Source organism: Cellulophaga baltica (genome assembly GCF_018861125.1).
GTDB classification, from domain to species: Bacteria; Bacteroidota; Bacteroidia; order Flavobacteriales; family Flavobacteriaceae; genus Cellulophaga; species Cellulophaga baltica_A.
The window spans coordinates 57,672-98,055 of sequence record NZ_JAHKQN010000005.1 but is presented as its reverse complement, the minus strand read 5'-3'; the positions used below and the strand labels follow the sequence as shown (position 1 = coordinate 98,055).

Below are 40,384 nucleotides of genomic sequence, written 5' to 3'. Positions count from 1 at the left end.
TCATTAATTGGAGTTCCTAGGTCTGTAATTACAATATTATTAGCACTTGGGTCAAAAGTTAAAACACTTTCTAAATCTTGGGCTTCAGTTATTGCTAAAGCATTTTCGTTAGCTAATTCCCAATCCGTTCCATTGTATCTTAAAATTTGACCATCATTAACTCCATCAGCTAACTTCAAAGGAGAAATGGTTCTGTCTAAAATATCAGCGTCAGCAATTGTACCATCTAAAATATCTTCTGATAAAATTGTTTCATTTGATATTTTTGAACTTGTAATCGCATCATCATTAATTGTAAGTTCACCTGTATTTATTAGTGTAATATCTCCTGATACAGGAACTGCTGTAGCTTCATTAATTGTATTACCAACGTAAATAAGTCCATCATCAAGCATATTTATTGAACCTACTTGAGAATCAACATAAAATTTGGTTACTGCATCTTGGTCTAGGCTTGGTTCAGCAAGGTTGCTAATAGTATTACCGCCTAAATCAATTGCCTCAATAGCAGCGCCAAAACCGCTAATAGGAATATTTGTTTTGTCTATTTTTGTATTGGTTACAGCATTATCTGCTAATTTATTTTCAGTAATACCACCTTCACTAACTTGTACTGATGCATTAATAAGTGTAGCGCCATCACCAGAAGTTACAGTAATTGAAGTATCTGAAGCAGTTAGATTTTCACCCGTTATATTGTCAGCATTTAATGATCCCCATTGTACAAGGTCTCCAGAATCTGAGGTTTGCAAAACTTCATTAGGGTCACCAGGTCTAATATCAATAGTTCGAACTCCGCCATCAGCAATTTCAGTAGTAGAAACAGCATTTTCAGCAATTTGGTCTCTACCAATAGCTCCATCTACTAAGTGGTTGCTATCAATTACACCATCTTGTATGTTATCACCATTAATAGCGCTTACTTCAATATTAAAAATAGCACCTTCAACGTCTTCTATACCGTCTTCATTTAAGCGAGTTACCACAATGGTTTCTAAATCATTTTGTATGGCTGTACTTGTAATGTTCAATGCACCAAAGGCTTCACAAATATTTATCCATTCGGTACCATCAAAATAGTTAACACAAGCATCATCCGTATTGTACACGACTGCGCCTTGTAATGGAGTCATGTTTTGCATTTGTGCTGTACTTACTCTAGTAATAACTAAAGCTTTGTCAATACTATTAAGTTCTAATAATGAGCCAGTGTCAATAATTTCAGGGTTATCGCCAATTTTAACTTGTGCTTGTAACGAAAAAGCGCCAAAAAGCACAAATAATAAAAATAATGGTAGTGTTTTGTTAAGTGTTTGCATAATAAAAAGCGCTATTTTTAGCGTTGAGATAGCACCAAAAATAAGCAACTAAAAATATTTTCAAACATTTATAAGGTAAAATGCACCTGAGTCAGTTAATTTGTTTTTACAATGTTAAAATTGTAAGATTAAGCTTTCGTACGGCTCTTTGTTTTGTAAGAATATACGTGCTTTTAAATCGCCTTTAAGTATTGTCTTTGAGTCTTTTACCCTAATAAAACTTCCTTCACGCAAACCAATTACTGGAGTGCTGTTAAAATTATGAAATTCTTTAATTCGAGTTTCTCTAGTTTCTCCTTTATGGGTGCTGTTTGGATCCGGATCCAAATAATGTGCGTTAATATTAAAGTTCACCATACCTAAGGTTTCAAAACTTGGCGGATAAACAATTGGCATATCGTTTGTTGTTTTCATGGTTAGTCCTGCAATATTACTGCCAGCACTAGTACCTAAATAAGGAGTTCCGTTTTCAAGTGTTTGTTTCAAAACAGCCATTATTTGTAACTCATACAACTGTTTTACAAGTAAAAAGGTATTGCCACCACCAGTAAAAATAGCTTCAGCATTTTGTATGGCTTCTATTGGGTTTTTAAAAGTATGTAAGCCAATAATTTTTTTATTAATTTTCGCAAATGCTTTAGCAGCAATCGCCGTATAATCATCATGTGAAATGCCACTAGGCCTAGCAAATGGTATGAAAATTATAGTATTTGCAGTAGCGTATAATTCTTTTAAATCGTCTAATAAATACGCTAAATATTCTTGTCCGTGTAGCGTAGAAGTGCTTGCTAGAAGTAAATTTTTCAAATCAAAATTATTTTGGTCTAATTGCAAATTAACAAAAGTTTAATGGTAGATTACTTTTTTTTGAAACGAAGTTGCATTTTCTTTATGCTTGCTAAGCACATTGTGTATCTTGATTTTAAATCCTACATTTAGATGCCAATTTATATTAAATAAGTGCTATTACATATTCAACATGAAAAAAATTCTACTTCTTTTATTATTTATAACCAATGTAACTATTGGTTTTTCACAAAGTCAAGAAAGATCATTATTACGAGGTAAAGTATTGTACAGAGATGTTAGCGTACAAAACGAAAATGTTATAAACGTAACTACCGAAAGAGGTGTAATTACCAATAAGAATGGTGAATATGAGATTAATGTAAAATTAGGAGATGAGCTTGTATTTACATCGGTAAATTATCAAATACGTCGCGTAATTATCACGCAAGATATTTTAGATAATAACCGTTTGGTAGTCGAGGTGAACGAAAAAGTAACAGAACTTGAAGAAGTAGTAGTAACTCCTGAAAACCAAGAAGCTTTTTTAAAAGTAAAAAATGAAGAGTTTAAAGAGCATACCTATGAAATTGACCGTACTACTGAGGTTGAAAATATTGCACTTTCACAAACGGAACGAGGCTTGCAAAATGGTTTAAACTTTGTAAGTTTATTTAAAGCTGTAAAAAAAGGTTTGAAGGGTAATGATGGTGAGAAAGAAGTTGTAAAACAAATGAAATTAAGTGAGGTTTTACGCACTGTGTATGACGATGAGTTTTTTACAAAAGACCTTCAGTTACCTAAAGATAGAATTAATGAGTTTTTATATTATTGTGATGTTCACATGCCTGAACGCTCATTATTACGAAAAGATCATGAGTTTCAATTAATAGAGGCATTGGTTAATCACAGTAAAGAATTTCGAAAAGGTTTAGATGATAAAGAGTAAATTAATAATAATTATTTGTTTGCTTTTTAGCATTGCTGGCGTGCAAGCGCAAGAATACTTTTCAAAAGAAGTAAAAGGACAAGTCTCTAGTGCAGATGGCGATGTTGAGGCAACACACGTACTAAATATATCTACAGATAAAGCCACGATAACTGATGTTGATGGTTTCTTCAAAATAGCAGCTAGTTTATATGATACTATTGTTTTTTCATCGGTTCAATATGCGAAAAAAGAAATAATAGTTACAGGTGAGATTTTAGAAAGTAAAACTTTGTTTATAACCTTGGAAGAAGCGGTAAATGAGTTAGAAGAAATTGTAGTGCGGCCTTATAATTTATCTGGTGATTTATCACGCGATATGTATAGTAGACCCTTAGTAACTGCAGGGAGTTTAGGTTTACCAAATGCATATGTTAAAAAAATGGCGAAGAGTGAAAGAGCTTTTCATGCAGCAACTGCTGGCGGTAGTATTATATCACCAACAGCATTTTTAAATATGCTTTCAGGACGTAAAAAAATGTTGCGTGAGCGTATAAGAAAAGAAAAAGCATACGCACGAACTGAACGTGTCCGTGATTTTTATTCAGAGAGAGCTTTTAAAGACGATATGAATATTGGTTCTGATAGAATTGATGATTTTATGTATTTCTGCGAGATTGACACCCGTTTTCAAGGTGTAGTAGATACGCATGACAAAATTAAGATATGGCAATTTATGATAAATAAAAGCAGAATTTATCGTAAAAATAATAACATACCAGAGCCTAAATTTAAACCAGTAACAGAAGCAGATTTTCGCAAACAATAGTAACCCAATTGTTTTAAACTTAAAAACAAAATAGGTGATAAATTTTTTTAAAAAAAGCATAATATTAGTGCTTTTACCGTTATTCGCATTTACAACCGCTCATAAGTTTTATGTAAGTGTAACAAATATTGCATATTCTTCAAAAGATAATGCCCTGCAAATAACGTCTCGTGTTTTTATTGATGATCTAGAGCAAACAATCAAAGAACGTTATGATATTAATTTGCATATGGCGACAGATAAAGAACTGCAGAATACAACTAATTATATTGAAAAATATATAAACACCAAATTCAGTATTGCTATAAATGGTAATGAGGTTCCTGTAAAATTTATTGGTAAGGAGTATGATAATGATATTGTGGTTTGTTATATAGAAGTGCCAAATGTTAAATTATCAGAAGTAAAAAATATTGAGATTTCTAATGAGATGTTGTTTGATATGTATGACGATCAAAAGAATGTTGTTCACTTTAAATTGAATGATCATAAGAAAAGCTACGTGTTAACACGCTCAAATAATAAAGGAATGTTAAACTTATAATAATCCGTTAACAATTTCTTAAAAAAGTTTTAATTTTCGAGAGACTAAACTAATTAATAAAAAAATGCACAAGATTAAGTATTATTTCGTGGCTCTTTTGTTCGTTTTTGCGGTATCACTTAATGCCCAAGAACAAAATCCAAAAAGCGACACTGCGCCACATGGCAATGTAAACAGCTTTAAGCAATTGTATCAAGAATTTTCAACTCCTAATGGCTACAGATCTGCATCAGGTGCTCCGGGTCCGGAATACTATCAGCAACAAGCAGATTATAAAATGGATATCGTTTTAGACGATAAAAATGCGAAAATTAATGGTGTTGAAACTATCACATATAAAAACAACTCACCAGATGATTTAGAGTTTTTGTGGTTACAATTAGATCAAAATGTAAGAAGTAAAGATTCTAAGTCGCCATTAAGAAACGGTAAAAGTGTACCAATGGCAAACACATTAGAGTCGTATGCAAAAGACTATTTAAGTACGCCTTTTGATGGTGGGTTTAATATTGCTTATGTAAAAGATGCTAAAGGAAATGCATTACCTTACACTATCAACCAAACAATGATGCGTGTAGATTTACCAGAGCCATTAGAAGCTGGTTCTGAAATTTCTTTTTCAGTAAAATGGGATTACAATATTCCTGATCATACTATTAACAGAGCAAGATCTGGTTATGAATATTTTCCTGAAGACGGTAATCGTGCTTATGTAATTGCACAGTTTTTTCCTCGTATGGCTGTATATAGCGATGTAGAGGGTTGGCAGAATCACCAGTTCTGGGGAAGTGGAGAGTTCGCTTTGTCATTTGGTGATTATGAAGTAAATATTACAGTGCCAGCTGATCATATTTTAGATGGTACAGGCGTTTTACAAAATAGAAAAGATGTTTTTTCAAAAGAAATGATGAGTCGTTATGAAGCGGCAAGAAAATCATATGACAAACCTGTTGTAATTGTAACTCAAGAAGAAGCAGAAGCAGCTGAAAAAGGTTTTTCTGAAAAAACGAAAACTTGGAAGTTGAAAGCAGAAAATGTTCGTGATTTTGGTTTTGCAACATCTCGTAAGTTTATTTGGGACATGCAAGCAGTTAAATTAGGTTCTAGAACTGTAATGGCGGTTTCTATGTATCCAAAAGAAGGTAATCCACTTTGGGAAGAGTATTCTACTAAAGCGGTTGCACATACATTAAAATCATACTCTTCTCATACATTCGATTACCCTTATCCTAAGGCAATATCAGTACATGCTAAAAGACAAGGTATGGAATACCCAATGATTTGTTGGAACTATGGTAGACCAGAAAAAGATGGTACGTATTCTGATAGAGTAAAATATGGAATGATTAGTGTAATTATTCACGAAGTTGGTCATAACTTTTTCCCAATGATTGTAAATTCTGATGAGCGTCAATGGGGTTGGATGGATGAAGGTTTAGATACTTTTATGCAATACATGGCTGAGCAAGAATTTGGTGATGCATTTCCAGATGCAATAGCACCAAACGATAAATACCCATCTCGTAGAGGTGAGCCATCAAAAATAGTATCGTACATGAGTGGTGATCAAGATTATATTGCGCCAATTATGTCAAACCCAGAAAATGTATTTCAATTGGGTAATAATGCTTACGGTAAACCGGCAACAGCTTTAAATATTTTACGTGAAACGGTAATGGGTCGTGAGTTGTTTGATCATGCATTTAAAACATATTCTCACCGTTGGATGTTTAAACACCCAACACCAGAAGACTTTTTTAGAACTATGGAAGATGCTTCTGCTGTAGATTTAGATTGGTACTGGAGAGGATGGTTTTACACAACTAACTATGTTGATATAGGTGTTGAGAGTGTAAAAAAATATGTGGTTACTACTAAGCCAACTGCAAAAATGAAAGAATATGCAGCTTCTGTTGGTAGAGATATTAGTGAGTTACCATCTTTAGTTTATTTAGCTGAAGAAGGTACTGAAGATTATGATGCTTCATTAAATGGTAAAACTGGTACAGAAGTATCACAACCATTAAAAGAATTTATGATGGATAATATGACTGCTACTGAAAGAGCGGCAGTTAAAGAGCCAAAGTATTTTTATGAGGTTACGTTTAACAAGCCAGGAGGTATTCCAATGCCAATAATTGTTGAGTATTCTTATGCTGATGGTACTAAAGAAATGGTTACTTATCCAGTTGAAGTTTGGAGAAAGAATGATAAAGAAGTATCTAAAGTTTTAGCTTTAGAAAAAGAATTAACAAATGTGATTGTTGATCCTAAGTTAGAAACTGCAGATATTGATACAGCAAATAATTCATGGCCTGCAAAAGAAGAGAAATCTGATTTTGATAAATTTAAAGGGCAAATGAAAAACTAATTATTTATTTAATTTATGTTTTGAGTCTCATTTTCTATTCATTAGAAAATGGGACTTATTTTTTGTTAAAACTCTGTTGTAGTAATATATGTTTTTTGATTTTTTTATTGCACTGAAAAACTTCTGATTATATTTGTACTATGTTAATGACACACTTTTTATTTATTAGCGGTGCAGAAATATTTTTTATCATGTTTATTGTGGTAATGGTATTTGGTGCAGATAAAATTCCTGGAATTGCAAAAGGTTTAGGTAAAGGTATGCGTCAACTAAAAGATGCTACTGAAGATATTAAGCAAGAAATTCAGAAGAGTGCTGATAAACAAGGTATTAATACTGATTTTGCTACAGATATAAAAAAAGAAATAGACAAGGTAAAAGAAAATGTAAACGAAGTTACTGGTTCAATTAAAAGAAAATAATGTTAGATAAATTGTTGGCCTGGGATAGGGAAACTTTTATTTACTTAAATAGCCTTGGTATTGAACAATACGATTACATGTGGAGCTTTGCTACAAAGCTTTTAACTTGGACACCTTTATATATTTTCATCTTATTTTTATTAGTATACAAACAGACAAAAAAACGGGCTTTATTTAAAGTAGGTATAACGGTTAGTTTGTTATTATTTATATTAGCTCTTACCAAATATTCTAAAATGTACTTTGAGCGTTTAAGACCAAGCTCAGATCCTACATTGAATAAAATTATACGTGTGATAAACACTTCACAAGAATTTAGTTTTATTTCTGGTCATGCCGCATTTTCATTTTCACTAACCACTATAGCGGTATTGTTTTTAAAAGATAAAATTAAATGGATTTGGTTTTTATACCTCTGGCCAGTTTTCTTATCATTCAGTCGTATTTATGTGGGCGTGCATTATCCTTTAGATTTAATTATGGGTGGCTTAACAGGAGTATTGGTGGCGAGATTGTTTTTTGGGGTGTATAAAAGATTACAACACTCGGCTTAAAGTCAAACCATCTCTAATTGGTAATAAAACAGTTTCAACTCGCGGATCTTCTTTTAATTTTTTGTTATAGTCTAAAAGTACTTTAGTTGCTTTATCCTTTGGGTTTAATGGTTCAACCACTTTACCAGACCAAAGCACATTGTCAGAAAGAATCACACTACCAGGTTTTGTTTTTTTTAAAACGGCTTCAAAATAAAAATCGTAACTCGCTTTTTCAGCATCAATAAAAATAAGATCAAAAGTCTCTTTTAAATCAGGAATAATATGTAAAGCATCTCCAGTATGTTGTATAATTTGTTCGCCAAAACCGCTTTTGTCAAAATAACGGCGTTGTAAATTTACTAACTCCTCATTTACGTCAATAGTATGTAATTTTCCGTTTTTTTGTAAACCCTCGGCTAAACAAATAGCAGAATACCCTGTATAAGTACCGATTTCTAAAATATGTTTAGGGTTTATAAGTTTAGAAAGTAAGCTCAATGCACGACCTTGAAAATGTCCTGTAATCATTCTTGGTTGTATAACCTTTAAGTGTGTTTCTCGTGTAAGTTCTTGTAAAACTTTTGGTTCATTTTCAGAATGATCTGCAATGTAATTTTCAAGTAAAGGAGATAAAAAATGCATTTTTTTCTTTTTGCAAAAATAGGTTTAAATAAGAAGCTATAAAAATTGGTTTTGAAATCGTAATTTTGAAAAAAAGCTTTTTTATGCAGTTTAAAAATACCTTAGCATTTGCACAACAATTAGATAACGAAGATCCTTTAAAAAATTATAGAGAACAATTTCATTTTCCAAAAGTTGATGGAAAACAAGTTATCTATTTTACAGGAAATTCATTGGGTTTGCAACCTAAGCGAACTAAAGACTTTGTTAATGAGGTTATGGAGGATTGGGCTTCATTAGCAGTTGAAGGACATTTTTATTCAAAAAAACCGTGGTGGGATTATCATGAGCGTCTAGCTGCGCCTTTAGCAAAGGTTGTTGGTGCAAAAACGGAAGAAGTTTCGGTAATGAACACTTTAACGGTGAATTTACATTTGTTAATGGTGTCGTTCTACAGACCAACAGAAAAAAGATTTAAAATTATCTGTGAAGAAAAAGCATTTCCATCTGATCAATATTTAATTCAGAGTCAAGTACGTTTTCATGGTTTAGATGCTGATGATGCTATTGTTGAAGTGAAAAAACGTGAAGGTGAAAACCATTGGAGAACTGAAGATATCGTTGCAAAAATTAATGAAGTTGGTGATGCGCTTGCTTTAGTAATTATTGGTGGCGTAAATTATTATACGGGTCAGGTGTTTGATATGAATAAAATAACAAAAGCAGGCCATGATGTTGGTGCTTTTGTAGGTTGGGATTTAGCACATGGTGTTGGTAATATTGAATTAAAACTGAATGAATGGAATGTAGATTTTGCAGCATGGTGTAGCTATAAATATATGAATAGTGGGCCAGGAAATGCATCAGGGATTTACGTGAATGAAAAGCACTTAAATAAAACTGATATTCCAAGATTTGAAGGTTGGTGGGGTACAAGAAAGGAAACTCGTTTTTTAATGAAACCTGAATTTGAGCCTATTGAAACTGCTGATGCTTGGCATTTAAGTAATCCGCCAGTATTGTCATTAGCACCTTACTTAGCTTCATTAACTATGTTTGATGAGGTTGGTATGCCTACTTTAATCGAAAAGCGTGATAAAATAGTATCGTACTTAGAATATATTTTACAAGAAATAGATAAAGAAGTTGATAGTACTTTTGAAATTATAACTCCAAGAGAAAATAGAGGCTGTCAATTGTCTGTTTTTTTACACGGACAAGGGAAGTCGTTATTTGATTATTTAATGAAAAACGGAGTAATTACAGATTGGAGAGAACCAAATGTAATCCGTTTAGCTCCGGCACCATTTTACAGTTCGTATGAAGATATGTATCAATTTGGACAATTACTAAAAAAAGGAATTTTAGAAAATTCTTAAAAACATACTGAAATAAGATAGAAAACTATTGCTCTTAGCTTCTTTTGAAGATTGCTAGAGTGATAGTTTTTTATTTAATATTGGTTTTAATTCTTATTTTATTGTTTTGTTTATCTATAACTTTCATTTTTTCAATAAACTCTAGCATCTCGTTAGTTAGCAACAATTGATTTTGTTCATTCCAAAAATCTTCATCGTATTTATAATTTAATTTAAAGATGTCTCTATCTTCCTTAATGTTGCTTTTTACTTCTAAATCTTCAAAGTTGTTTGATGAACTTAGTAAAAATGTAGCATTGTAAATATTTAGTTTGCTTTCATCTTTTAATGAAGATTCTACATTGGTGTTGAATTTAGCAAGTTCAATAAAGTACTTGTCATTTTCTTTGTCTTTTTTAAACACAGTTTCAATTTCGTAATAAGTTGTTCTGTATTTAAATTTTTTGTTGATAGTAAATTTTGGGTTTAATGGGTTAGATTTTAAATTGAAATATTCAAAAGCCATATCTTCTAAGTTGACGATATAATAACCGCTAATATTTATTTCATCCTCATTAAAAACGGAACTAAATTCCCATTTAATTTTCTTTCCATTATCAAAATACTTTTTAGTTAAAACAAAATTGTCACCTGTAGCATTGAGTCTAACAAATGATAGGAGTAGGTCGTAAAATGAAGGAAATACAAAATAGCTATATTCTTCATCGGTGGCTATGCCAATTTTACGCATGTTGGTAATTTCAACAGCATAATCTTTTTTAGTAATGTCTATTTTTCGTGTGTAGAGTGAAGTTTTTCGTTTTAATTTGCCTTGAATATCTTGCAAACGACTGATATCTCCATTCGTTTTTAATAAGGCTCGTAAAAAGAATTTTTCGTTGTAAGGGGTTAATACATAATTCGTTTTAATTGAATCTTTTATTTTTTCAAGTAAGCTTTTTTCATTTGATACAATTACTTCATCAAGCTTAAAAATATTTTTTTCTAAAAAAATAGTATCTTGTGTAGTGTTAAAAGTAGTATTAAGTTTCTGGTAGCCAACTTTATAAAAATATATAGAATCTAAACTTGATGAAAAAGAAAAACGGCCTTCTTTATTGGTGGCTGTGTGGTCTAATGCATTGTAAACACTAACAAATTCAAGAGGTTCATTGTTCTCCTTGTTTAATACAACACTACTTTTGATATTTTGACCAAAACTGATATTGCATATCACTAAAAATAAATAAATGAACCTCATTGAGCTTTTTATTTAATTACTAGATCAGTGAAATACAATTTAAACCCATCATTGTTTTTGTGTGTTTGAGCAAGTTTAATTCCGTTAATCTCTGTATAATCTTCCCAAGTCGTAACCATTGAAGGTTCTTTTTGGTTTCCTTTTCTAAAAACCCATTCTTTAAGCATATAATCATCACCAAAATATAGGTCGTAAGCATCACCAGGTGTATAGCCACCTTCATTACCGTAAACAATGGTAAGTTTTTGCATTGATTTGTTACTGATAGGAGCAGTGGCTTTTTTAGTGTGTATGTGGGTAAAGTTTTCAGCGTCCCATTTTAGTTGAAAAGGGACTAATAACCAAAATTTATCATTAATAAATTTTGCATTTGTTTTTGAAGTTTCATCTGTTAAAGAACCACGATTGTAACTTATTGTTTCTTTATCAGTTTTTGAAGTAACATCGTTTGTTTTTGTATTCCAAATCCAACTACGCTCAGTGTGGTTGCCAGCTCTATCTACATTAAAAGTAAACTGAATTTCTTTTACGTTTTTCCAATTTTTAAAACCATTAGCAAGTGCAATATTCTCTAAAATACTAGATTTTTGTTCTAAATTAATATTTTTAGTTTCTTTTTTGTCAGTGTTATAACTCATTAAAAACAGAGAAACAAACAAGATAATACCAATAGATTTTTTCATTTTCTTTATTTTTAATCAAAGATAGTAGCTTTTCAACTACATAATTTAAATGAGTCGTTAATTGTGCATCGCAATTAACTATAATTTGATTAATTTTGATAATCAATAAGAAATATAGAAATGAGTTCAAAAAAAGGAAAAATACAAGAGGCTATAGACGAAAAAATGTTAGAAGAGCGTAAGGTCTTCCTTTGGGGAATGGTTGATGACGATTCTGCAAAGCATGTTATTGATCGTTTGTTGTACTTAGATATGCAAAACGATAAAGAAATACAATTATACATTAATAGCCCAGGAGGTTATGTAACTTCAGGTTTTGCAATGTATGATACTATAAAATCGCTTAAAAGCCCAGTTTCAACAATTTGTACGGGTTTGGCAGCATCAATGGGTTCTATTTTATTGTCTGTAGGTAAAAAAGGTAGACGTTTTATTCAGCCACATGCTCAGGTAATGATTCACCAACCAAGTGGTGGTGCAAGAGGCCAAGCTTCAAATATTGAAATACAAGCAAAAGAAATTATCAAAACAAAAGAGTTAAGTGCTAGAATTTTAGCAGATAACTGTGGTCAAGATTATGATAGAGTTATGAAAGACTTTGATCGTGATTACTGGATGGGTGCAGAAGAATCTATCGCTTACGGTATTGTTGATGGTATTTTAGAATAAGAATTAAAAGACTACAATTTTAGATACTTTTTAAAAAAATCCTTTGTGTTTATAAACGAAGGATTTTTTTAGTTTTTTGTATCTTTAAAAGCAATACTTTTCTCCGAATAAGGATTATATGACACACACTCCAAAAAAAATTGCCATAATTGGTTCTGGTTTAGTAGGATCATTATTAGCAATATATCTAAAGAAATTTGGACATGATATTACTGTTTTTGACCGTAGACCCGATATTAGAGGTATAAAATTTTCAGGCCGCTCTATTAACTTAGCAATGAGTAATAGAGGTTGGAATGCCTTAAATGAAGTAGGCATTGAAAATGAAATTAAAAAAATAGCAATTCCCTTAGATAAACGCGCTATGCATTTGGTGGGGCAAGAAGAATATTACCAAAAATACGGTAAAGAAGGTGAGGCTATTTGGTCTATTTCTCGTGGAGTACTGAACAAAAAGATGATTGATTTAGCCGAAGCGAAAGGTGTTAAATTTCGTTTTGAGGAAAAAGTTTGGGATGTAGATTTGCCAGAAGCTAAATTATTTACTGGTGAAACTGAAAAAGGGGAGTGGCAAGAATATAATTACGATCTTATTTTTGGTTGTGACGGAGCTTTTTCAAGAGTGCGTCATAAAATGCAACGTAGAAGTCGTTTTGATTATTCGCAAGATTTTATTGATGTTGGCTATAAAGAATTAACCATTGCGCCTAATGAGGATGGTACGCATAAACTAAACAAAAATTCATTTCATATATGGCCTCGTGGTAAGTTTATGCTTATTGCAATGCCCAATTTAGATGGTAGTTTTACCTGTACACTTTTTATGCCTTTTGAAGGTGAAGTATCATTTGAGAATATTACTACCAAAGCAGAGGCGAAAGAATTTTTCACAAAGTATTTCCCTAATATAATGCCAGAGTTAGAGAATCTTACCGAAGATTTCTTTAATCACCCAACTAGTGCTATGGTGACAATGAAATGTTTCCCTTGGACGTATTGGGATAAAGTTGCTTTAGTAGGTGATTCTGCGCATGCTGTTGTTCCTTTTTATGGTCAAGGTATGAATGCAGGTTTTGAAGATATTTTTGTCTTAAATGACATTATAAAGAAGCATGGTGATGATTGGAAAGCCATATTTAGAGAATATGAAGTAGCTCGTAAAGAAAATACTGATGCTATAGCAACGCTTAGCTATAGAAATTTTGTAGAGATGAGCACAAAAACCGCAGATCCAAAATTTTTATTGCAAAAGAAAATAGAAAAACACTTTGCAAGTTTGCACCCTGATAAATGGATACCTGTATATTCTCGTGTAACTTTTTCTGATAGACCTTATGCGGAAGCTTTAGCATTAGGCGATGCACAAGAAGCAATTATGAAAGAAGTTATGCAGCTTGATGATATTGAAGAAAAATGGAATAGTGCTCAAGTAGAGCATATGATATTAGGAATGCTTGAAGAATAAAGTATTTGTAATACCCTATAAAAGTAAAAAACCTCTAAGAAATTTCTTAGAGGTTTTTTTATAAGATAATATAATTTTAAAATTACAGCTTAGTAAATAAAGCTTGCATTTTTTCTTGTTCTTCTTCAGCTAAAACAGGATCAACTAAAATACGACCACTATGCTCATCAGTAATAATTTTTTTACGAGAAGCAATTTCTACTTGAACTTGTGGTGGAATTGTAAAGAATGAGCCACCAGAAGCACCTCTTTCAATTGGCACAACAGCTAAACCATTTTTTACATTCGTACGAATACGTTTGTAAGCAATAACTAAACGATCTTCTATTTCAGTTTGAAATTCTTCAGACTTTAATAAAAGAGCTTTTTCTTCTTTTTCAGTTTCAGCTAAAATATCGCTTAACTCTCCTTTTTTATGCTTTAAGTGAGACTCACGAGCACTGTAACGCTCTTTAGTGTCAGCTATTACACTTTTCTTTTGGTCTATTTGAGCTTTGAACTCTTTAATGTTTTTTTCTGCTAATTGAATTTCTAATTCTTGAAATTCGATTTCTTTTGATATAGAATTAAATTCTCTACTGTTACGAACATTTTTTTGCTGCTCAGTATATTTTTTCATCAAAGTTTTAGCATCATCAATCATGTTCTTTTTAGCTGTGATCTCGTAGTTGATAGTCTCTACATCAGTCTTCAACTTCTCCATTCTAGTTTTAAGACCTAATACTTCATCTTCTAAATCTTCAACCTCTAAAGGTAATTCACCTCTAACATTGCGTATTTCATCAACTCTAGAATCTATTAATTGCAAATCATATAATGCTCTTAATTTCTGTTCTACTGTCGCTTCTTTTTTTGTTGCCATATTTTAAAAATACTTGATGGGATTTGTTTTACAACCCGATAAACGGATTGCAAAATTAGGGATTTTTTTTGTAAGATAGTCAACTAATAAATTTTTTGTAAACTGCTCAGTTTCATAGTGTCCAATATCTGCGACTATCATTTTGCCTTCAGCTTCATAAAATTGATGGTATTTTATGTCTGAAGATATAAAAATATCAGCATTGGCGTGCTTTGCGGCGTTTATGGCAAATGCCCCGCTACCACCTAAAACAGCTACACGCCTAATTTTTTTTCCTAACAGCGCAGAATGACGAATTCCTTCAGCATTCATTTTTTCTTTAACAAAACTTAAAAAATCGGTTTCTGGTATTGAATTTTCAAGTTCACCAACCATTCCGATGCCAATATTTTGGTTTGTGTTTTCTAAGGTTAATACCTCATAAGCTACTTCTTCGTAAGAATGATTTTCTTTTAAAGCATTAAGAACTTTTGCTTCTGCCGCTTTTTCAAAAGTGACACTAATTTGTGTTTCTTCTTCAAAATGTGTTTTTCCAAATTCTCCCTTTACAGGGTTTGCATTTTGTTCAGCTTTATAGCTTCCTATGCCATTTGTGCCAAAACTACAATTGCTGTAATTACCAATATTGCCAGCTCCAGCTTCAAATAGTATATTTTTTAAATTTTCTGCTTCATCTTTAGGAACGTAAGTGGTTAATTTTTTTATTGTTCCCTTTTGTGGTATTAAAATAGTTGTGTTTTGCAACCCTAAAACTTCACATATTTTAGCATTTACACCTTGGTTAGAATTGTCTAAGGCAGTATGCATACTGTAAATTGCTATATTATTTTGTATAGCTTTTATTACGACACGTTGCACGTAATTTGTGCCAGTAATTTTTTTTAATCCACCAAAAATAATAGGATGAAAGCTTATTATTAAATTACATTTTTCTGCAATGGCTTCATCAACCACATCTTCTAAAGTATCAAGGGTAACTAAAACGCTAGTTACTTCCATATTAGCATCACCTACTAAAAGGCCAACATTGTCAAAATCTTCTGCATAAGCCAATGGAGCTAATTCTTCAAGAATATCAGTTACTTGCTTTACAATCATTTTATAAATTTATCTATTTTTCAAAGATAAAATATTATACTTTCGTTCTTGATGAAGGTATTTAAAATATTAGTATTTCCTATTTCTTTAGTGTACGCTTTGGTGGTTTACCTGCGTAACTTTTTATTTGACAAAGGTTTTTTTGCTTCAAAAAGTTATAACACACCAACTATTTGTGTGGGTAACTTAAGTGTTGGTGGTACTGGTAAAACACCTATGATTGAGTACTTAATTGATGTTTTAAAACCAACAAGTAATATTGCAGTTTTAAGTCGTGGTTACGGTAGAAAATCTAAAGGTTTTCAATTGGCTGATAAATTTACTACTGTGGAGGTTTTGGGTGATGAGCCGTTTCAAATTTATTCTAAATTTCCAACAATAGCAGTAAGTGTTGACGCTGATCGACAAAATGGAATTTCAATTTTACAAGAAACAATTAAGCCTGATGTTATATTGTTAGATGATGCTTTTCAGCACCGAAAAGTAAGGCCTAAATTTTCAGTATTACTTACTGCCTACGATAATTTATTTGTCAATGATTGGTATTTGCCAACAGGAACCTTACGTGACAGTAAACTTGAGGCTAAACGTGCAGGAGTAATAGTGGTTACCAAGTGCCCAGAAAATATATCTAAAGAAGAACAGCATAAAATTGTTAAAAAAATAAATCCACATAAAAAGCAGGAAGTTTTATTTAGTTATTTAAAATACGATAATCAGTTAAAAGGTTTAGAAATACCATTAGAGTCTCTACAAAATAGAAAAGTAACTTTGGTGACAGGTATTGCAAACCCGAAACCTTTAGTAGCATTTTTAGAAAAAAATAATGTTACTGTTGAGCATTTAGAATATCGAGACCATCATTTTTTTACAGATAATGAGATAGCACTCTTTAATAGTAAAGATTTGATTTTAACTACTGAAAAAGACTATGTGCGTTTAAATACAAAGGTGAACGAGCTTTGTTATATAACGATTAAACACGAATTTTTAAATAATGGGGCTTCGTTGTTGAATGAAAAAATAACAACAGTTGCTAAGAACTAGAAAGTGGTTTTGGGAAAAAGATGTTCTCGCCAATTTTTTGATAGAAAACTTCTGGTTTAAAAGGTTTTGTAACAACGTCATTACATCCTGCAGCATAGAAAACCTCTAAACTATCATCTAAAGAAATTGCCGTTAATGCTATAATTGGAACTTTTTTGTTAAATTTTCTAATGAGTATAGTCGCTTCGTCACCACTAATACCTGGCATATGAATATCCATTAAAATGGCGTCATATTTATTCTGAGATACCATTTCTACGGCATCAGTACCATTGCTGGCAATATCGCAGGTCATCTCTTTTTTAAGTAACATTTTTTTAGTAATCACTTGGTTGATCTTGTTGTCTTCAACAATTAATAAATTTAAACCTTTAAAGTCAAATTCTTGATCTGCTATTTCAAAACCTATATCTTGAACTGCGTCATTGTCATTACTAAGCATGTCAATTTCAAAAAAGAATGAACTTCCTTTTCCTAACTCACTTTTTAAATTGATTTTACTATTAAATAAGCCTAGTAAGCTTTTTACGATAGTTAAACCAAGCCCTGTACCACCATATTCACGATTAATTTGTATAGAGCCTTGTTCAAAACTATCAAAAATATTAATTATCTGATCTTTTGAAATACCAATACCATTATCTTTTATTTCAAAATATATAGTTACATTTTCTTCCTCTTTTTTAGCTAATTTGGTAATTACAGTTACCTCACCTCCTTTAGTGAATTTCAAGCCATTGCCGACAAGATTTATAAGGATTTGAGAGATTTTCATTGAATCACTCAACAAGCTATTTGGTATCTTTTCGTCGTGTTCTAATACAATTTTAGTATTATTTTCTCTAGCACTCTGCTGTAATGAGCTAATTACTTCAGTAAGCACCTTTTTTAAATTGAATTCCGTATTTACAGGCTCAAGCTTATCAGCATCAATCTTATTTAGTTGTAAAATGTCATTAATAAAGCTTAATAGGTAATCCCCAGAAAATTTAAGTGCTTTTAAATGCTCTTTTTGGCTTTCACTTGGGTTTTCTTCTAATAACAAATGCGTTAGGCCAGTAACCGCATAGAGAGGTGTTCTAAGCTCATGACTTACTGTTGAAAGGAAATTAGTTTTTGTTTCCATTGCCTTTACGGCTGCATCGCGTGATGCTTCTAATTCAGTGTTTTTAGTTTGAAGTAAATCGTTTGTTTTTAATTTAATTTGGTTATTTCGGTATAGTGAAACAGCTAAAAGAGATATGATGGTTAAAAATGCAGAAGTAAGGATAATTACGATTTGGGTTCTACTACCAGATTCTTTTAATTTTTCAATTTCTTTATCTTGATTGTTTATAATATTATTTAATAAAGTAAACTCTGTACTATTAGCTGTTTTTGTTTCAGAATTAATCTTTGATACATTGTAAACAGAATCTTTAATCTGAATTAATTTTTTACTATAAATGAGTGACGCTTCAAAATTGCCTAGTGTTTCGCTAGTTGCAGCTAAAATTTCATTAAGTTCTTGAATTTCATAAAAAAACTTATTTTTTTCAGCAAGCTCAAGTCCTTGTTTTCCATATTGAATTGCCTTTTCAGGTTGTTGGGTTTTAATCTTCAATAAGGTTAAACCAATATAAGCTCTAGTAGCTATATAATCTTTCTCGTCACTATCGTTATTTACAATTAGTGAATTAAAGTGCTTTATGGCGTCATCGTATTTAGGTAATTCAAGATAAATAAAACCTTTTGCTAAAAGAATATGTAATGTTAAATTACGAACGTTGGTCATTTGAGTAGCTTTATCTAACTCAAAATTTGCTAAATAATACTTTTCTTGTTTGTAAAGGTGAAGTGCGTCAATATATTTGTGAACTGCATTGCCATAAGGGTATTCAAGATCTTTTAAGATTACTTCTGCGCGATCCCAAAATAGAATAGATTGATCTATTTTGTTTAATTTAAGGTATAATAATGAAAATTCATGATAGCAATCTATAACCGATTTTTCATCTTCAATTTCTTGAGCAAGTGCTAGTGATTTTTCAAGCGAATCAAGTGCTAAATCTATTTTATCTTGATTTTTATATGCCCTGGAGTCTATAAAGAATTTTTCTATTTTGGCTCGTGATGTTACATTATCTTGAGCAAAGATAGGTTGCCATGTGCTAAACATGAAGAATGAAAAGACAATTAATAAAAGTATGTATGAGAAACTCTTCTTCAAATGAACGATTTAGCTTGCATTAAATTAATTAAATCTATAATTCTACTACTGTACCCAGTCTCATTATCATACCAACCAATTATTTTCACCATTTTTCCAATAACTGAGGTCATCAGTGAATCAAACGTACAAGAATAACAACTATTGTTTACATCAATAGAAACTATAGGATCTTGAGTGTAAAATAATATATTTTTTAATGAATTCTCAGAAATTTTTTTAAAAGCTTCGTTAATTTCTTTTATTGATGTTTCTTTCTTAACATTAAAAGTAATATCGGTTAACGATCCATTTGCTACAGGGACTCTAATTCCGCAACCTCCAATAATTCCGTCTAAATCAGGGAAAATTTTAGTTAAAGCCTTTGCAGCACCAGTTGTTGTTGGTACAATTGATTGCCCTGCTGCTCTTGCTCTTCTTAAATCACGATGTGGTTGATCGTGTAAACTTTGATCAGTAGTATATGAATGTATTGTAGTAATATATGCTTGTTCTATACCGCACAACTCATTAATAACTTTCACCATAGGAGCAGCATTATTTGTTGTGCATGATGCATTTGAGATAATAGTATCACTTTTAGTTATGATATCTTCATTGATACCTAAGACTACCATTTTAATGCTATCATCTTCTGGTGGAACAGAAAGAATTACTTTTTTTGCTCCATTTTTAATATGAAAGTCTAATTGTGCTTTTGTTTTAAACTTACCAGTAGCTTCAACTACAACATCAACATTGTATTTTTTCCAATTGATGTTTTTTGGAGCATTCTCTTGTAAAACAGTAATAGGGGAGCCTTCGTCAATTGTAATTGTATTCTCGGTATGAGTAACATTATTGTTTAATACGCCATGAATACTGTCATATTTTAATAAATGAGCAAGTGTTTCGGTATTAGCCAAATCATTAATAGCTACTACTTTTATATTTGATTGTTTTTGTAATAATCTAAAAAGTGTTCTACCTATACGTCCAAAACCATTAATACCAACTTGTACTTGTTTCATAGTGGAGAATTGTTTTCTTCTTTATGGATAATGAAGAAGAAAACAATAAAATATAATTTAGTTTATATGCTTGTGTGCTTTGTAAGATGAACGAACTAAAGCGCCGCTTTCTACGTGTCTGAAGCCCATTTCAAGACCAATTTCTTCGTATTTTTTAAATTGTTCAGGAGTGATAAATTCTTTAACAGGAAGGTGTTTTTTACTTGGTTGTAAATATTGACCAATAGTAATTACATCAACATTTGCATCACGTAAATCTTGCATGGTTTGTATTACTTCTTCTTCAAGCTCACCTAAACCAAGCATAATACCCGATTTTGTTCTGTTAATTCCGTTTGCTCTCAAATAGCGTAAAACTTCAAGACTACGTTCATACTTAGCTTGTATACGCACTTCACGAGTTAAACGTTTAACGGTTTCCATATTATGAGAAACAACTTCTGGATTAACAGCTATTATTCTATCTAAATGAGTTTCTATGCCTTGAAAATCAGGAATTAAAGTTTCAAGTGTTGTGTTCGGGTTCATACGGCGAATTGCTTTCACAGTTTCTGCCCAAATAATTGAACCCATATCTTTTATATCATCCCTGTCAACCGATGTAATAACTGCATGTTTAATGCTCATTATTTTAATCGAACGTGCAACTTTTTCTGGTTCTTCCCAATCAACATTTTCTGGTCTTCCAGTTTTTACACCGCAAAAACCACAAGAACGTGTACAAATATTTCCTAAAATCATGAACGTAGCTGTTCCTTCTCCCCAGCATTCACCCATATTTGGGCAACTACCAGAAGTACAGATAGTGTGTAGGTCATATTTGTCAACTAAACCTCTTAGTTGTGTATATTTTTTACCTGTCGGAAGTTTTACTCGTAACCATTTTGGTTTCCCTTTAGGAGGAGAAACACTTTGTGTAGTGGTATCGCTCATCGTCAATTTTTATACAAAGATACAAACTATTTTAGGTACTACTTACTTAATACAAAAGAGTATGTATTGTGATATTTAACACCTTAAATTTAGATTAAAAATTTATGATTTGTTAGCCTTAATAGTTGCTAGAAGTAGCTTTTTAGCACGTAAAAGTTTCACTTTTACATTGTTTATAGGTTCGTTAAGCTGTAAAGCTATTGCAGCATAACTAAGTTCATTAAAATATCGTAAATTAATAACTTCTTGGTAGTGAGGCTTTAAGCTTTTTATGTGTTCTAAAAGCGTTGCTAAGTTTTGCTGACTTATTAATTGGTCTTCAGCAGACGGAGAATCATCTAATACTTTCGTGTAAGCTTCAGAGCCTTTGTCATTATTTTCAATAAGATTCTTTTTTCTTTTTCGAATAAGATCTACATGAATGTTTTTTGAAATAGTAATTAGCCAAGTTTTAAAACTATAAGATTCATCATAGGTGCTTAATTTATCAAAAGCTTTTGAGAAGGTTTGAATGGTAATATCTTCAGCATCATTCTCATTTTTAGTTCTTAATAGTTGAAAACTATAAACATCATTCCATAACGAATCTAATAATTGACTAAAAGCAATTTGATTGCCAGCTTTCGCTTTGGCAATAGTGTTTTGTAGATTGTTATCTTTGGTTTTTTCCAAATTTGATGTTTAAAACTATAAAATCATGAGGTATTAAGCAGTTGTGTTATCTTTTTTGCAGTCTTGTTCTTCTGGTAATTTACCGCAAAAACCACAAGCTTCGCCACCTTGGTTTAAGAACGGACTTTGGCTAGCACATGTGCCAGCAAACTTACCATCTTTTTTAGACCAAATTTTAATTGCTATTCCTGCAAAAGCAAGTGCAAGTAACCCAATTGTTAATAGTACCAATTTCATAGTAAAATATTTTTACAAAGGTACAAAATATTTAATTTTATGGGCGTTTCGCAATTCTAAATAGAAGTTAATTAATGCTAATGTTTGCTACAATATTATCAACTGTAGGGGTTTCATTACCTCCTTTAGGTTCAATTGTAATATAGCCAACAGCATTTTTAGCATAAGGCAAGGCTAATAAATTATCTTTATCGCCTGAGTCTCTAAGAATACCAAGATTAATCATTTCACCATTTACTTCAGCCCACATTTGTAAACATTCACCCTCTTCAAGATGAGGCATGTTTTGTAAATTGATGTAAGAAAGCTTTTTTACAGGGTTCACATAAGCCACAGCCTTTAGATCTTTTCCTCTTTTGTTACCCCTTACATTGTATTTTTTTGTTTGAGGATTGTTCAAAACAATAAATTGATTTCGAACATCTTCTAATCTTTGTTTCATGTCAGCTTCTAAAAGCTTGATTTGATTAGTAACAACAGTGTTTTCTTCTTGTAAATTTTGATTTTCATTATAGAAAAAATAAGAAGCGGTGATGGATATAAAAGTTACAACACTTGCTGCAATAGCATAGTTTATAAATTTGCGTTTAGTTTTGCTTTGAGCTTTTACTGTATTTGTAATCTTCTCTTTTAATCCTTCAGGAGTTTTTAAAGCGTATATTTTAGCAAACTCTTCTAAGTTGTCTTGAAGTTCGTTATACGTTTTTCTTACTTCTGGGTACATAGCAATGTAACGCTCTACTTTGTGCTTTTCTAATTCTGTAGTAGTACCTAATAAGTATTTTTCAAGAAGATCTGTGTCTAAAAAATCTTTTATTTTATCTTTCATAACGTTATGATATTAGGTGTATTAGTATTAATAGAATAATTGGCTCAACATAAATTTTACGTAATTCTCTTAAACCAATTTTTAATCTAGATTTTATTGTTCCTAACGGAATATCAAGTTCATCACTTGCTTCCTGTTGTGTCATTCCCTCAAAAAATAAAGCTTCAAGTACAGTTTTGTACTTTAAATCTATTTTGTCAAGGTTCTCTTTCATGTCAATGCAATCAGGATCAACTCCGTCAATTCCTAATTTATATACGTCAGAAACATCAATTTGGATCTCTTTTTCAGTTTTCTTCTTTGCGCTTCTAAGCTTATCTATAGCTGTGTTTCTGGTGATTCTAAAAAGCCAAGTAAATAACTTTGCTTTTTTAGGGTCGTAAGTGTCTGCTTTTTTCCAGATTTTAACAAAACTCTCTTGTAAAACATCTTGGGCAATGGCCTCATCTTTTACTACTTTAAACGCTACACCATAAAGGGTGTCACTGTAGTTTTCATATAAAAGAGAAATGGCTTTTTCATTTCTTTCTTGCAGAAGTTCAACAATATGATTTTCTAATAATGTACTCATGTAAAATTTTAGTTAGAAAAATATCATGTTTAAAAAATCTAAAAATACTTTTTCTACGTAATTAATAATGTAACGCAAATTTATAAAATTGATTGTTACAATAATAGAATAAGTGTACGACTGGTTATCGTATACTTTATTTTGGTTAGTTTGGTTTGGTATAACCCCGATATTTCGATATCGGGGTTATTTTTTTATATAATATTTACTTCTGGAAAAATACAGATTTCAAATTTTTTATCTACTTCGTTAATAATTTGTTGTGCCAAATGTATAATATCTTTTCCAGATGCGTCTCCATAGTTAACTAATACGAGCGCTTGTTTGTCATGAACTCCAGCATCGCCAAAACGTTTTCCTTTAAAGCCACATTGTTCAATTAGCCAGCCAGCAGGCACTTTATACTCGTCTTCAGACATTTTATAATATGGTGCTTTCGGGTTTTTTTCAATAAACGAACTAAATTCTTTAAGATTTAAAATTGGGTTTTTAAAAAAACTACCACTGTTACCAATTTCGTTAGGGTCGGGTAATTTACTTTTCCTAATTGTAATTACAGCATTAGAAATATCTTTAATTGTTGGGTTTGTAATTCCGTTTTTAGCTAACTCAGTATCAATTGTACCGTATGATGTGTTTAACGTATGATTGCTTTTTGTAAGCTTAATGTTTACGGATGTAATTATAAATTTGTCTTTTCCTTCTCGCTTAAAGAAAGATTCTCTATAACCAAAATTACATTCGCTTTTGCTAAACGTTTTAGTGATTTGAGTTTTAATATTTACAGCTTCGCATGAAAAGAATACATCTTTAAGCTCTACACCATAAGCACCTATATTTTGAATAGGAGAAGTGCCAACGTTGCCAGGTATTAAAGACATGTTTTCAATGCCGCCAAAATTATTGTCTAAGGACCATAATACAAACTGATGCCAATTTTCACCGGCCATTACTTTAACGGTAACAGTGTCATTAGTCTCAGATATTATAGTGATTCCTTTTATATTAATATGCAATACTAGAGCGTCAATATTATTAGTAAGTAACATATTACTACCACCACTAATTACAAATATATTTGGATATTCTTCTAGCTGTAATACTTCTGATAAATCATGAAGAGATGTAATTTCGCAAAAATATTTTGCTGTTACATCAATGCCAAAAGTATTATATTTCTTTAAGGATATATTCTTTTGAATGTTCATTAAGAATGTATGTGTTTAAGGCTTCACGTAAAATACGAACAGCTCTTTTAAGTATTTCTTTTTCTAAAACGTAGGCAATACGTATTTGATTATTTCCTAGATTTTCTGTGGCGTAAAAACCTCCTGCCGGAGCAACCATGATTGTTTCGTTTTCAAGGCTATAATTTTCAAGTAACCACTGAGCAAAGGTATCAGAATTTTTGATAGGTAGGCTTACAATGCAATAAAATGCTCCTTGTGGGTTAACGACTGTTACTTCATTAATTTTATTTAATTCTGTAATTAAAATATTTCTTCTACTCGCGTACTCTTCAATTACATCATCAAAATAGCTTTGTGGAGTATCTAAAGCAGCTTCGCTAGCTATTAAAGCATATGTAGGTGGTGATAGTCTTGCTTGCATGAATTTAAGAATGGTATTTCTTAAAATTTGATTTTTGGTAATTACACAACCAATTCTAGCACCGCACATACTATATCTTTTCGAAACAGAATCTATAACAATTGCGTTTTCTTCTAAATTACTTTCTTTTAAAACAGAATAATGTTCCTTACCATCGTATATAAATTCACGATAAACCTCATCGACTATTAAAAAAAGATCGTGTTTTTTTACCAAATGTGCTAATTGCTTAATTTCTTTTTTACTATACAGATAACCCGTTGGGTTATTTGGGTTACAAATTAAAATTGCTTTAGTCTTTTTAGTAATAGCTTTTTCAAATTCTATGATTGATGGTAAAGCAAAACCAGTTTCAATTTTTGAAACAATAGGTATAACAGTAACACCAAAAGCAGTAGAAAAACTATTATAATTTGCGTAAAATGGTTCGGGTATTATTATCTCATCATATTGATCAGCAATACTGCCTATAACAAATGACAATGCTTCTGATGCACCCGTTGTTACAAGTATATCATCAGCATTAATAGTAATGTTATTTTTTAGGTAATAATGTGCTAATTTTTCTCTATAATTATAAGAGCCTTCTGTTTTGGCATAACTTAATATGGAGATATCGTTATTTTTTACAGCATCAAGAGCAACTTGTGGTGTTTTTATATCTGGCTGACCAATATTTAAATGAATTACATTAATGCCTTTTTGTTTTGCATTATCAGCAAAAGGAACCAATTTACGTATTGGAGATTCTGGCATTGATAGGCCTTTGTTTGATATTGCGGGCATGAGGAAAAAATTTTTAGTAAAAAAAATAAATTACCTCTAAGTAAACAACTTAGAATGTAATAATTTTATTCGTGTAAATTGTAAAAAATGTTATAAAAAAAAGCCCTAACATTTGTTAGGGCTTTTAGTATATGTAATTATTATTGTCTTATTTTCCTGATGGAGCCTTAACTTCTCCTTTTATTTTTAAAACAACCGTTGGTGTCTCGGCATTTGATATTACCGTTACCGCTTTTCTAATTGGTCCAACTCTTTTAGTGTCGTATTTTACTTGAATTTCACCAACTTTACCTGGTAAAATTGGGTCAGTAGGTTTTTTAGGGATTGTACATCCACAGCTAGAACTTACTTTGCTAATTATTAATGGTGCATCACCAGTGTTTGTAAATTTAAATACTCTAACACCATCATCACCTTTTTCAATTACACCGTAATCAACAGTATCACTTTTAAAATCGATTTTGGCTGATTGGGCATTTAAAGTAATACCTAATAGTCCAATAACTAAAACTAGTACTATTTTTTTCATAATATTTTTTGTTTTGGGTTTGGCTCAAAATTAACAAAATTAATATGAACCTTAAAATTCTTTTGTTATCAAATAACGTTACTTATTTTTGTTTCGTATTTCTACTAGGCTGAAATTGTTTTTTTAACATTTCAGTGCATCTAAATAGAAGATACATTATTTAATAAAACAAAAACTGTACCAAAAAAAATATGGAAATAGCGTCAAAATATGAATCTCATGAAGTAGAGAATAAATGGTATGATTACTGGATGAGAAATGGTTATTTTCATTCAACTCCTGATGAAAGAGAGCCTTATACTATTGTAATTCCGCCGCCAAACGTTACTGGTGTGTTGCACATGGGGCATATGCTAAACAATACAATTCAAGATGTATTGATAAGAAGAGCCCGATTAATGGGTAAAAATGCTTGTTGGGTACCTGGTACAGATCACGCATCTATTGCTACAGAAGCAAAAGTTGTTGCAAAATTAAAAGAGCAAGGAATTGATAAAGCCGATTTAACTCGTGAAGAATTTTTAAAGCACGCTTGGGATTGGACTGATGAATATGGAGGTGTAATCCTTGATCAACTAAAAAAATTGGGTTGTTCGTGTGATTGGGATAGAACCAAATTTACATTAGATGATGATATGTCTGCTTCTGTAATTAAGGTTTTTGTTGATTTGTATGAAAAAGGATTGATTTATCGTGGTTTTAGAATGGTGAACTGGGATCCTGAAGCACAAACAACTCTTTCTGATGAAGAAGTTATTCATGAAGAAAAGCAGGGGCTACTTTATTATTTAGAATATCAAATTGAAGGTTCAACGGAAAAAGTTACTATTGCAACTACAAGACCTGAAACTATTTTAGGTGATACCGCAATTTGTATTAACCCAACAGATGAACGTTACGTGCATTTGAAAGGGAAAAAAGCTATTGTGCCATTAAGTGGTCGAGTTATTCCTATTATAGAAGATGAGTATGTTGATCTTGAATTTGGTACTGGTTGTTTAAAAGTAACTCCAGCTCATGATATAAATGATAAGGCCTTAGGTGAGAAGCATAATTTAGAAGTTATTGATATTTTCAACGCCAATGCGACTTTAAATCATCACGGTTTACATTATGAAGGTAAAGATCGTTTTGTAGTTCGTAAAGAAATCTCAAAAGAATTAGAAGAAAAAGGCTTTTTAGTTAAGACAGAAACACACTTAAATAAGGTAGGAACATCTGAAAGAACTAAGGCGGTTATTGAACCAAGATTGTCAGATCAGTGGTTCTTAAAAATGGAACAGCTTGCTGAGCCAGCAATAAAAGCGGTGCTTGAAACTCAAGATGTAAAGTTGTTTCCTAAAAAGTTTGAAAATACATACCGTCATTGGATGGAAAATGTTCGTGATTGGAATATTTCTCGTCAATTATGGTGGGGACAACAAATACCTGCATATTACTATGGAGAAGGAGCAGAGGATTTTGTTGTTGCCGAAACCAAAGATGAAGCTTTAAAGAAAGCAATTAAGAAAACAGGTAAGGCAGATTTAAAAATTTCAGACTTAAAACAAGATGATGATGCATTAGATACTTGGTTCTCATCATGGTTGTGGCCAATCAGTGTTTTTAATGGAATTCTAGAACCAGATAATAAAGAGATAGAATATTATTACCCAACAAATGATTTAGTTACGGGGCCAGATATTTTATTTTTCTGGGTAGCGCGTATGATTGTTGCAGGTTATGAGTATAAAGATAAGAGACCTTTTGAAAATGTTTATTTAACTGGATTAGTTCGTGATAAGCAACGTAGAAAAATGTCTAAATCGCTTGGTAATTCACCTGATGCTTTAGGTTTAATTAATGAATACGGAGCAGATGGTGTTCGTGTAGGTTTGTTATTAAGTGCTGCTGCAGGTAATGATTTAATGTTTGACGAAGCACTTTGTCAACAAGGTAAAAATTTTGCTAATAAAATTTGGAACGGTTTCCGTTTAGTACAAGGTTGGGAAGTAGCAGATTTACCACAACCAGAAGCATCTAAATTAGGATTAGAATGGTATAATGCTAAATTCAACAAAACTCTTTTAGAAATAGAAGATCATTTTAGTAAATATCGTATTTCTGATGCCTTAATGGCAATTTATAAATTAGTTTGGGATGATTATAGTTCTTGGTTGTTAGAAATTGTAAAACCAGCTTACCAACAACCAATTGATAAAACTACTTTTGAAGCTGTAATTGCAGTTTTTGAAAATAACTTAAAATTGTTGCACCCATTTATGCCTTTCCTAACGGAAGAAATATGGCAACATATTACAGAGCGTACGCCTGAAGAAGCACTTGTGGTAGCGAAATGGCCAGTTCAAGAAAAAGTTAATGAACAATTAATTTCAGAGTTTGATTTTGCATCTGAAGTTATTGCTGGTGTTCGTACCATTAGAAAGCAAAAGAATATTCCAATGAAAGAATATTTAGAGCTATCTGTTTTAAATGACGGTAATGTTACTAAAAATTGGGATGTAATTATAAAAAAACTTACGAATGTTTCTGGTATTTATTATGTTAATGAAGCAGTAGAAGGTGCGCTTACTTTTAGAGTAAAAAGTAATGAGTATTTTATTCCTATTAGTGGAGCTATTGACGTTGAAGCTGAAATTAAAAAAATTGAAGAAGAATTAAAATACACCAAAGGCTTCTTAGTGTCTGTTCGAAAGAAATTATCTAATGAGCGTTTTGTTAGTAATGCGCCAGAAAAAGTGATTGCTATTGAGTATAAAAAACAAGCAGATGCTGAAGCTAAGATTGAAACATTAGAAAAAAGTTTAGCGAGTTTAAAATAAAAACTAATAAATAACGACCAAATGAAAATTATAGCAGTAGGTAAAAACTACGTAAATGAATTGAGTGAAATGCCAAAAGAGGCAGTAACGCCAATTGTATTTACTAAACCAGATACAACACTTTTAGAAAATAATGAAGATTTAGAACTTCCCGCCTTTTCTGATGAGGTGTGGTATGAGGCAGAATTGGCTTTTAGAATTGGAAAAACATGTAAAAATGCTACTAAAGAAAATGCAGTGAGCTTTGTTGATGCAATAACACTTTCTAATGATTTAACAGCTAAAGATGTTTTAAAAGCGAGTAGGGAGGGGAATAAAGGTCCTTGGGCTTTGGCTAAGGGTTTTGATGGCGCTACACCAATTGCACCATTTTTTCCTATTACTGATTTTGCAGATTTAAATGATATTAATTTCTCTTATGAAATTAATGGAGTTGAAATGCAAAAAGGAAATAGCTCTTTGATGATTACAAGTTTGGCTGATTTTATTGTGTATGTGTCTTCAATAATGACTTTAAATCCCGGTGATATTTTATTAACAGGAACACCACCTAAAGGAGTAGGTAAAGTTAATTCTGGTGATGTAATGATTGGTTATTTAGAAGGTAAGAAAGTATTAGAGACTAAAGTCCATTAATTGATTATATTAATTTTAATATACTATATAATAGGTTTTTGCGTTTGTTTTTTACCAATCAAATCTTATTATTATGGATATACAAGAACGTTTAGCTTATTGTAAAAAATGTGACAAAAGAACTTTTGATCATAATACAGGTATAATTTGCTCGTTGAGTCAAAGAAAGCCAGATTTTATTTCAAAATGTAATGATTTTATTATCGATCCTAAAGAAGCCTCTAAAATAGCTGCTAAATCTTACGCAACACAATCTGTTCCGCAAGAAGAGTCTGGAGGAATTTCAGGGTGGGGTATTTTAGGTATAATTTTAATTGTGATAAAATTGTTCATTTATTTATCGAGAATGTAGTTTATCAAAATAATTTACAGAGCTCCATTAGTTTTAAAAGTTAATGGAGTTTTTTTATTCCATAATACATTATATAATTTAGCAGTACATTTGTGCAGTTCAAAACAAAGAGATATTTGATTGTATGGATAATTCTGAAACGTCAAAAAAAATAGGGAAGAAGGTCTTTGATCCTGTTAGTATTGAAGATGTAGATATATGTATTGCTATTTTAGATAGGTTAGGAGAAAATGCACATCAAATTTTAGAACTATCCGAAGATAAAAGAGTAGCGCTTTTAAAAGGAGCAGGTTTAATTTCAAGACCCAATCGTCATGAATTTAGACAGCGTAAGAAAGATGCTGCCAAAGCAACAAAACGTAAAATGATTGAGCGTGATAAACATGCTCGTAAAGAAACAGGTATTCGTAGTGCGCGTGAATCAGTAGTATTTAAAGCTCCAATTCTTTTAGATGCACCTAAACTTAATTCACTTGAAGAAAAAGAATTAGAATCACCTCGAAACTGTTATGTATGTAAAACAGTTTATACAAAGTTGCATCATTTTTATGATACTATGTGTCAAGAATGTGGTGACTTTAATTATGCAAAACGTTTTCAAACTGCAGATTTAACCGATCAGGTCGCTATAGTGACAGGTTCTCGTTTGAAAATTGGATATCATATTACATTAATTTTATTGAGAGCAGGAGCTACAGTTGTTGCTACAACAAGATTCCCAGTTGATTCTGCTTTGCGATTTGCTAAAGAAGATGATTTTTCAAAATGGGGGCACCGATTAAAAATTCATGGTTTAGATTTAAGACATATTCCTAGCGTAGAAATTTTCTGCAATTTTATAGAGCAACAATATGATCGTTTAGATATTTTAATTAATAATGCAGCGCAGACAGTTCGTAGACCAGCAGGTTTCTATCAACATTTAATGTCTAATGAAGAGATGTCTGTTGATCAATTGCCAAAATCAGCTAAAGAGGTATTGTCTGATCATTTATTCTGTTTAAATGAATTGAATGCGTTAGGTAAAAATACATCTAGTCAGCAAAATAATACATTGCCAGTCACTTGGCATGCTCCAGAACCAGGAATTGGAATCAGAGCATCGGCCAAACTATCACAAATACCTTATAGTTTTGATAATTCATTAGCTACTGCTGAGGTTTTTCCTGAGGGAGAATTAGATGCAGATTTACAACAAGTCGATTTACGTAAAACAAATAGTTGGAGACTTAAATTAGGTGAAATAGAAACACCTGAAATGATAGAAGTACAATTGGTAAATGCTGTTGCTCCATTTGTACTGTGTAACCGACTATCAAAATTAATGCGTAAAGAAAATACAGGTCAAAAACATATTATAAATGTTTCAGCTATGGAGGGTAAATTTCACCGTTTTTTTAAGGAAGATAGACATCCGCATACCAATATGGCAAAAGCGGCTTTAAATATGATGACACATACCTCTGCATTAGATTTTGCTAAGGATGGTGTATATATGAATGCTGTTGATACAGGTTGGGTTACTGATGAAGACCCTGCTGAACTGTCAAAAAAGAAAGTAGAGGTACATGACTTTCAACCACCATTAGATATTGTTGATGGTGCGGCACGAGTTTTAGATCCTTTAATTGATGGTATAAACACTGGTAAACATTGGTGTGGTAAGTTTTTAAAAGATTACAGGCCCATTGATTGGTAGATAAGTTTTAGAAGAATAAAAAGAGGAACTCAATTTTGAGTTCCTCTTTTTATTTGTTCTTTATATCATTTACCATTTCAATATATTTTTCCATGGCTTCTTCGGGTGTCATATTTTTAACCTGTATTAATGCGTTTGCTTTAAAAGCATTAATAAGGGGTGTTTTACTACCAGGAGATTCCGAGTTTTTACTTGCAATCTTGTAGTAAGCGTATAGGTTTAAAAGAAAGTCAGCTGGTAAAGGATCATTATAATCGTTTACATAGCTCACTGCATTTAAAAATTCTGTTTGCAGTTTTTTATTCTTCATGCTGTATAAGGCTTGCGATGCAAGTTTTAGCTCCTGTTACTTTTTGATTTAATTTTACGGTAATGGCTACATCTAAAGGTAAGAACAAATCTACTCTTGAACCAAATTTAATAAAGCCAGCATCTTCACCTTGGTGAGCGCTATCTCCAACTTTAGCATAATTGACAATACGTTTTGCTAATGCACCAGCTATTTGTCTGTAAAGTATTTCACCAAATTTAGGCGTTTTTACAACTATAGTTGTTCTTTCGTTTTCTTCACTTGCTTTAGGATGCCAAGCAACTAAATATTTTCCTGGGTGGTATTTTGAGTATACAATTTCACCACTAGCAGGGTATCTTGTTACATGCACATTTATAGGTGACATGAAAATAGATACTTGAATTCTTTTTCCTTTGAAATATTCTTTTTCTTCAACTTCTTCAATAACCACAACCTTGCCATCGACAGGGGCTAAAATGTCATCAAAGGTTTTTACTACCTTTCTTTTAGGGTTTCTAAAAAACTGTAATACAATTATTAAAAATAAAAGAGCAGTAACTTGTATTAGTAATCTTAACCAATAAATATCAATATAAAAATTAGCGGCTATTACTGCTATTGCAACTAACAAAAAAGTAATTAAAATAATTTTTTGTCCTTCTTTATGAAACATGAGTAAAAATATTTAAAGTTAAATAAGCAAACGGTGCTGCGAAAATTAAACTATCTAAACGATCTAGCATACCACCATGTCCTGGTAATATTGCGCCACTATCTTTTATGCCTGCGGCTCTTTTAAATTTTGATTCTAAAAGATCACCAAGGTTTCCTGATACTACAATTACAACAGCTAAAATGAGCCATTGAATTAAACTTATATGAGTTTCAAACTTGGCCATTATATATGCTGCAAATAAAGCAAAAACTAATCCACCAATGGTACCTTCCCATGTTTTTTTTGGTGAAACTGATGAAAATAATTTCGTTTTACCAATTGATTTGCCAACAAGATAAGCAAAGGAATCATTTACCCATATTAAAATGAATATTCCCATGATAAGAAGTTTGGCAAAATCATTATCTCTATAAGGTATCATTGTTAAGAAAATACAACCGCCACCTATATAAAATAGTCCAACAATAAATTTTTGAACAACAGTAAATATTTTTTCTTTTTTAGAAAATAGATAAAAGAGCAATGTAATGTTTATGGTTATTGTTAAAAACATTAAAACATTAATAATGCTTTGTCCGTATGCAAAATCATTTATAAAATAAATGAATGCCCACCATAAAGCTAAATACCCTGTAAAAATGTAATAACCTTTTAGCTTTGTCATTCTTTTAAACTCAAATAAACAAGCTAAACCAAATGCCATAAATAAAAAGTCAAACGCATCAGAGCTTAAAAATATAGCAGCTAATAGTATAACTACATATACGATTCCGGTTAATAATCTTCTGTAAATTTCTTTCATACTACAAATCCTCTAAAAGTATAAGGTATAAATTTTTAGAGCTACTTCCATAGGTTAAAAAGTTGTCTTGGCCTTCTCTTATGGTTTGAAAATGTTCTATTGTAGTAATGTTAGTAGGGATGCTGTTTTGATGTTTTTTCTTAATTATTTTTAATCCTTCTCCGATAGAATTTACAAGTTGACTTGTTGTAGCAAAAACAATAAAGTTTGATGGTAAATCATTAAGCTTTCTATCTTGCAATTGGTTAGAGCAGATTAATATTGAGCCATTTTGAGCAACTAAGTGTTCACAAGTAGAAAAGAAAACTTCACTATTGTTAGGCTTATCTGTAAATGAAATATTAAGCTTAGAAAATTTACTTTCTAGTCTGTTATCCATTGAGAAAAATGGAGTGTTTTTCCAATTATTCTCTTCAATAATATTTTTTATTGCTTGGTTAACATCATTGTAACCGTCACAATAAATAAATTTACCACCATTTCTCTTGAAATTAATGGTGAATTTTTCATCCACAGGAATATCAAGGTCGGGCATATGCATACCTCTTTCTTCAGTAATTTCTTTCGAAACCTTTTTCTTACCTCCTCCAAAGAGTTTGCTGAATAGACCCATTTATTTTTTAAACTAAAATTACGCTTTCATTTAAAATAAACGAAAGCGTAATATGAATTATTGTAATTATTAAATATTCTCAGAACCTGATGTTGCATCAGTAGAAGAAATATTTTTTTCTTCTAATAATTTAGCTTCTTCAGCAAGATCTTTATCAAACATTCTTTTGCCAAATATCTTTTCTAAATCATCTTTAAAAATAACCTCTTTCTCTAATAGTCTTTCAGCTAATGTTGTAAGTTTATCTTTGTTATTTTCAAGAAGTTCAATAGCACGTTGGTATTGTTCTTCAATTAATATAGAAATTTCTTTGTCAATTGTTTGAGCAGTTTCTTCGCTATAAGGCTTAGAGAAACCGTATGAATCTTGACCTGAAGAATCGTAATAAGTAATGTTTCCTATTTTATCATTGAGTCCGTAAATGGTTACCATCGCTTTTGCTTGCTTAGTTACCTTTTCTAAATCACTTAATGCACCTGTAGAAATTTTATTAAAAATTACTTTTTCAGCGGCTCTACCACCTAATGTTGCACACATCTCGTCTTTCATTTGATCAGGACGAACAATTAATCTTTCTTCAGGTAAATACCATGCGGCACCTAATGATTGACCTCTTGGTACAATAGTAACTTTAACTAAAGGAGCGGCATGTTCTAGCATCCAACTAACAGTTGCATGACCAGCTTCGTGGAATGCAATTGTTTCTTTTTCACCTTTAGTGATAATTTTATTTTTCTTTTCAAGACCACCAACTATTCTATCAACAGCATCTAGGAAATCTTGTTTAGAAACAGCTTTTTTCTCTTTACGAGCAGCAATAAGTGCAGCTTCATTACAAACGTTTGCAATATCAGCGCCAGAGAAACCTGGAGTTTGTTTTGCTAAGAAATCTAAATCTAAAGTTTCAGAAGTCTTAATAGGCTTTAAATGAACTTCAAAAATTTCTTTTCGTTCTCTAATATCTGGTAAGTCAACATAAATCTGTCTATCAAAACGACCAGCTCTCATTAAGGCTTTATCCAATACATCAGCTCTGTTGGTTGCAGCTAATACAATTACATTAGTATTTGTGCCAAAACCATCCATTTCTGTTAATAATTGGTTTAATGTGTTTTCACGTTCATCATTAGAACCTGTCATGTTGTTTTTACCTCTAGCTCTACCAATAGCATCAATTTCATCAATAAATATAATGGCAGGAGATTTATCTTTCGCTTGCTTAAATAGGTCACGAACTCTTGATGCACCAACACCAACAAACATTTCAACAAAATCAGAACCTGAAAGAGAAAAGAAAGGAACTTTAGCTTCACCAGCAACGGCTTTAGCTAATAATGTTTTACCAGTACCAGGGGGTCCTACTAGTAAAGCTCCTTTAGGTATTTTACCACCTAATGATGTATATTTTTCTGGGTTTCTTAAAAACTCAACTATTTCTTCAACCTCTTCTTTTGCACCTTCTAAACCGGCAACATCTTTAAAAGAAGTTCTAGTGTCTGTTTTTTCATCAAATAATTTAGCTTTAGATTTTCCGATGTTGAAGATTTGACCTCCACCACCAGCGCCACCACCGCCAGACATTCTTCTCATTAAGTATATCCAAATACCAATAATTAAAACAAATGGTAAAACGCTTAATAAAATATCTCCGAAGATGTTAGACTCAGTTGTATAATCAACAACAGTGTCTAAATTATTTTCAGCGATTGTATTTTTAATATCATTTTCAAAATTTTGAGGATCACCATAATCTAAAACATATTGTGGTGATTCAGCAGTTGTTAAACCAAACGGTTTTGCTGAAACATCTTTATGATCATCTTTAGCTAATGCTTCTTTTGTTAAAAAAACTTTAGCTTGCCTCGTATTTGTAACAATTAATACTTTAGAAACATCACCGTTTCTTAAGTAATCTTGTAGATCAGATGTTGTGGTTTTATTTACACTTGCAATATTTGCACTGTTTAGTAATTGAAAACCGATTATTAGTACTGCTATAATACCATAAATCCACCAAGTATTAAACTTAGGTTTCTTTTGACCTGAATTATTCTCTTTTGCCATTCTTGTTTTTTTCTAATTATAAACTATTTTCAATTACAGTAACTTTTGCGTCACCCCACAGTCCTTCAATGTCGTAAAACTCTCTAACTTGTTTTTGAAAAACATGAACAACAACGTTAACATAATCCATCAAAATCCATTCAGAGTTATCTGAACCCTCTACATGCCAAGGTTTGTCTTGAATGTTTTTGCTAACTGTTTTTTGGATTGAACCAACAATTGCATTTACATGTGTGTTTGAAGTACCGTTACAGATAATGAAATAGTCGCAAACTGTATTTTCAATTTCTCTTAGGTCAAGTAAATTAATATTATTCCCTTTAACTTCTTCTATTCCTTCTAGAATAAAACTTATGAGTTCATCTACGCTAGTTTGCTTTTTTTGCATTCAAAAAATTTAATTTGCACAAAGTTATTATTTTTTTGTTTTTTTAACTATTGTTTTGTGTAATAAGATTTAAGTTTTACAGAATAGTTAACATATGCAAATAATCAAACTTAGTGCCATAGACTCAACAAACAGTTACTTGAAAAGTATGATGTTAGAGCGTAAGCTTACAGATTTTACTGTGGTTGTAGCTGAAAATCAGATTCAAGGACGTGGTCAAATGGGTACTACTTGGGTTTCCGAAGAAGGTAAAAATCTTACTTTCAGTACGTTGAAGAAAATAACAAATTTTAATATAGAAGATCAATTTTTATTAAACATTTGTGTTTCATTAGCTGTTTATGATACATTAAATAGCATGCAAATACCTGATTTAAAGGTTAAATGGCCTAACGACATTTTGTCAGGAAATAATAAAATATGTGGCGTATTAATAGAAAATATACTTTCTGGAAAAAAAATTCAATCTAGCATTATAGGTATTGGTTTAAATGTAAATCAATTATCTTTTAATAATTTACCTTATGTATCGTCTTTAAAATTGCTTACTGGGAAGCAGTTTGATTTAGATGAAGTTTTATTGAATTTGGTTAAGAATCTTAAAAAGAGTTTTTTGAAACTATCAGAAAATAAAGTAGAAGAATTAAAAGAGTTATATTTAAAAACGTTGTTTAGAAAGGATAAGCCATCAACTTTTAAATCAGAAAATGAACAAATGTTTACTGGTATTATAAGAGGAATATCAAAAGAAGGTAAATTGTTAGTTGAAATTGAAGACGAAATTATAATAGAGTTTGGGTTAAAAGAAGTAAAGTTATTATACTAAAAAAGTTTCTGATCTTTTAAAATCAGAAACTTTGAAATCTATTTTGTTAGTAAGGTTTAAACTTTTGCTAAATTATCAGATAAAGTACCCATAAAATTTGTGATAGGACTTTTAATCATCATTGCCATCATTGCATTAAATTCACCTTCAAAATTTAAAACAACTTCAGATTCATTTGCACTAATTTCATCAATATTGGCAGTAAGTGTAAATGGTAGTTTGTCGCTTGCAGCACCTAAAACAACTTTACTTGTTGGTGTTGATTCTTTTAATTGTAAGACTATTTCTGGCATCCCTTTTAAAGCAAAAAGGAATCGCTCTTCATTTAAAACTTCAAATTTACTAATGTTTTCAGGCATTAGGTGTTCAAAATTTTTAATGTCTAATAAAAAGTCGTAAACCTCTTTACTGCTTTTTTGTATTGTTTTTTTAGGAGTTTCTATATGCATAACATAAGTATTATTGTTTCCATTGTGATGGATTTTTTTTCCATTCTAACAATGTTTTAAATTGTTCTTCTTTAATATAGTTTGTTTCAGAAGCTCGCTCCACTAAGTTTTCATAATCACTTAATGTATGAAGCTCAATGTTATTTTCTTTAAAGTTTTCTGTAGCAACATCAAAACCATAAGTAAAAATAGCTACCATGCCTTTAATTTTTGCACCAGAAGCTTCTAATGCTTTTACAGCATTAAGACTACTTTTTCCTGTACTTATTAAATCTTCAATAACAACTACGGTTTGGCCATCCTCTAAAGTTCCTTCAATTTGATTTTGTCTTCCATGAGATTTTGCTTCTGGACGAACGTAGATAAAAGGCAAGCCTAAATAATCTGCAACTAACATACCAATACCAATTGCTCCAGTAGCGACGCCTGCAATAACGTCTGGTTTGCCATAAAGCTCTTCAACTTGCTTCGCTATTTCTTCACGAACATAGTTTCTAATTGGTGGATACGATAAAATTATTCGATTATCACAATATATTGGAGATTTCCAACCTGATGCCCATGAAAAAGGATTTTCAGGATTCAACTTTATTGCATTAATTTGCAATAGAAGTTCTGCTGTTTTTTTAGCGGTGTCTTTGTTTAAAACCATAATGCAAATGTATAAAGTTTTTGTGAATGAGGCTCAGTTGATTTTAACAAATAAACTGTCGGATATTGCTAATAATAAATATTTTTCATTGAATGAAAAATCAATTAATGATGCAATAGTTTTACTTTCTGCGAATAAAAAGGGTGTTGCCTACATTTATCACCCGAATGGTGAAGAGATTTTAAATAAATTCACTAAAAAAATTCCTTTAGTAGTTGCAGCAGGAGGTGTTGTAACAAATAAAGAAGGTAAAGTACTTTTTATTTATAGAAATGATAAGTGGGATCTGCCTAAGGGTAAGTTAGATAAAGGAGAAACTATCGAACATTGTGCGATTAGAGAGGTTGAAGAGGAAACAGGTGTAAAAGGTCTTAAAATAGAGAACTTTTTAAAAACTACCTATCACGTTTTTAAACGTAACGGTGTTTATAAACTTAAAGAAGTACATTGGTATGCAATGAAAACTTCTTATACAGGGGAATTAGTTGGTCAAATTAATGAAGGTATTGAAAAAGTTAAATGGAAAGGGCCTAACAAAATTGCCAAAGCTTTAAAAAACTCTTACACTAATATTAAAATTTTGTTTGACGATTAGTCTACCTCCAATTTAAAATCTTTCAAGACTCTATAAACAGGATATTGCAAATGTGCTGGTTCATAATATTCAGAATGTTGAAATATATATTCTAATTGCGCATAGTAATCATTTGCAAATTTTTCATCTGTCAATTTTTTGTACTGAAAAGCATCACTTAAAAGACTATTCTCTTTTAATACTTCAATAGCAACATCTTCAAAAACATATGGAGAAAAGCCTTCTTTTTGTTGTAAAATAGTATCGAAAAAATTCCAGTTAAAAAATGAATCTACCGCTTCAGGTTCTAAAGTTTCAAGAATATATCTAATGCCTGATTGCCTTGTAGGGATGTAAATATCTCCTTGTTTAAATTGTACATTTTTAACAGTACTCGTTACTGTTGTGTTTTGATGTAAATAATGACCTTCATAACTACCTTTTTTAGTGTCGTAATCTTTAATTTTATATGATTCTACTTCTATAAGCGTATCTTTTTTAAGGCTAGTAAATTCAATGAAATTTTTACGCAATAAGTTAATTACTTTGTAATTGCTTTTTTTAATGATATAAGCATCTGGTATTTTAATAGTTTTCTTAGGTTTAAAATAATTCTGATACGTGACGGGTTTTGTAAAAGGTCTACTTTTATCATATTTAAGTCTTGGTAAGCCAGTAACTTCACTAATTAATGTGTCAGCTTCAAAACCTTTAAAGTTTAAAGTAGTGGTTTGCGTAGTGTCAATTTTCCATTGTATATGATAGTCCTCTAAAACCATTAATTCTTCCAGTGATTTCTCTCTCAGTTCTTTTATTTTTAGGCCTTCATTTTCAGTAATAGAAATCATCTTAACCATTAACTCATAGGTGCCTTCAACTCTAGTTTTATAAGGTTTAAGCATATGAGTTTCAACCATCATACCTAATGTATTCCATAGTGTAGTATACCCTGAAGAATATCTTGGAGAATCCATAAATTGAGAAAATCCGCTCTCAGGTACTCTATTAAAAACATTTACGTAAGGAGTAATATCCCAATTGTCTTTTGCTAAATCTTCTTCAAGTTTAGGCATTAATTCTGTATTCAAATAATTGCCCAATTCAAAACCTAATTTGTTGTGTTGTGTAAATAAATGTGTAAGTGTATATTGGTAATCGGCACCGTTACTTACGTGATTATCAATAAAAATATCGGGTTTTACCAAATGAAAAATTGAAGCAAAAGTTTTTGAGTTTTTAGTGTCTGATTTTATGAAGTCGCGATTTAAGTCGTAATTGTTTGCATTACCTCTAAAACCGTATTCTTTTGGTCCGTTTTGGTTGGCTCGGGTGGTTGAATTTCTGTTTAAAGAG

At 31.4% G+C, this 40,384-nt stretch carries 41 protein-coding genes and 1 pseudogene (1 of these 42 running past the window's edge); 16 read left to right on the top strand and 26 right to left on the bottom strand.

Annotated features, from left to right (window positions below; translation table 11 throughout):
- Both KO500_RS01140 and pepE read right to left on the bottom strand, forming a co-directional pair.
- Positions 1-1,319, bottom strand: a pseudogene (locus tag KO500_RS01140) (hypothetical protein); the annotation flags it as partial.
- Positions 1,320-1,433: 114 nt separating this feature from the next.
- Complete coding sequence (pepE, locus tag KO500_RS01135; protein WP_215954653.1) at positions 1,434-2,126, bottom strand: dipeptidase PepE; 693 nt, start codon at positions 2,124-2,126, stop codon at positions 1,434-1,436.
- 172 nt (positions 2,127-2,298) lie between these two features.
- Between pepE and KO500_RS01130 the strand changes: the two genes are divergently transcribed.
- From KO500_RS01130 to KO500_RS01105, 6 genes are all read left to right on the top strand, one after another.
- Positions 2,299-3,054 carry a carboxypeptidase-like regulatory domain-containing protein gene (locus tag KO500_RS01130; RefSeq protein WP_215954652.1) on the top strand — a complete coding sequence of 252 codons (756 nt, stop codon included), beginning with the start codon at positions 2,299-2,301 and terminating at the stop codon, positions 3,052-3,054.
- The gene (locus KO500_RS01125) at positions 3,041-3,862 is read left to right on the top strand and encodes a carboxypeptidase-like regulatory domain-containing protein (protein WP_215954651.1); all 822 of its coding nucleotides are present in this window, start codon (positions 3,041-3,043) and stop codon (positions 3,860-3,862) included. The genes KO500_RS01130 and KO500_RS01125 overlap by 14 nt, the downstream gene beginning before the upstream one ends.
- A gap of 34 nt (positions 3,863-3,896) precedes the next feature.
- Positions 3,897-4,406 (top strand): DUF6702 family protein, encoded by a 510-nt coding sequence (locus KO500_RS01120; RefSeq protein WP_354668426.1) that lies wholly within the window; start codon positions 3,897-3,899, stop codon positions 4,404-4,406.
- Positions 4,407-4,470: 64 nt separating this feature from the next.
- Positions 4,471-6,777: a M1 family metallopeptidase gene (locus KO500_RS01115; RefSeq protein ID WP_215954650.1), complete on the top strand. Its 2,307-nt coding sequence runs from the start codon at positions 4,471-4,473 to the stop codon at positions 6,775-6,777.
- A 146-nt stretch (positions 6,778-6,923) separates the two neighbouring features.
- Positions 6,924-7,199, top strand: a complete 276-nt coding sequence (locus KO500_RS01110) for a Sec-independent protein translocase subunit TatA/TatB (RefSeq protein WP_215954649.1) — start codon at positions 6,924-6,926, stop codon at positions 7,197-7,199.
- Positions 7,199-7,753: a phosphatase PAP2 family protein gene (locus KO500_RS01105; RefSeq protein ID WP_215954648.1), complete on the top strand. Its 555-nt coding sequence runs from the start codon at positions 7,199-7,201 to the stop codon at positions 7,751-7,753. Before KO500_RS01110 ends, KO500_RS01105 begins: the two co-directional genes overlap by 1 nt.
- Here KO500_RS01105 and KO500_RS01100 read toward each other — a convergent pair.
- A complete protein-coding gene (locus tag KO500_RS01100; protein WP_215954647.1) occupies positions 7,736-8,377 on the bottom strand; it encodes an O-methyltransferase in 642 nt (213 codons plus the stop codon). The genes KO500_RS01105 and KO500_RS01100 overlap by 18 nt on opposite strands.
- Before the next feature lie 83 nt (positions 8,378-8,460).
- On the opposite strand from KO500_RS01100, the gene kynU reads away from it, so the two are divergent.
- On the top strand, positions 8,461-9,735 hold the full coding sequence (gene kynU / locus KO500_RS01095; RefSeq protein ID WP_215954646.1) for a kynureninase: 1,275 nt from the start codon (positions 8,461-8,463) through the stop codon (positions 9,733-9,735).
- Positions 9,736-9,805: 70 nt separating this feature from the next.
- Here kynU and KO500_RS01090 read toward each other — a convergent pair whose 3' ends face one another.
- Both KO500_RS01090 and KO500_RS01085 read right to left on the bottom strand, forming a co-directional pair.
- A complete protein-coding gene (locus KO500_RS01090; RefSeq protein ID WP_215954645.1) occupies positions 9,806-10,975 on the bottom strand; it encodes a carboxypeptidase-like regulatory domain-containing protein in 1,170 nt (389 codons plus the stop codon).
- A gap of 8 nt (positions 10,976-10,983) precedes the next feature.
- Positions 10,984-11,658: a hypothetical protein gene (locus KO500_RS01085; RefSeq protein ID WP_215954644.1), complete on the bottom strand. Its 675-nt coding sequence runs from the start codon at positions 11,656-11,658 to the stop codon at positions 10,984-10,986.
- 120 nt (positions 11,659-11,778) lie between these two features.
- Between KO500_RS01085 and KO500_RS01080 the strand changes: the two genes are divergently transcribed.
- Positions 11,779-12,327, top strand: a complete 549-nt coding sequence (locus KO500_RS01080; protein WP_013551063.1) for a ClpP family protease — start codon at positions 11,779-11,781, stop codon at positions 12,325-12,327.
- Between the two features lie 118 nt (positions 12,328-12,445).
- Complete coding sequence (locus KO500_RS01075; RefSeq protein WP_215954643.1) at positions 12,446-13,792, top strand: FAD-dependent oxidoreductase; 1,347 nt, start codon at positions 12,446-12,448, stop codon at positions 13,790-13,792.
- Between the two features lie 82 nt (positions 13,793-13,874).
- Here KO500_RS01075 and KO500_RS01070 read toward each other — a convergent pair whose 3' ends face one another.
- Positions 13,875-14,654 carry a zinc ribbon domain-containing protein gene (locus KO500_RS01070; protein WP_215954642.1) on the bottom strand — a complete coding sequence of 260 codons (780 nt, stop codon included), beginning with the start codon at positions 14,652-14,654 and terminating at the stop codon, positions 13,875-13,877.
- 3 nt (positions 14,655-14,657) lie between these two features.
- Positions 14,658-15,752, bottom strand: a complete 1,095-nt coding sequence (locus KO500_RS01065) for a Nif3-like dinuclear metal center hexameric protein (protein ID WP_215954641.1) — start codon at positions 15,750-15,752, stop codon at positions 14,658-14,660.
- A gap of 51 nt (positions 15,753-15,803) precedes the next feature.
- Between KO500_RS01065 and lpxK the strand changes: the two genes are divergently transcribed.
- Positions 15,804-16,799 (top strand): tetraacyldisaccharide 4'-kinase, encoded by a 996-nt coding sequence (gene lpxK, locus KO500_RS01060; protein WP_215954640.1) that lies wholly within the window; start codon positions 15,804-15,806, stop codon positions 16,797-16,799.
- Here the strand turns inward: lpxK and KO500_RS01055 are convergent.
- From KO500_RS01055 to KO500_RS01010, 10 genes are all read right to left on the bottom strand, one after another.
- Positions 16,789-19,008 (bottom strand): tetratricopeptide repeat-containing hybrid sensor histidine kinase/response regulator, encoded by a 2,220-nt coding sequence (locus KO500_RS01055; protein WP_252732401.1) that lies wholly within the window; start codon positions 19,006-19,008, stop codon positions 16,789-16,791. The two genes, lpxK and KO500_RS01055, sit on opposite strands and share 11 nt — an antisense overlap.
- Positions 19,005-20,018 (bottom strand): type I glyceraldehyde-3-phosphate dehydrogenase, encoded by a 1,014-nt coding sequence (gap, locus tag KO500_RS01050; RefSeq protein WP_215954639.1) that lies wholly within the window; start codon positions 20,016-20,018, stop codon positions 19,005-19,007. Before gap ends, KO500_RS01055 begins: the two co-directional genes overlap by 4 nt.
- Before the next feature lie 57 nt (positions 20,019-20,075).
- The gene (lipA, locus tag KO500_RS01045; protein WP_215954638.1) at positions 20,076-20,951 is read right to left on the bottom strand and encodes a lipoyl synthase; all 876 of its coding nucleotides are present in this window, start codon (positions 20,949-20,951) and stop codon (positions 20,076-20,078) included.
- 102 nt (positions 20,952-21,053) lie between these two features.
- On the bottom strand, positions 21,054-21,623 hold the full coding sequence (locus KO500_RS01040; protein WP_215954637.1) for an RNA polymerase sigma factor: 570 nt from the start codon (positions 21,621-21,623) through the stop codon (positions 21,054-21,056).
- A gap of 33 nt (positions 21,624-21,656) precedes the next feature.
- Entirely contained in the window at positions 21,657-21,860 is a 204-nt protein-coding gene (locus KO500_RS01035) for a membrane or secreted protein (RefSeq protein WP_215954636.1), read from the bottom strand.
- 67 nt (positions 21,861-21,927) lie between these two features.
- A complete protein-coding gene (locus KO500_RS01030) occupies positions 21,928-22,689 on the bottom strand; it encodes an anti-sigma factor (protein ID WP_215954635.1) in 762 nt (253 codons plus the stop codon).
- 4 nt (positions 22,690-22,693) lie between these two features.
- A complete protein-coding gene (locus tag KO500_RS01025; protein ID WP_215954634.1) occupies positions 22,694-23,260 on the bottom strand; it encodes an RNA polymerase sigma factor in 567 nt (188 codons plus the stop codon).
- A gap of 194 nt (positions 23,261-23,454) precedes the next feature.
- Positions 23,455-24,468 carry a UDP-N-acetylmuramate dehydrogenase gene (murB, locus tag KO500_RS01020; RefSeq protein ID WP_215954633.1) on the bottom strand — a complete coding sequence of 338 codons (1,014 nt, stop codon included), beginning with the start codon at positions 24,466-24,468 and terminating at the stop codon, positions 23,455-23,457.
- Positions 24,431-25,657, bottom strand: a complete 1,227-nt coding sequence (locus tag KO500_RS01015) for a pyridoxal phosphate-dependent aminotransferase (protein WP_215954632.1) — start codon at positions 25,655-25,657, stop codon at positions 24,431-24,433. Before KO500_RS01015 ends, murB begins: the two co-directional genes overlap by 38 nt.
- 148 nt (positions 25,658-25,805) lie before the next feature.
- Entirely contained in the window at positions 25,806-26,186 is a 381-nt protein-coding gene (locus KO500_RS01010; RefSeq protein WP_215954631.1) for a DUF1573 domain-containing protein, read from the bottom strand.
- 191 nt (positions 26,187-26,377) lie between these two features.
- Here KO500_RS01010 and KO500_RS01005 point away from each other — a divergent pair, with 191 nt between their 5' ends.
- The 4 genes from KO500_RS01005 to KO500_RS00990 all read left to right on the top strand — a co-directional run bounded on the left by KO500_RS01005 (position 26,378) and on the right by KO500_RS00990 (position 31,695).
- On the top strand, positions 26,378-29,008 hold the full coding sequence (locus KO500_RS01005) for a valine--tRNA ligase (protein WP_215954630.1): 2,631 nt from the start codon (positions 26,378-26,380) through the stop codon (positions 29,006-29,008).
- A gap of 21 nt (positions 29,009-29,029) precedes the next feature.
- Positions 29,030-29,644, top strand: a complete 615-nt coding sequence (locus tag KO500_RS01000; protein WP_215954629.1) for a fumarylacetoacetate hydrolase family protein — start codon at positions 29,030-29,032, stop codon at positions 29,642-29,644.
- A 73-nt stretch (positions 29,645-29,717) separates the two neighbouring features.
- A complete protein-coding gene (locus KO500_RS00995; RefSeq protein WP_215954628.1) occupies positions 29,718-29,996 on the top strand; it encodes a hypothetical protein in 279 nt (92 codons plus the stop codon).
- Positions 29,997-30,120: 124 nt separating this feature from the next.
- A complete protein-coding gene (locus KO500_RS00990) occupies positions 30,121-31,695 on the top strand; it encodes an SDR family NAD(P)-dependent oxidoreductase (protein ID WP_215954627.1) in 1,575 nt (524 codons plus the stop codon).
- Between the two features lie 49 nt (positions 31,696-31,744).
- Here the strand turns inward: KO500_RS00990 and KO500_RS00985 are convergent, their stop codons facing one another.
- From KO500_RS00985 to rsfS, 6 genes are all read right to left on the bottom strand, one after another.
- Entirely contained in the window at positions 31,745-32,005 is a 261-nt protein-coding gene (locus KO500_RS00985) for an acyl-CoA-binding protein (protein WP_215954626.1), read from the bottom strand.
- Entirely contained in the window at positions 31,995-32,660 is a 666-nt protein-coding gene (locus tag KO500_RS00980; protein WP_215954625.1) for a phosphatidylserine decarboxylase family protein, read from the bottom strand. The genes KO500_RS00985 and KO500_RS00980 overlap by 11 nt, the downstream gene beginning before the upstream one ends.
- Positions 32,650-33,465, bottom strand: coding sequence for a phosphatidate cytidylyltransferase (locus KO500_RS00975; RefSeq protein ID WP_215954624.1), 816 nt, complete (start codon positions 33,463-33,465; stop codon positions 32,650-32,652). The genes KO500_RS00980 and KO500_RS00975 overlap by 11 nt, the downstream gene beginning before the upstream one ends.
- Position 33,466: 1 nt before the next feature.
- The gene (locus KO500_RS00970; RefSeq protein WP_215954623.1) at positions 33,467-34,078 is read right to left on the bottom strand and encodes an LUD domain-containing protein; all 612 of its coding nucleotides are present in this window, start codon (positions 34,076-34,078) and stop codon (positions 33,467-33,469) included.
- A gap of 69 nt (positions 34,079-34,147) precedes the next feature.
- Positions 34,148-36,142 carry an ATP-dependent zinc metalloprotease FtsH gene (gene ftsH / locus KO500_RS00965; protein ID WP_215954622.1) on the bottom strand — a complete coding sequence of 665 codons (1,995 nt, stop codon included), beginning with the start codon at positions 36,140-36,142 and terminating at the stop codon, positions 34,148-34,150.
- 16 nt (positions 36,143-36,158) lie between these two features.
- The gene (gene rsfS, locus KO500_RS00960) at positions 36,159-36,530 is read right to left on the bottom strand and encodes a ribosome silencing factor (RefSeq protein ID WP_215954621.1); all 372 of its coding nucleotides are present in this window, start codon (positions 36,528-36,530) and stop codon (positions 36,159-36,161) included.
- A gap of 94 nt (positions 36,531-36,624) precedes the next feature.
- On the opposite strand from rsfS, the gene KO500_RS00955 reads away from it, so the two are divergent.
- Positions 36,625-37,356 (top strand): biotin--[acetyl-CoA-carboxylase] ligase, encoded by a 732-nt coding sequence (locus KO500_RS00955; protein ID WP_215954620.1) that lies wholly within the window; start codon positions 36,625-36,627, stop codon positions 37,354-37,356.
- Positions 37,357-37,412: 56 nt separating this feature from the next.
- On the opposite strand, the gene KO500_RS00950 is transcribed toward KO500_RS00955, so the two are convergent.
- Together KO500_RS00950 and pyrE are read right to left on the bottom strand one after the other, a co-directional pair.
- Positions 37,413-37,805 carry an SRPBCC family protein gene (locus KO500_RS00950; protein ID WP_215954619.1) on the bottom strand — a complete coding sequence of 131 codons (393 nt, stop codon included), beginning with the start codon at positions 37,803-37,805 and terminating at the stop codon, positions 37,413-37,415.
- 10 nt (positions 37,806-37,815) lie between these two features.
- On the bottom strand, positions 37,816-38,457 hold the full coding sequence (pyrE, locus tag KO500_RS00945) for an orotate phosphoribosyltransferase (RefSeq protein WP_215954618.1): 642 nt from the start codon (positions 38,455-38,457) through the stop codon (positions 37,816-37,818).
- Positions 38,458-38,464: 7 nt separating this feature from the next.
- Between pyrE and KO500_RS00940 the strand changes: the two genes are divergently transcribed.
- The gene (locus KO500_RS00940; protein ID WP_215954617.1) at positions 38,465-39,052 is read left to right on the top strand and encodes an NUDIX hydrolase; all 588 of its coding nucleotides are present in this window, start codon (positions 38,465-38,467) and stop codon (positions 39,050-39,052) included.
- On the opposite strand, the gene KO500_RS00935 is transcribed toward KO500_RS00940, so the two are convergent.
- Positions 39,049-40,384: the 3' portion of a M14 family metallopeptidase gene (locus KO500_RS00935; RefSeq protein WP_215954616.1), read on the bottom strand. It continues 428 nt past the right edge of the window; the window shows 1,336 of its 1,764 coding nt (coding positions 429-1,764); its start codon lies beyond the right edge, outside the window; the stop codon is at positions 39,049-39,051. The genes KO500_RS00940 and KO500_RS00935 overlap by 4 nt on opposite strands.

What these genes read in the sequence shown, in the direction of transcription:
- lipA (WP_215954638.1), bottom strand. Translation starts at nt 20,951, where the DNA reads ATGAGCGATACCACTACACAAAGTGTTTCTCCTCCTAAAGGGAAACCA.
- ftsH (WP_215954622.1), bottom strand. Translation starts at nt 36,142, where the DNA reads ATGGCAAAAGAGAATAATTCAGGTCAAAAGAAACCTAAGTTTAATACT.
- KO500_RS01090 (WP_215954645.1), bottom strand. Translation starts at nt 10,975, where the DNA reads ATGAGGTTCATTTATTTATTTTTAGTGATATGCAATATCAGTTTTGGT.
- KO500_RS01085 (WP_215954644.1), bottom strand. Translation starts at nt 11,658, where the DNA reads ATGAAAAAATCTATTGGTATTATCTTGTTTGTTTCTCTGTTTTTAATG.
- gap (WP_215954639.1), bottom strand. Translation starts at nt 20,018, where the DNA reads ATGAAACAAGTACAAGTTGGTATTAATGGTTTTGGACGTATAGGTAGA.
- KO500_RS01070 (WP_215954642.1), bottom strand. Translation starts at nt 14,654, where the DNA reads ATGGCAACAAAAAAAGAAGCGACAGTAGAACAGAAATTAAGAGCATTA.
- KO500_RS00975 (WP_215954624.1), bottom strand. Translation starts at nt 33,465, where the DNA reads ATGAAAGAAATTTACAGAAGATTATTAACCGGAATCGTATATGTAGTT.
- KO500_RS01035 (WP_215954636.1), bottom strand. Translation starts at nt 21,860, where the DNA reads ATGAAATTGGTACTATTAACAATTGGGTTACTTGCACTTGCTTTTGCA.
- KO500_RS01025 (WP_215954634.1), bottom strand. Translation starts at nt 23,260, where the DNA reads ATGAGTACATTATTAGAAAATCATATTGTTGAACTTCTGCAAGAAAGA.
- KO500_RS00985 (WP_215954626.1), bottom strand. Translation starts at nt 32,005, where the DNA reads ATGAAGAATAAAAAACTGCAAACAGAATTTTTAAATGCAGTGAGCTAT.
- KO500_RS01005 (WP_215954630.1), top strand. Translation starts at nt 26,378, where the DNA reads ATGGAAATAGCGTCAAAATATGAATCTCATGAAGTAGAGAATAAATGG.
- KO500_RS00940 (WP_215954617.1), top strand. Translation starts at nt 38,465, where the DNA reads ATGTATAAAGTTTTTGTGAATGAGGCTCAGTTGATTTTAACAAATAAA.
- KO500_RS01010 (WP_215954631.1), bottom strand. Translation starts at nt 26,186, where the DNA reads ATGAAAAAAATAGTACTAGTTTTAGTTATTGGACTATTAGGTATTACT.
- KO500_RS01065 (WP_215954641.1), bottom strand. Translation starts at nt 15,752, where the DNA reads ATGATTGTAAAGCAAGTAACTGATATTCTTGAAGAATTAGCTCCATTG.
- KO500_RS00950 (WP_215954619.1), bottom strand. Translation starts at nt 37,805, where the DNA reads ATGCATATAGAAACTCCTAAAAAAACAATACAAAAAAGCAGTAAAGAG.
- murB (WP_215954633.1), bottom strand. Translation starts at nt 24,468, where the DNA reads ATGAACATTCAAAAGAATATATCCTTAAAGAAATATAATACTTTTGGC.
- KO500_RS00955 (WP_215954620.1), top strand. Translation starts at nt 36,625, where the DNA reads ATGCAAATAATCAAACTTAGTGCCATAGACTCAACAAACAGTTACTTG.
- lpxK (WP_215954640.1), top strand. Translation starts at nt 15,804, where the DNA reads ATGAAGGTATTTAAAATATTAGTATTTCCTATTTCTTTAGTGTACGCT.
- KO500_RS01110 (WP_215954649.1), top strand. Translation starts at nt 6,924, where the DNA reads ATGACACACTTTTTATTTATTAGCGGTGCAGAAATATTTTTTATCATG.
- KO500_RS01105 (WP_215954648.1), top strand. Translation starts at nt 7,199, where the DNA reads ATGTTAGATAAATTGTTGGCCTGGGATAGGGAAACTTTTATTTACTTA.
- KO500_RS01130 (WP_215954652.1), top strand. Translation starts at nt 2,299, where the DNA reads ATGAAAAAAATTCTACTTCTTTTATTATTTATAACCAATGTAACTATT.
- KO500_RS00980 (WP_215954625.1), bottom strand. Translation starts at nt 32,660, where the DNA reads ATGTTTCATAAAGAAGGACAAAAAATTATTTTAATTACTTTTTTGTTA.
- KO500_RS01125 (WP_215954651.1), top strand. Translation starts at nt 3,041, where the DNA reads ATGATAAAGAGTAAATTAATAATAATTATTTGTTTGCTTTTTAGCATT.
- KO500_RS01100 (WP_215954647.1), bottom strand. Translation starts at nt 8,377, where the DNA reads ATGCATTTTTTATCTCCTTTACTTGAAAATTACATTGCAGATCATTCT.
- rsfS (WP_215954621.1), bottom strand. Translation starts at nt 36,530, where the DNA reads ATGCAAAAAAAGCAAACTAGCGTAGATGAACTCATAAGTTTTATTCTA.
- KO500_RS01030 (WP_215954635.1), bottom strand. Translation starts at nt 22,689, where the DNA reads ATGAAAGATAAAATAAAAGATTTTTTAGACACAGATCTTCTTGAAAAA.
- KO500_RS01075 (WP_215954643.1), top strand. Translation starts at nt 12,446, where the DNA reads ATGACACACACTCCAAAAAAAATTGCCATAATTGGTTCTGGTTTAGTA.
- KO500_RS01080 (WP_013551063.1), top strand. Translation starts at nt 11,779, where the DNA reads ATGAGTTCAAAAAAAGGAAAAATACAAGAGGCTATAGACGAAAAAATG.
- KO500_RS00995 (WP_215954628.1), top strand. Translation starts at nt 29,718, where the DNA reads ATGGATATACAAGAACGTTTAGCTTATTGTAAAAAATGTGACAAAAGA.
- KO500_RS00990 (WP_215954627.1), top strand. Translation starts at nt 30,121, where the DNA reads ATGGATAATTCTGAAACGTCAAAAAAAATAGGGAAGAAGGTCTTTGAT.
- KO500_RS01015 (WP_215954632.1), bottom strand. Translation starts at nt 25,657, where the DNA reads ATGCCCGCAATATCAAACAAAGGCCTATCAATGCCAGAATCTCCAATA.
- kynU (WP_215954646.1), top strand. Translation starts at nt 8,461, where the DNA reads ATGCAGTTTAAAAATACCTTAGCATTTGCACAACAATTAGATAACGAA.
- pyrE (WP_215954618.1), bottom strand. Translation starts at nt 38,457, where the DNA reads ATGGTTTTAAACAAAGACACCGCTAAAAAAACAGCAGAACTTCTATTG.
- KO500_RS00970 (WP_215954623.1), bottom strand. Translation starts at nt 34,078, where the DNA reads ATGGGTCTATTCAGCAAACTCTTTGGAGGAGGTAAGAAAAAGGTTTCG.
- KO500_RS01000 (WP_215954629.1), top strand. Translation starts at nt 29,030, where the DNA reads ATGAAAATTATAGCAGTAGGTAAAAACTACGTAAATGAATTGAGTGAA.
- KO500_RS01115 (WP_215954650.1), top strand. Translation starts at nt 4,471, where the DNA reads ATGCACAAGATTAAGTATTATTTCGTGGCTCTTTTGTTCGTTTTTGCG.